Raw genomic sequence first — 57671 nt, forward strand, 5'->3', positions numbered from 1 at the left:
ACGGTGTCCGTCCAAAGACTGTTGCCCGTATCGATAACGATGTCGTCCGCTTCGATACCGGCAGAAATCAAGGCATGACATACCCCATCCACAGGCGCACCCGCAGGGACTGACAGCACGAGAATACGGGGTTGAGCGAGGCTTGCTAACATTTCTGAAAGATTAGCACAGCCTGTAATACGCAGATCCTGTCCTACACGTTCTTGTTTTTCTTGCTGTAAAACACCGTTGACTTTAACAGGATCGAGGTCGAAGGCACTGACGCGATATTGATTGTCGGCAATGTTTAGCGCGAGGTTTTTGCCCATCACGCCAAGGCCAATCACGCCAATGTCATTAAGATTGCTGTGGTTTTGCATTATATAATTCCCACGGGTCACAGAGGTTAGAAATAACCAATTTGGAGGTGTAATTATATCGGGCTTTGTAACTTAATTACCAGAGACAATAGACGATGCATACGATTGGCAATCTCGATTACCGTCTAAGATGCGTTGTTTTTTCAGGAGAATATTCCTAGATTTCATCAAACATCTTTACCAATCGTATACATCTGGGGCGAGCGCTTCTTTGGGGAAGTGAATTGATTAATGAGCAAGTTTTAAACCGAGAACGCCAAGCAAAATGAGGATTAAGCTGACGATTTTCAGCAGGCTCACCCCTTCACCTAAGAGAATAATGCCCGCAATCGCGGTGCCCATGGCACCGATGCCGACCCAAACCCCATACGCCGTGCCTATCGGCAGTTGTTTCACAGCCAGCCCCAACAGCAGCACACTCACCGTCATGGAGAACACAGTAAAGACGCTCGGCCACAGGCGGCTAAATCCGTCGGTGTACTTAAGCCCGATGGCCCAACCAATTTCAAATAGCCCAGCAAGAATTAATAGAAACCAGCTCATAGAGAACTCCCATACGGGGTCGTCCCCAAATTGATATCGGCGTATTTAGGGTCGTCCCTAAGCCGTTGTGAGATGTTTAATGTCTTGAATCTAGAGGTAAAGTCTTAAGATCCAATGCCTTAATCGTGCTTTGTAAAAGCTCGACGATTAAGTATGCGGGCTAGACTAACAAATAGTGACATCTAAGAGCAAGCATTGAACTTCAGCCCTTTCCGCAAAATAAAAGCGATAGCCTGATGGGACTGCTCTTATCAGACTATCGCTTTATCTTGGCTTTACGGCCCCTATTCAAGGACGCTCACCACAGCCTTGTCACATTAACCCACGAGAGCATCGGCATAACCCATGCGGGTTAAGGTCGTGCGGACTAAATCGAGGGTCAGCGGATCTTCAATGGTCGCTGGCGCCGTATATTGCTGATTATCGGCAATTTTACGCATAGTGCCGCGCAGGATTTTGCCCGAGCGGGTTTTCGGCAGCTTTTGAATCGCACTCACTAACCTAAAGGACGCGACGGGACCAATTTCTTGGCGAACGAGGGCAATTAACTGTTTATGCAGCTCCTCGTCCGTAATGGTCACGCCCTTTTTCAGCACTACTAAGCCCAGGGGCACTTGGCCTTTGAGTTTATCATCGACGCCAATCACGGCCGCTTCGGCCACATCGGGATGCTGGCACAACACCTCTTCAAACCGCCCGGTGGAGAGTCGATGGCCGGCTACGTTAATAATGTCATCGATACGGCTCATGATATACAGATAGCCATCTTCATCCATGTAACCCGCATCCCCAGTGAGGTAATAACCCGGGTACATAGATAAGTAACTGTCCTGATAGCGTTTATTATTTTGCCAGAGGGTAGTGAGTGTGCCCGGTGGCAGCGGCAATTTGATGACCACATTACCAGAGACATTCGCCGCCACTTTGGCGCCCATCTCATCGACCACATCGACCTCATATCCTGGTACAGGACGGCCGGGCGATCCTGCTTTAACGGCAATCGGTGCCACGCCCATCAGGTTTGCCGCCACTGGCCAGCCCGTTTCAGTTTGCCACCAATGGTCGATAACCGGTTTATGCAGTTTGGCTTCGGCCCAGTGCAAGGTATCAGGATCGCAGCGCTCCCCTGCCAAAAAGACATTCTTCAAGCAGCTTAAATCGACGCCTTGGATAAATTCGCCGTCGGGATCTTCACGCTTAATGGCACGGATCGCCGTGGGCGCGGTGAAAAAGCTTTTGACTCGATACTTAGCAATCGTGCGCCAAAAGGCGCCGGGATCCGGCGTACCTACGGGTTTTCCTTCGTATAACAAGGTTGTCGCCCCGACAAGCAGGGGACCATAGACGATATAGGAGTGTCCCACAACCCAGCCCACATCCGATGCCGCCCAAAACACATCCCCTTGGGCAATATCGTAAATATTGGCCATGGACCAAGCCAATGCCACCGCATGGCCGCCATTGTCTCGCACCACACCTTTGGGTTGACCCGTGGTCCCTGAGGTATAAAGCACATACAGGGGATCGGTGGCTTTTACCGTCACACAATCAGCACTGTCGCTCGTACATAAGGCGGTTTGCCAGTCCTTATCGCGCCCCGCTTGCATCTGCGCCTCATATTGGGGGCGATTTAAAATCAAGCAGTGCTCAACTTTGTGCACCGCTTCATTTAATGCTTTGTCCAGTAAGGGTTTATAGGGCACCACGCCTGAAGGCTCAATCCCACAGGAGGCAGACATGACCAACTTTGGTTTGGCATCATTGATCCGAGTCGCCAGCTCATTGGCCGCAAAGCCGCCGAAGACCACCGAATGAATAGCGCCAATGCGCGCGCAGGCAAGCATGGCATAGGCGGTCTCGGGCGCCATGGGCATGTAGATAACCACACGGTCTCCCTTAGTCACGCCAACACTTTGCAAATAGCCCGCAAGCCTTGCCACTTGGGCCTGCAACTCACGGTAAGTAATGCTGTATTCGGTTTCCGTCACCGGGCTCACGTAATGAATGGCAATTTGCTCACCACGCCCCGCCAACACATGCCTGTCCACCGCGTTGTAGCAAGTGTTTAACTCGCCATCGCTGAACCAGTGATAAAACGGTGCCTCACTTTCATCTAATATTTGTTTGCTCGGCGTCACCCAGTCTAAGGCCTTGGCGGCTTGTTGCCAAAATGCCTGTTTATTCGCAATAGATGTCTGATGTAATTGTTGTCCAACATCTGTCATAAGGCCTCCCATCATGACACTCACCCATGTCACCACAGATGAAACTCTCCCCTTCCTTCCCTCAGGGATTATGACCTGCCCAGCGCTATTCCCCCATTAGACTAAGGGATATAACCGCTAAAATTGTTAAACATGTTGGATAATTGTACATCTCGCTTGCTGTGCGAAATGATTCAACATAGTCTTATGTCTTTAATGGTTTTTTTCATGGAAAGAAATACTCATTATGATTCGCTTCAAACAATTCAAACCTGCCTTACTCCTGATCCTCAGTCTCGTTAGCGCGAGCAGCTTTGCATCAACCCAACCGCTAGAGACTTTACTCGAACCCTTATCTATCGGTGAGCGAGCCAAAGTCGACAACACTCAGGTCATTAGTGCCAAGTTGCTGTCGCGGGTCTACCAAGTGCGTCAATATCAGCCGCTCTGGCAAGACAGAGACTACGCGGGCACTATGCTCGATGTGATAAAAAGTGCCGATGATGAAGGATTGTCGAAGGAAGATTATCACTACTCCAAGCTAGTCGAACTTTACCAACAGCTCAGTGCCTCGAATTGGCAGGATGAATACCGCAGTAACATATTTGAAGTGCTACTCAGCGATGGGATCATCACCTACGCCATTCATTTACTGAATGGCAAAGTGAACCCCAGCATGCTCGGCAAAACTTGGAATTATGATGAAACCCATCTCGATTTCGACACCACATTAAAGCAGCTCGAAGAACACATAAAAGCGCACACTGTGGCTGATGCGATTGCAGGTTTAGCGCCTAAGATTGCGCCCTATCATCAGCTTAAACAGTATCTTGCCCAGTACAAAGAGTTGGCAGCGCGTTATCCTTTTAGCCCCATTCCCTATACGGAAGTCATCAAACCAGGTAGTACTTCCCCCTCGGTACAAGGTATTGCCACACGGCTAACAGAGTTAGGTTACTTAGCTGCAAGCGTGCCTGCGGACAATAGCGCCGCCGTGAACCAGCCCTTAACGTACGACAGCTCACTTGAAGCCGCGGTGCGTCAATTCCAAACCGACCATAGTCTCAAATCCGATGGCGTGATTGGTGCGGGCACTATGGCGGCGCTCAATGTGCCCTACTCGCAACGGGTCGATCAGATCCGTATTAACCTTGAGCGTGCGCGCTGGTTATCGGCAAACTTGCCCGCCAATTACCTGATCGTCAACTTAGCAGGATACGAGCTGTTACTCTTTAAAGACAACAGCTTAAGCTGGCGAACCGACATTATCATCGGCAAAATTAACGCTAAAACGCCGCTGTTTAAATCCAAGCTAAAATACGTGGTCGTTAATCCGACTTGGACTGTGCCCCGCAGCATCTCCACTGAGATCATCAATCACTTACGTAAAGATCCCGATTATTTACAGAAGAAACACTTTAAAGTGGTCGAAGGCTCTGGTACGCCCGTGGATGCAAGCGGTATCGATTGGCATAGCATGACGCGCAAAAACTTCCCCTACTGGTTTGTGCAAGACCCGGGTGAAGATAACTCACTGGGTCTAGTTAAGTTTATCTTCCCTAACCAATACTCGATTTATCTGCACGATACACCAGCTAAAAGTCTGTTTGAACAAACGGATAGAGCATTCAGTCACGGCTGTATTCGAGTCAAAGATCCACTCGTGCTGGCGGATAAATTGCTGAGTGCCAATGCCAATTGGTCAAGTAACACGCTCAGTAGCAAATTGAGTGAGGGAAAAACGGAAAACCTGTTCTTAGATGAACCCTTAGACATTTTAATCATGTATTGGACCGTCACCTTAAAGGACGGGAAAATCAAGTTTTACAATGACATATACAAACGCGATCCGGTACTTATTGAGGCGTTAAACCGCCCAACCTATGAGGGTGTGTTAGCCGATGATGGTTTACTCAACACTATGGAGTAAGCGCTAATAATCGCGGCATTTGATACAAGTTGTTTGCTCAATCCACAGCGCTGCGTTGCCCAATAGCAAGACGAGGGCAGCGCGGCACGTCCCCGCTTCACCAGAGCCTTTATGTCTCGCACTTACATCATTAATATCAATAGTTTGAACTGAAACCACTCGAGCGAGTGGCAACAAGAATTGACAAAAAAATCAGACTAACTACGCCGCAATCTTTACCTTTACGTAAACTTCATATATCTTGCATAAAAATGATTAACTAAGGTGCCTGAATGAGCGCAACTAACACGCCACAAACGACTTATTCGATCAGTGATCTCTCTAAAGAGTTTGATATCACGACCCGAAGCATTCGTTTTTACGAAGACCAAGGCTTACTTAAGCCAAAACGTCGCGGTCAAACCCGCATTTACAGTCTCAAAGACAGGGTTCGACTCAAACTTATCCTGCGCGGCAAGCGCCTTGGGTTCTCCCTCGCAGAAACCCGTCGCCTGTTCGAACTCTACGATGCAGACAAGAGCAGCACCACCCAGCTCAATACCATGCTTGCCCTAGTGGAAGAGAAAAAATCCGCACTGCAGCAGCAAATGGACGACATTAAAGTGGTACTGATGGAGCTGAATTCGGCCGAGCAGCAATGCCGCCTCGCCCTAGAAGAAAGCAAGGCCAAGGCCTAATTCCTTCGAGGCTTGCGAGCATAGCATTAATCAACACCTCAGTTGGTACGACCGCGTGACAGGGATAAATCACGCACTGTAAGACGGTTTTAAAGACTCAAGCACCTAATAATCATAAAAATATAAATTAGAACCTAAGATAGGACACAAGCAATGAACTCACTCTACACCAGTCTCAATTTTGGCCTAGGCGAAGAAGTCGATATGCTGCGCGATGCGGTGCAAGATTTCGCTAAACACGAAATCGCCCCCATTGCCGCTAAAGTCGACCACGACAACGCCTTTCCTAACGAAATTTGGCCCGTGCTCGGTGGAATGGGACTCTTAGGTGTTACTGTGCCTGAGGAATACGGCGGAGCAAACATGGGCTATCTTGCCCACGTGGTCGCCATGGAAGAGATTTCCCGCGCCTCGGCCTCTATCGGGTTAAGTTACGGCGCCCACTCCAACCTGTGCGTAAACCAGATTAACCGCAACGGTAATGCAGAACAAAAAGCCAAGTATTTACCAAAGCTGGTCAGCGGTGAACATATCGGCGCTCTGGCAATGAGTGAGCCCAATGCTGGGTCAGATGTGGTTTCGATGAAGCTGCACGCCCGTAAAGAAGGCGACCGTTATATCCTCAATGGCAACAAAATGTGGATCACCAACGGTCCCGATGCCAATACCTATGTGATTTATGCCAAAACCGACTTAACCAAAGGCGCACACGGCATCACCGCCTTTATCGTTGAACGCGGTTTTAAAGGTTTCAGCCAAGCGCAAAAACTCGACAAACTGGGAATGCGCGGTTCAAACACCTGTGAACTGGTGTTTGAAGATGTCGAAGTGCCAGAGGAAAACATTCTCGGCGGCCTCAACAATGGCGTCAAAGTGCTGATGAGCGGCTTAGATTACGAACGCGTCGTGCTCTCAGGCGGACCGCTTGGGATCATGAACGCCTGTATGGACATCGTTGTGCCTTATATCCACGAGCGTGAGCAATTTGGCAAATCCATCGGTGAATTCCAATTAGTACAAGGCAAATTAGCCGATATGTACACAGGTATGAACGCCGCTAAAGCCTATGTGTATAGCGTGGCGAAATCCTGCGATCGCGGTGAAACCACTCGCAAAGACGCCGCGGGCGCTATTCTTTACAGCGCGGAACTGGCGACCAAAATGGCACTGGATGCCATTCAATTGCTCGGCGGTAACGGTTACGTCAACGAGTATGCGACTGGCCGCTTACTGCGCGACGCCAAACTCTATGAGATCGGTGCCGGCACCTCAGAAATTCGCCGTATGCTGATTGGCCGCGAGCTCTTTAACGAATCGAAATAAGCAGCCTAGGGCGAACGGCGCATGATGAGCTTTTGCCTTTCATGCCCCTCGCCCACCGAGCCAACTGATACTGAGTTACCGCTTTATAAGGACAATCAAAGTGACGCAATTAAGCAGTCGTATCAACGCCCGTAGCGATGAATTTAAAGCCAAATCCGACGATATGGCCGCCCTCGTGGCCGATCTCAAAACCAAGCTTGCCAAAATTGAACTCGGTGGCGGCCCCGTTGCCCTAGAGCGCCATTTGGCCCGAGGTAAACTCCTTCCCCGTCAACGGGTTGAGAAACTGCTCGACGCTGGTTCGCCCTTTTTAGAACTATCACAGTTCGCGGCATTTGAAGTCTATGACGAAGAAGTGCCCGCCGCAGGGATTATCGCCGGTATCGGCCGCGTTAGCGGCGTAGAATGCATGATTATCGCCAACGATGCCACGGTCAAAGGCGGCACTTACTACCCTATCACGGTCAAAAAACACTTAAGGGCACAGGAGATTGCCAGTCGCTGTCATCTGCCCTGTATCTATTTAGTCGACTCGGGCGGCGCTAACTTGCCCCGTCAGGATGAAGTCTTCCCCGATCGCGACCATTTCGGCCGGATTTTTTATAACCAAGCGCAAATGTCCGCCAAGGGCATTCCACAAATTGCGGTGGTGATGGGCCTATGTACCGCGGGCGGCGCCTATGTGCCTGCCATGGCCGATGAATCTATTATCGTTAAAGAACAAGGCACTATCTTCTTAGCTGGGCCGCCGTTAGTGAAAGCCGCGACCGGTGAAGAAGTCAGCGCCGAAGAACTCGGCGGCGCCGACGTACACACTAAAATTTCAGGTGTCGCGGATCACTTAGCCCAAAACGATGAGCATGCATTAGAGCTTGCCCGCCGCGCAGTGCTGCGTCTAAATCATCAAAAACAAATCAACAGTCTGCTAAGCCCAGTTAAGCCACCCAAGTTTGATATCAACGAACTCTACGGCATTGTCGGCACCGATCTGAAAAAGCCCTTCGATGTGAAAGAAGTGATCGCCCGCATCGTCGACGACTCGGATTTCGATGAGTTTAAGGCCAACTATGGCGCGACTTTGGTCTGTGGTTTTGGCCGTATTCACGGCTATCCCGTAGGGATTGTGGCCAACAACGGCATTTTATTCTCAGAATCGGCGCAAAAAGGCGCGCACTTTATCGAGCTGTGTTGCCAGCGCAAGATCCCGCTGCTGTTCCTGCAAAACATCACCGGCTTTATGGTGGGTAAAAAGTACGAACACGAAGGTATCGCTAAGCACGGCGCCAAGATGGTAACCGCAGTCTCCTGCGCCAATGTGCCTAAATTCACTGTGATTATCGGTGGCAGCTACGGCGCGGGTAACTACGGTATGTGCGGCCGCGCGTTCGAGCCGACCATGATGTGGATGTGGCCCAATGCGCGCATCTCTGTGATGGGTGGCGAACAAGCCGCTGGCGTATTAGCGACAGTGCGCCGCGACGGTTTAGCCCGTAAAGGCGAAGAATGGTCTGCTGAGGATGAAAAAGCCTTTAAAGCACCGATTATTGCCCAATACGATAAAGAGGGTCATCCCTACCATGCCAGCGCCCGCCTGTGGGATGACGGCATTATCGACCCAGCGCAAACCCGTGATGTGGTGGGCCTTGCCCTGTCAGCCGCATTAAATGCCCCTATCGAAGACACCCGCTTCGGCGTCTTCCGTATGTAACGCATCTTGCGATGCCTTACGTATCACTCATAGAGGGAATTACTATGACGGGAATAATAATGACTGACACACAACACCAGAACACTAGCACTCAATCCTTAGCTCATTTGCAGCACGTCAGCTATGCGCTGAATAATGGCGTGGGCGAGTTAATCCTTAACCGCGCTGAAGTGCACAACGCCTTCGATGAGGTGATGATCAGCGAAATGATCGCTGTCCTCGGTTATTTTGCCGAGCACAAAGACTGCAAACTCTTGGTATTGAAAGCCAATGGCAAAAACTTCAGCGCAGGCGCCGACTTAAACTGGATGCGTAAACAAGCCAAGATGGATTTTGAGCAAAACCTGAATGACGCCAAGGCGCTGGCCAAGCTGATGCAGGATTTAGATACCTTTCCAAAACCCACTATCGCCTTAGTCCAAGGTGCGGCCTTTGGCGGCGCGCTTGGGTTAATTTGCGCCAGTGATATTGCCATCGCCACCGAGCGCGCAAGCTTCTGCTTAAGCGAAGTCAAACTAGGGCTTATCCCTGCGGTGATTAGCCCCTACGTTGCCCGCGCCATGGGCAATCGCGCCTCACGCCGCTATATGCTGACCGCGGAGCGTTTTGATGCGCAAACGGCGCTCAAACTCAATGTTATCCATGAGATAAACGACGATTTAGCGGCCGCAGCCCAACCCATTATCACCGCGCTGCTCGCCAACAGTCCGCAGGGAATGGCATGGGTGAAGACCCTACTCGCCCGCCTCGAAGATGGCGTGATAGACCAAGATACGATTGATTACACCAGCGAGCGCATCGCCCGCATTCGGGTATCTGATGAAGGCCAAGAAGGTTTAAACGCCTTTTTTGAGAAACGTCAGCCGAACTGGCACACGCCAACAGATACTCAAGGAGTTCTTTGATGTTGACTAACAGCATGTTCACTAAGCTTTTAATTGCTAACCGTGGTGAAATTGCCTGCCGCATTATCAAAACCGCGCAGGCCATGGGCGTTCGCACCGTAGCCTTATATTCCGATGCCGATAAAAATGCCCGCCATGTTGCCATGGCCGACGAATCGTTTTACTTAGGTGGCAGCGCCCCGGCGGATTCTTACTTGAAGGGCGACTTGATTATTGAAATCGCCAAAAAAGCTCAGGCGCAAGCCATTCACCCAGGCTATGGCTTCTTATCGGAAAACGCCGACTTTGCCCGCAAGTGTGAGGCGGCCGGAATAGTATTTGTTGGCCCAGGCAGCGATGCCATCGATGCCATGGGCAGCAAGAGCGCGGCCAAAGCCATTATGACGGCGGCGCAAGTGCCTTTAGTGCCGGGTTACCATGGTGACGATCAAACCGATGCCACCCTCAAGACCGAAGCCTTAAAAATCGGCTTCCCGATGCTGATTAAAGCCGCCTACGGTGGCGGTGGCAAAGGCATGCGTATCGTTGAGCATGAAGGCGAAATCATGGACGCCATCAACTCGGCGCGCCGTGAAGCGGCCTCCTCCTTCGGTAACGATAAGTTATTGATGGAGCGTTATTTACGCCAGCCTCGCCATGTCGAAGTGCAAGTGTTTGCCGATACCTTTGGCAATGCAATTTACTTATCGGATCGCGACTGCTCGATTCAGCGCCGCCATCAAAAAGTGGTCGAAGAAGCGCCAGCACCCGGTTTAAGCGATGAACTGCGCGCCCAAATGGGTGAAGCCGCCGTCGCTGCCGCCAAGGCCATCGATTATGTCGGTGCGGGAACCGTTGAATTCCTGTTAGATACCGACAATAGCTTCTACTTTATGGAGATGAATACTCGTCTGCAGGTAGAGCATCCGGTGACCGAAATGGTGACGGGCCAAGACTTAGTCAAATGGCAGTTAATGGTCGCCAGTGGTCAGCCTTTACCGCTCAAACAGGACGAAGTGCGTATCCATGGACACGCCTTTGAGGTGCGTATTTACGCCGAAGATCCGCAAAATGAGTTTTTACCCGCCAGCGGTAAGCTCAATTTCCTGCGCGAGCCCGAGCAAAGCAAATACGTGCGTATCGACTCCGGCATCCGTGAAAACGATGTGATCAGTAATTTCTACGATCCTATGATAGCCAAGCTCATAGTTTGGGATGAGTCGCGTCCGCGCGCGCTACAGCGCCTAGTGCATGCCCTCGAGTCCTACCAAATCAGCGGGCTTAAGCACAATATTGAATTTTTGGCCAATATTGCCGAGCATCCTGCCTTCGCTAAGGCGGATTTTAGCACCGACTTTATCAACCGTTACGGCGATGCGCTGATTGGCAGTGCTTCGAGCGAAACTGATACGGCTATCGCTTTTGCCGCGCTGTATCAAGTACTTGCCCGTAAAGAAGCCGCCAAGGCACAGGCCATTAATAGCGCCGATCCTTACTCGCCTTGGGGCCAAGTCAGTGGCTTTAGACTCAACAGTGTCAGCCAGCATACTATTGCCCTGCTCGACGATGCCCACGAGTTACAACAATTAGTGCTATTAGACTTTAGCGATCACTACCAATTATCCCAACCCGCGGCAGAGGGCCAAGTGAGCAAGTCCCTGAGTGGTGAGCTTAAGCAGGATTTACTGTTAGCCGAAATCAACGGCCATAAGAGTAAAGTGCCCGTCAGCGCTCAGGGCGATGATTTTACGCTGTTTTTACCCTCAGGCAGTTATCACTTCAGGGCGGTAAAAACCCAAGTGGTTGAGGCCGAATCCAGCAATGAAGATAAACTCAAGGCCCCGATGAACGGCACAGTTGTGACCCACTTAGTGGAAGTCGGTGCTGAGGTGAAGGCGGGACAAGGGCTACTGGTGATGGAAGCGATGAAGATGGAATACACCATCGAAGCGCCCTTCGACGGTATTGTTACCGAGTTCTACTTCAAGGCAGGCGAGTTAGTGAGCGATGGCGCCGTGCTGCTCCATGTTGAGCCCAAAGCCCAGAGCGAGGAAGCCTAAATGTCTGCGCTGGATCTTACGAACTTAAGCTCGACCTCGGTAAGCGCCAGCTCGGATAGGGTTAGCTTATTCGAGATGGGGCCACGTGATGGCTTGCAGAATGAAGCCGCCGTCCCAACACAGGCCAAAGTCGCCTTGATTGAATCCCTCGCCGATGCGGGCGTGAAGCGAATTGAAGCAGGCAGCTTTGTGTCACCCAAATGGGTGCCACAAATGGCCGATAGTGGCGAAGTATTGCGCCAAATTCGCCGTCAAGCGGGCGTGGTTTACAGCGCCCTCACCCCCAATGTCAAAGGCTTAGAGCTGGCGCTGGATGCAAAAGCTTCCGAAGTCGCTATCTTTGGTGCGGCGTCACAAAGCTTTAGTCAGCGCAATATCAACTGTTCGATTGAAGAGTCGATTGAACGCTTTATCCCGTTGATGGACATGGCAAAAGCAGCCAACATCCCAGTGCGTGGCTATGTGTCCTGCGTTTTAGGTTGCCCCTATGAAGGGGAAATCGCGGCGAGCGAAGTGGCAAGAGTGTCTGAAATCCTTTACAAAATGGGCTGTTACGAAATTTCGCTCGGCGACACTATCGGTGTAGGCACGCCGTTAAAAGCCCGTAAAATGCTGCAGGCCGTGATGGAGCGAGTCCCGGTTGATAAGCTCGCCCTGCACTTCCACGACACCTATGGCCAAGCATTAGCCAATATTACCGCCTGCCTCGACTTAGGTGTGCGCAGCTTTGATGCCTCAGTGGCGGGCCTAGGTGGTTGTCCGTATGCGAAAGGCGCGTCGGGCAATCTGGCGAGTGAAGACTTGGTCTATATGCTCCACGGACTCGGTTTGAAGACGGGTATCGATTTAGAAAAACTGGCATTAGCGGGTTTTGGGATCAGCAAACAATTAAATCGTCTTAATGGCTCTAAAGTCGCCAATGCAATCTTGCAGGGCGCTAAAGCCTAGACTCAAGCGTCGAGGCGCTAAACATACCTAGCGCCTTGGGGACTGAATAACAGTAAAAGGACATCAAAATGGCAGGACTCAATAAAGTCGTCAGCAGCTATGAAGAAGCGTTAGCAGGTTTATCCGATGATATGACCATTATGGTTGGCGGTTTTGGCCTGTGTGGTATTCCTGAAGGCTTAATCAATCAAATGGTTAAGATGGGCGTTAAGGGCTTAACCGCCATTTCAAACAACGCTGGTGTGGATGATTTCGGTCTGGGCTTATTGTTAAAACATCGCCAGATTTCGACCATGATCGCCTCCTACGTAGGTGAGAACGCCACTTTCGAACAGCAAATGCTCTCGGGCGAACTCAATGTGATTTTAACGCCGCAGGGCACGCTGGCGGAAAAAATCCGCGCGGGCGGCGCCGGTATTCCGGCGTTTTTCACCGCCACAGGCTACGGTACCCCCGTGGCGGAAGGCAAAGAAACCCGTGAAATCAAAGGCCGTCATTATGTGTTAGAAGAGTCTCTGACCGCCGATTTTGCCCTAGTTCGCGCTTGGAAGGCCGATACTATGGGTAACTTAGTGTTCCGCAAAACCGCCGCCAACTTTAACCCTATGATGGCAACTGCGGGCAAAATCACAGTAGTGGAAGCCGAGTTTATTGTGGAGCCGGGCGAGCTCGATCCTGATCATATCCATACTCCCGGCATTTATGTTGATCGCGTCATCCAAGGCAAGTTCGAGAAACGTATCGAGCAGCGCACGGTAAAAGCGGCGAAATAAGAAGCGCGGAACGATTAACTACGCAAGCTAAAGCGACAGAGTCTAAGCCCTAAATAAAGACCGAAAAATTGAGGCCAATAGCGACTCTAGGTAAAGGAAGGATAAAGATCATGGCATTATCAAGAGAACAACTGGCACAGCGCGTTGCCAAAGAATTACAAGACGGCTACTACGTCAACCTCGGTATTGGTATTCCCACGCTCGTGGCCAACTACATTCCCGCAGGCATGGAAGTGATGCTGCAATCGGAAAACGGCCTGCTCGGCATGGGTGAATTTCCGACGGAAGAAACCATAGATCCGGATTTAATCAACGCCGGTAAACAAACCGTCACCGCGGTAAAAGGTGCCTCGTTTTTCTCCTCCGCCGAAAGCTTTGCCATGATCCGTGGCGGCCATGTGGACTTAACCGTACTCGGCGCCTTTGAGGTCGATGTGAATGGTTCTATCGCCTCATGGATGATCCCAGGCAAGCTCATCAAGGGCATGGGCGGCGCAATGGATTTAGTGGCGGGTGCGGAAAATATCATCGTGACTATGATGCACGCCGATAAGTACGGTAACTCTAAGCTGTTACCCGTGTGCGAATTGCCCCTCACAGGTTACGGCTGTATCAAACGTGTTGTTACCGATTTAGCCTTTATCGAGATTAAAGACGGCGCCTTCCATCTGTTAGAGCGCGCCCCCGGTGTCAGCGTTGAAGAAATTGTCAGCAAAACCGCTGGCAAATTAATCGTGCCAGACCATGTACCAGAGATGGTGTTTTAAGCACACCCTAACGTGTGATAGTAATTTCTGTACTCAAAGAGCTTGATACTAAAGATTGTTTGAAACTGTAGCTAAAGTTTGATGTGATAAAAGCCCAGAATATAATTCTGGGCTTTTTGTTACTGTGTTTAAACCAAGTGTGAAGCTCAGTGCAACAGCACTTATGCTCTGGCGACACGCCGTAAACCCATCCTTGGGGGCTCAACGAAAAAGTCCCTTTTTTCGATGGTCGCCAACGCATCAGCGCTGTTTGCCTGTGAAGTCCAACATATTCCCCTGCATTCCCTTCTATCCCAGCATCTATTTGTCATCCCCGCGAAAGCGGGAACCGTTAGTAAAATTGACACTTACTTGCCGCGTATTCGGTGGTGAACAGGATGTTTCTTTGATTGTAGGAACCCGTTATTTTCTAAGCCGCGTATTCGGCGGTGAACCCCATTTCAACTACGCCGCTAGTAATTAAAAATTTCTAAGCCGCGTATTCGGCGGTGAACAAGTATTATGTTGAGGAATTACTTCCGTTGATTTTCTAAGCCGCGTATTCGGCGGTGAACCCAACAGAAAAACCCGCATCCATCCACGATTCTTTCTAAGCCGCGTATTCGGCGGTGAACTTTACTTGAACGTAAAGAAAAAGCCTGCATCTTTTCTAAGCCGCGTATTCGGCGGTGAACGTGGCGGTCTCGTACTGCTGCCATGTTTGAGTTTTCTAAGCCGCGTATTCGGCGGTGAACTGTGTGTTGCAGGAGCTGGATGTCTTTATTTATTTCTAAGCCGCGTATTCGGCGGTGAACGAGACTCGGTTAGCGCGTTGGGAGCATTTTGCTTTCTAAGCCGCGTATTCGGCGGTGAACTTAGGTCAGCAAGAACGTGGTGATTACGAGGATTTCTAAGCCGCGTATTCGGCGGTGAACTTGAGCAACGTATGCTTGAGGAAGCCCGTAAATTTCTAAGCCGCGTATTCGGCGGTGAACAACTTTAAACGTTATATCTATGATGGTAGTGATTTCTAAGCCGCGTATTCGGCGGTGAACTTAACAGGCTTTAGCGACAAGCTTGGCGCAATTTTCTAAGCCGCGTATTCGGCGGTGAACCTATGGCATTGCCACTGGCCGCAAAGAAGGCGTTTCTAAGCCGCGTATTCGGCGGTGAACGGAAGACAACGCTTATGGCTAGAACAGTTTATTTTCTAAGCCGCGTATTCGGCGGTGAACGAGCAGCTGCGCTATCCCAAGGTGCGAATTAATTTCTAAACCGCGTATTCGGCGGTGAACTACCTCGATAACTTTGCCAAGGCAGGATTTGTTTTCTAAGCCGCGTATTCGGCGGTGAACCTGGTGGGGGCTAGTACAGGCAAGTTTGATGATTTCTAAGCCGCGTATTCGGCGGTGAACAGGCTGCTTCTTTTCTTTGCGCACGTTTTCAATTTCTAAGCCGCGTATTCGGCGGTGAACACAAAGGCGTTATCTCTCCGGTAAAACCTTCATTTCTAAGCCGCGTATTCGGCGGTGAACATAGACCGCATAGCCCAAAAGACCGCATTAGATTTCTAAGCCGCGTATTCGGCGGTGAACTATCGCCATGCTGCGGGTGATTGGGGGGATATTTTCTAAGCCGCGTATTCGGCGGTGAACTATTCACCCACGGCGTTTATAGCCTGTTTGCTTTTCTAAGCCGCGTATTCGGCGGTGAACCATAGTAAAAACCTCTGACCCTGATTTTGACCTTTCTAAGCCGCGTATTCGGCGGTGAACGCGCGGTATTACGACACTTTGACGCTTGAACATTTCTAAGCCGCGTATTCGGCGGTGAACTTACCCTCAATTTCTGTCTTTAAAACGGATAATTTCTAAGCCGCGTATTCGGCGGTGAACATATTAAGGTCGTCACTATTAGCGCGGCAAAATTTCTAAGCCGCGTATTCGGCGGTGAACCATTTATGCTTACTGCCGTGGATCTAATGCTATTTCTAAGCCGCGTATTCGGCGGTGAACAAAGAGCAGAGATTGGAGCTTTCTCACATAGTTTTCTAAGCCGCGTATTCGGCGGTGAACAATGGAAAAATCCCATTAAGCATTTGATTGTTAAAGAGCAATTAAGGTTTTCAGCAAAAATACCTTTATTTTTACGCCTAAGCGCTAAGCCGCGGTTTATCTGGGTTTGACGGTGATGCGAAAAAAGAAGGTATTTTTATGGTGCTCCTCACTTCGTCGCTATTCGAGCCATTTACCATAAGCATGAATATCGATCATGGGTACAGTACCGCACTTTTGTAGCTGCGATAACAACTCAAACAAAAATGCCGTAGTCGCTTTATTATGCTGCATGACTTGCATCCGCTGATGATCATTATCGTAATAAAAAAAGCAGTCATCGGCGGCACAGCCAATATTGAGCACTGAGAGATCCCCTCATAATTTCCCCAAAACGTAACCATGTGTGAATAGATTTTGAGTAAGCAGGGTTGCAGCCACGAGTGAGTCTTCCCTTGTTATTGTGTAGCCAGAATGCCGCAAAACTTCCATGCCTAAGCGAACTGTTGAGAGTACGTTTCGATTTCTGACTGTGTTAGCCTGGAAGTGCTTGTCCCAACCTTGTTTCTGAGCATGAACGCCCGCAAGCCAACATGTTAGTTGAAGCATCAGGGCGATTAGCAGCATGATATCAAAACGCTCTGAGCTGCTCGTTCGGCTATGGCGTAGGCCTAGTCCGTAGGCAGGACTTTTCAAGTCTCGGAAGGTTTCTTCAATCTGCATTCGCTTCGAATAGATATTAACAAGTTGTTTGGGTGTTCGAATTTCAACAGGTAAGTTAGTTGCTAGAATCCATGGCTCCTTTGCCGACGCTGAGTAGATTTTAGGTGACGGGTGGTGACAATGAGTCCGTGTCGAGCGCTGATTTTTTCGGCCTTTAGAGCGAGATTTATACAATAGAATTTGGCATGAGATTGGATTGCTTTTAGTCAGCCTCTTATAGCCTAAAGTCTTTGAGTGACTAGATGACATATCATGTAAGTTGCTGATAGGTTTCCAGTTTTCCGCTCCTAGGTCTGCATATTGTACTTTTCCTCTTACTCGACTTAACCAGTACCAACCCAGCTTCTCAACGGATTTATACCATGGCACTTTAAAGCCAGCATCACTGACAATGAGCGGTGTGGTGTTACTCGGTAGAATGCTCGCAAGGTCGGCTAGAAATTGGTCATGAGCTTTCTTTGAACATTGCTCTGAAAGCGGGAACGCTTTCTCATAAAGAGTAACAGAACGACCGTGTAGTGCGACTGAAGCTCGCAATACCATAAGCCGTTTTTGCTCACGGATATCAGACCAGTCAACAAGTACAATGGGCATCGTATTGCCCGAACAGATAAAGCTAGCATGCCAACGGTATACAGCGAGTCGCTCTTTGTGGAGGTGACGATTACCTAACAATCGGTCGATTCGTTTGATGTTATGTTTTGTTCTCGCTTTGGTTGGCAGGTTACGGCCAAGTTCGGTAAGAGTGAGAGTTTTACAGTCAAGTAAGGCGTGGCAAGCCAACGTTAAGCTGTTGAGTCGTTTTAAGTGTAATTCGGGGCAGAATTGGTAAAGAGAGTCGTGTAAAATATCGAGTTCGCACATTTTGTTGTCTGATTATTGATTTTTGGCGAAACCATTTGATCATATGACAAGATGTGTATCTACCTTAACTTAATGATTTTGATAAAAATCATTAGGGGATTCATCAGTATTGAGCATCCCTTTATCCGCTTTGTCATGATCGAGATGACCCATTAGCGTATCTGGTATTTTAAGCTCATTTTCAAGTGTTAATAATCCACCAATAATCCCGATAAGTTCTCTAGGTGAATGAACACCCCCCGCATGGGGAATTGGCAAGCTAGTTCGATGTAAAGCTCTCACGCTTGCTACTTTTTTACGCGCAGCATCAATATGTTGTTTATTTAATGTCTGCTTTACTTCAAAAACTGCGTAAACACTTTCTGCTGGGATGATCAACTGCTCAGCGTAGTGAAAAATAAACGGAGAATACTGACGATCATAAATCACCACATCAATTTGTTCGCTAAATTGGTTTTCACTATCAACCACAAAAGCTCTACTTGCACGATAGCGTTCCGGTAAATATTGGTTAAACAAATCCACCCATACATTTTCGGCACCATCACCCTTTACCACTGAATGCTTAAAGGATTTTCTGACTGTGGTTAGTTTGTGTTGTACGTCTGCATGTAAATTTTCAAGTAATTCTGACAGTTGCCAGTCTTGAGCCATGTTATTTACCCTTTAATTGCTGTAACCGTGTTTTCCGGATCAAATGATTAGGATTTTTCTTATTACTTGGTTCATAGCCGACTTGCTTAAGACATTCCGCTAATAACGTTCTGTCTTGTGTTGTCCACGTTTTTATCGCTGTATCAACCCAATTTTCAACTTTAAGTTGATATGCTGCATTATCTCTATGCTTAAGATAACCCGCCCTTAATTCCGCAATAATTTGAACTGGAGGCTTTGCTTGCTCGGCCTTAGCTGCCGCTTCCAATTGTTGCTCGTTTCGGCGTTGAGCTTCAGCTTGCCTGTGTTCACGTTCTTCTGGCGATAACCGTTTTTCATATTCATCCAAAAGCCTTTGCATTAACGCTGGGTCAACCTTCATATACCCATAACCAGCGGCAGTTTTTGCACCTATACCGTTATTTGCTAAGGCTTTTTCTAATAGGGTTTGGCAAAGCTCAATCGCTGCGGGCTCTCCTTCGAGCACAAATAAAAAACTGCCTTGTACGGCTAAGAGATGATTCGGGATCGGGCTGTCTTTATCAGATGGTTCCGCCTGAGTACCGTTGTAATAGGCTTGATGGTGTGTGGTAACGACATCGAGTACAAAGGGTTTATGCTCTTTTTTCGCAGGATCGGGGATCCACCACGCATCATGAAAAGTGACTAAGCCCGATACTCGATAAGGCTGCTCACTATCGGCGGTGCCAAACAGTTGTTCAAGTTCATCGCTATGCCCAGCCAAATGTTGATTTGCCCAAGCGCGAGCAATCCCTTTCACACTCGAACCCGGAATATACGGCATGCCATAATTACCGCTAAGGCTACAGCCGGTTTCTAATGCGCCTTGGCCCGTTAAACCAATCAGCAAACGGTTTTCTAGCGTCAGCGTCGATTGCTTAAACCGGTTAGCATCACTCGTTAGATCAAACCAACGGTTAAAGCCGTTGTTGTACTCAGGTGAAGCGGGCAGTTTTACGATTGTTTCTAAATGCGTTGTCTTCTTATTATCTGATTTATCGTCATGTTTTTTTTCTTGATTAGCTTCAAGCAGGCCTTTTTGCAGTAAAAGACTTGGATTGACGCTATCCGTCTGGCCATAAGCGGATTTTATTTGGCTGCGCACTAAGGCTGTCATAAGTTGGTCTCCGCAGGATGATGGTCATCATTCACCTCGCCTGTGGCATCAATCTTTAATACGCCTTGCACATAACGGCGCAACCAGCCTGCAATTTCCAGTGCTTCACGGGTCATACGCATGATTTGATGCAAATCCGATTGGATGATTGCCTCATGTAACGCCTCAGCATTGGCGATATTGGCAAGCTTGGCGTCCACCTGTTTAAACACAAGGACGAGATCCTCAAGCAATGCTTTGTGATGCTCTTCGCTTTTGGACAGTAAAAAACCTGTTGCCTGTGCTAAGCCATTTTGCAAAATCATGGTGGGTAATTTATGTGCGAGCGTGGCGTATTTTTTATTCTCTTCAATACTCTTGTCTTTACGGGAATTGATCTGCTTAAAAGCAGCAGTGGCCACAATTTGACTACGTGGTTGCATGTGTTATTCCCCTTTGGCCGACTGAGCAATAAACTGCACTAAGCCATTACCTGTGCCCATATTGCCGCCCATTTGCAGCAGAGGTTTGTTATTAATAATGTCGGTAAACCTAAGTCGCTTATCGCCATTTTGATCGTTCAAACGGGGGGCATCGACCGAGAACACACCCCATAAGATGCTTTCTGCGGGTAAGCTTTCTTCTGTCCATAATGCCCCATTATCAACGACGCCAGTCTCTTGATTAATTCGAATGCGGGTGCGAATTTCGGTGGCGGTTTCAGCCAGAAAGGAGAAAACCGTATCAGGCAATACGATGATGCGCTTGCTCATGTCGCTAAAGTAGGCGCTCTCTTTTGCATAAAGCGTTTGAGCAATGTAACCAGCCCATTGTTGGGTGTACTCACACTCTTGGGCTTTGAGATCTAAATCTTCTAGCACCATCAAGTTATCTTGATGATTTGGATTTCCTTTAGGATGCAAGGCTTGCTCATCGGCAGGTGCTGGAACCATTAAGTCTAATTTTCGATCTTTTTTATAGCGCTGCAAAATAAATGGACAAGTTGCATAGGCCAAAATACCGTAAACCGTTCGCACGGGTAGTAGCAACAAATGAGCATCGGTTATCGACAATGCCCCCGCAAAACTGGGCTCACCGTCTTGTTTGTCATAACCAAATAGTGACTGACTAAGCGTTGGTTTAACTTCTGTTTGTTCCGTATGACTAATGAAGGCTTTTAACACGCCACGAACCGTTGAGCCGGGGACAATCGGCAAATTAGAAGCTCGCTCGCGGGCAATAGGTTGATCGACAATGCCAACCGAATGGCCTGAGCCACAATGCAAAATGGTTTGACTGAATAAGTGATAAATATGAAACGACATAACATAGTCCTTTAAAAATAGCGTTAAAGAGTAAATTGATAGGCAGCAGGCAGCGCCAAACCAAAGCCGTTAAGGTTGCTTTGTGGGTCATCGCAAAAATGCGCTAACCAGAGCGAACGAATATCTTCATCCGTTGCTTCGCCTTCAATTTCAAACCAATACGTGGCTCCCGCGGGGATCATCTTTTGCGCAGCACGTGGCGTGTTATTTACTAAATCCCAACCTGATTGGGGGATCCAACGCTCTAATGCGGCGGCGCGTAACTTGACGGTTAGTCTTTGACAGCATGGTGGAGTGCCAATGAGCTCATCATTCAACCAGCTTGGCAACCAACCAAAGTTAAATAACACTGGCGTTAAAAAGGTCAGCGTGAACCCTTTAGCTTTTGTTATTGATTGCGCCAAATCACTGGGAAAAGAGGGCCATAAAGTACAAGCCTCAACCTCTGCTAAACGCCGCTCGCCGCCCAGATTAAGCAATGGCAAGGTTATGTCGCCGTCAATACCAGCCAAAATGCTTATGCAAGCGTCCGGGAATGGTTGATGATCAGCACGTTGCTGCCACATGCTTAGGCCTGTGGTTTGAAAAAGCTTGCCCGATTCCACATTGCGACTGTGATTATTAATAGCAATATGTGTGCGAATATCCGGCTCGGCAGGCATCCAACCGTTTTGGCAAATTCGCTCAAAACTGACCGACTGCCCTTTTCGCCATGCGGCTAAGTCGTTAAACGACCACCAGTTAGGGCCGGAAACTGGCTTGCCATCAGGTGCATTTTCAGCAAACAAGGGCAGCAAGCCATTGGGTAGATCGCAACCTTCACCTTCAGCAAACGCCATAGGTTTAGAACGTACTAAATGGGTGAGTTGAGTCTGTTGGTCATAAAAATACTGCACATCGGCAGGCTTAGGCACCAAGATATGTTCTTCGCTTGGGGCGTCGCCATTGATAGGCCGTTTAACCGCAAGCGGACCTGTGACGGCAAGTTTTAACAGCTCGTTATCTAGTTTCAGCAGCTTGTTGTCCAAAGTTTTTCCTGTGCTGCGAGCATGGATATTTCGCAGCGCCCCTGCAACCGTGGATGGTGGTGGAAAACGGGCAGCTTGTGCATCAGAGATTTCTTCAAATGGCCTGCCTGAGCGAATAATTAGAGGATCTTTAGGTTCAATAAGGTAATACAGCATGATTATTCTTCGCCTCCAATATCTGCGGTGGTTTTAGCACTCAGCCAGCGGGCTAGGATAAGTAGATTAGCAAGTTGCTCTAGTGAGTACCCTGATGCTTGGGCGCGAAGCTGCGATTTAAGCTTATCCAGAGCTGCCTTCTTTGACTCTTTAATTTGTTCAGGTGTCTTTCCTGATTGTTCAACACTTACATTAAATTCTGCTCGCGCTAACATTCGCTCGAGTTCACTTGCTCGAATGCCTGCTAACTCTTCTTGCCCAGTTGTCCACTTCAAATGAACTGCCATTTCTCGGACCTCTTGCATAATGCGAGTTGGCATCCAACCCTGTGCAAAAGCGTGAGTGAAATCGGTCAGCGCATTTAATGTCTCATCCTCCCAGCGACAACGCCAGGTGATCTCATGACCTGAACGAATGCCTAGATGTATGGCAAGTGCATTACGGGGCTTATGTTCATTATTACCTTTGGCGTGTTTTTCTGCCGCGATAGCCCGAGCACGCAGTTGGCGCATAGGTTGTACAAAATGACCAATGGCTAAGCCCACGGATAAGGTCGGATAAAGCGCTTCACTCAGTTTCAACTCGGCTGCAATAACCATCATCTTTTCTTTAAAATCATCGGCTAACTGTTTAGCACACGTCATTGCTTGAGCTAACGGCACAAAGGCTAATACATCATCACCACCCGCATAAATGGCATGCCCGCCGTGATCTTGTAGCGTTTTACGCACACTGGTCGCAAATTCATGTAGGGCTTTAGAAATCGCTTTTGATTGCTGTTTGCCTTCAGCCTTAGAAAGTAGCTCACCCATACGGTCGCCATCAGCTTTAAGCAAAACGCCGTAGGTCATTGGCGAGCCTGACTCTTTGCCAATAGTCGATAAACAGTCAAGCAGCGCCTTTTTTGTACCTTTTTCTAAGTCTTTTTCTTGCTCAATACGACTAGTAAACAAGTATTCGCCATCATACGGGAAAGCCTGATACCTATCCTCATTACCCTTAACGGTTGTGGCTAGGCCTGCTTTTACAAATGGCTGATAATTTGACTGAAGGGTATTGAGTTGTTCTGAGCTCAAAGAGGATAACCAAGGTTGCACGACCACACGCGAAAACGGTGTGAATTGTTCAAAATGCCCCGCGCTGCGTTTTACTAAGCCTAATATGTCTAGCTCTTCTCCTTGACTAAGTCGCAACTGATGCTGGTATTCTTTGTTATTGACTTGCTCTGTCAGAGTATTATTCGCCCCGTCTAACGTGGATTTAAACAAACCCGACTTTGTGTCTTGAATTGGTTTAAAGTCTTTGGTCTGCTTACGTGCGGCAAGCAACTTTCCCAAACGCTCCGAGGCTTTGCCATACTGGCCTGCCTCAAACTTCACCCACGCGGCATAAGTGTCGAGAATGCCGTTTTTTTGTTGCTCAAAACGCGCCCAGTCAATCGTAAAGCTCTCTAATTTTTTATGTCGTATAGTATCGAGAATCTGCATTAAACGCGCTTCGGCGGCCTGTTTCGCATTCTCTACAATGTCACGAACCTGACTAATATCATCGACCTGAATCACTGCCCGAACCACATTGGCAATATTTGCCTCTACTTCTATCTGGCTATCTGAATCGGGATCTTGTGGCTGTAGATCGATATCTGGATTCTTTGGGTTTGGAAAAATCAAACAATCGCTTTGTTCTTCGTGCAGCGACAATGCTACCGCGCGGGAGACTTCCGACAACAACCACGAGCCACACCATAAATCTTGGCTGCGCCGCCCTGCTTCAATCAAACTTTGCACGGGGCCAATACTGATGGCCACTAAATAATCAGTCATTATTGTCCCTTCTCAAAAAAATCTAAAAATGCCGAGAGTGGGTCATTGGCTCTTAACTGGCCATCTTTACCGACCATCGGTTTGATAATTTCTGCCAGCCTAGCTCGTTCGTTTTCGCTGGTTGGCCAATGGTTTGGAGCGCCATTCTTCGGGACAGGGCTTAATTCTAATGGTTCATTCAGAGCAGTTTTCCAATTGGGTAGCAATAAAGCAGCAGCTTGCCATTGAGCACCATTTTTGTAAGGACGAATAATCAACGGACTTGCCATACGTTGCGCGTCCTTTGGCAAGAGGGTCATAGTGCTAGGCTCGGTTCTACTTCGATCATTAAAATCAAAAATGATTGGCATGCCAAAAGCAGCTCTCGGAAATACATTTCCAGCTTTATGCTCAGGTTCGTGATTAGTTTTATGCTTATTGGACATTCGACGTAGTTGATCAGGCTCAGGCCAGCGACTGCGTCCTGGGCGATTTCCTTGTCCTTCATTCCGACCAAGTTCCCTGCCTTGCCGAAATTTATAAAGTAACTCTGTCGCCTTTTTCCACATGTCCTGAGCAGAGTCTGAAGATTGTTCTGTCAAGGCTATTTTCCCGCCAATCGTCTCAACCTCAGTTGCCTCAATGGTTTTAATCGAGTCAACAACCACAGCACCAAATCCACGCCGAGTTCTTGCGCCAACGCCACCAAACGATGCCCACCAACGTAAGGACTCTTTGACTTGCTTTATCTGATCAGAGGTAATGTCGTCTTTGTAGCGAATCTCAAGAACAAAGTTATAACCACTAGGTAAACAATAAGCTTCATCCGCCGCACCAAGCGCATATTTAACACCCGAACCAGCCAGCTTTTTCGAGCTAACCAAATTGCTCATAATGACATTTTTAGATATCACTCGAATTTGAACTTGGCTCGCTATGGCTGCCTTATCGCCAATCCCACCCCAAATGGCTTCTTCATTTTCTCGCATAACCTTAGGAGCTTTCGCCCCACAAGCAATACGCCACCAAAAACGTAGCTGCCCACGAATAGCACTGGCGCGAATGGGCATGGCAGTATCGACTTTCCCCGCCTCAACTCCACCACCATACATTGGTGTGACCAAGGTACAGTGATAAGTTATCCACTCGTTTTTTGAAGGCTCATTTTTTAGTTCATCACGCAAGCCATCAAGCAACTCACCCCTTATTTGTCTTCGCATATAACGACATTCTCCCTAAATCAAACTAAAACCAAGGCACTGTTGCCGTATTGCTTAAGCCATATTTTGAAAAGGCGCTCTCGGTTTGCTGTGGAGGACTGAGCGATTGCTTGATAAAGAGTCGAAATAATTGATGAGTCGATTGGCTTTTGATTTGCACAAAGGGGAAATCGAGTTGTTTTGATAAATCTTCGGGGATTTGTAGGCAGGCTACTTCATAACTAATTGAGCGTCGTTTCATGGCTCGACGACGTAAACTTTCTAGGTTGCTTTGCGCATGCACCCTTGAAACTAGGCAATGCTGACTGGTGTTTGGAACAACTAAAATGTCAGAAACCTGCGCATAGTCACTTAGTCCTTTTCGCCATGTTAGTTGCTCTAGCCTTTCTAACGCGGCTCGACTTCCATGTATCCTTAGGTGTTGGCCTAGGCATTTGCTAGACATTGCAGGGAAACTAATGCCTATATCCCCTTGAGAAACGTCAACCAAGGCTCGATGCAATTTGCTAAACAACGCATTCATCAGTATGGGGGCCGAAAACTCGGGATCCTCCATGAGTTTAATATCCAAATAATGATCCATAACACTCCCTAGCTTTTCGGCGGTACATCCTCTATCGCAAAAATATTGTTCGAGTAAAATTCACCGTTCCCAGTAAAACAACAGTCTTGCACTAATGTAGTTGATACGATTACATATTTTTGCTCAATGAGCTAGCAGCATATGCATATCTGTGTCACAAATTATCGAGACTTATCAATGACCTTATGTTATTCCCAGTGTATTCAACCCAGCTTCGCAAATTGTCCAGCCGTTTTACATGCGATAAAACTACAGTTAGCCATCTTAAGCACATTTGCGGTAATCTTGGCCCGGCCTAAATAGTAAGGATGCTCAAGTTGTTAGCTAAATATCTTAATAAACGCAGTCACAAACATATGGGTGATTATGTTGCAACGACAGGGAGCGGCGGATTGAAGATGCGGCCGATGACGTGTTAACCCTCACATTAACCAGAATACAAACGAGAGGACAAAGGATGTACCAGATTGCGATTGTGATATTTGATGAATTTACCGATATCGATTTCTTTTTAATGCGCGATATTCTCGGCCGCACAACAACCGATTGGACTGTCAAAGTGCTAGGCACCAAACCTAGCCACAGATCGAGTTTGGGGATGACGGTAGAAACCCATGGTCATGTCGCGCAAGTCGCTGATGCTGACGTGGTATTATTCAGCAGTGGCTACAAAGGTGTACCTGCCGCACTTGCGGATCCTGAGTTTATGTCGGCCCTTAAATTAGATCCCGCACGGCAATTGCTTGGCAGTATTTGTGCGGGCTCATTCTTCTTTGCGAAGTTAGGCCTACTCGACAATATCTCAGCAACAACTCACCCCGATGCCAAAGCCGCATTAGTGGCCATGGGTGTGGAGGTGGAAGACTGCGCTCTGGTGATCAATGGCAATATTGCCACTGCGGGAGGTTGCCTGTCCTCACTCTATTTAACGGGTTGGGTAGCGGAGCGTTTATTTGACAGTACAAAGCGCCGCGAAATTCATCGGCAACTGATCCCCGCAGGCCAAGCCGATGTGTTTGAAGCTTTAATCGAATCCTCGATTACCTCAGCCATTCGCTAACATAGCGCCTCAGGATAAAAGGCCTTCAATAATGACACTCAAAGCGCTACTCAATCAGTTAAAAACCGAACACAAGCTCACCAGCGTAGCCGAACTTGCGGCGCTATTGGCGCAAGATGAAGCGCTAGTCCAGCAGATCAAACAAGCGGATGCGCAGTATTGGGTCAACTTTAGCAAGCAGACCTTTGATGGTTGGTACTGCATCGCTACGCCATCGAATGCCAGCTACCATGTGTACTATCAAGAGCGTGGGCAACATTGCTGGGGAGAAGAGGTATTTAGCGATCAATACTTGGCCATAGCCACCGCGATATTTGCTTCAGGACTGTTCCATGCTGAATAAATACATCAGTGCTAAGTCTTAATAATATTTGATAAATCTAGCGGCATAACAATTAATGCCAAGGCTTTATGCCTAAACCCGATTCAAACCCCGTAACAAAGCCATCAATCTGCCGCCACTTACTATATTGATGGCTTTTCATCTAAATCACTTACTGTTAAGGTGATGTTTTTATAAGCAATTGACGTTCAACTTCTACACGTCAATGGCTGCGGAGCATTCACTATGGATTGGTTACTGATCGCCCTCGCAGGCTTGCTCGGCGGCATGTTAAATGCGGTGGCGGGTGGTGGCAGCTTTATCACCTTATTTGCCCTTGTGTTTGTGGGCGTACCGCCACTGTTGGCTAACGCGACGGGCACTGCCGCGCTGCTCCCCGGCTACCTTGCCAGTGCCTGGCGTTTTCGAAAAGAGATTGAATATCCTGCAAATCTTAACCTAAAAACCCTGTGCCTGATCGCCATTGCGGGCGGATGCCTAGGCGCGGCGATTCTGCTAAGCACCAGCGAGCAAGTGTTTGCTTATCTCGTCCCTTGGCTGATTTTGCTGGCCACACTCGCCTTTATTGGTGGACCTTGGTTACTGAAAAAACGCTTAGCGAATGCCAGCATCACCCGAGTGAATACCGTCAAGCCACTGACTGCAATGATGATTCTGAGTCTCGTCTGTATTTATGGTGGCTATTTTAACGGGGGATTAGGGATTATTTTACTCGCCACCTTTGGGTTACTCGGCCAAACCCAATTACATGGGATGAACGGGCTTAAGAATTTACTCTCCGCCTTACTCACCACCATTGCCGTGGTGATTTACGCCCTAGGTAATCTGATTGACGGGCAATATCTGTTACTGCTTGCCATTATGGCGATTATTGGCGGCTATCTTGGCGCCGCGCTAGCTTATCGCATTCCCCAATCTCTGTTGCGGGGTTTTATTGTGCTTGTCGGTTTCGCCATGAGTGTGGGATTTTTTATGCGTTAACGCCTTTGCGTTAGCCTAAAATATGTCAACCTCAAGAGTCATGTATTGGCAGAATACCTGCTTAATAGAAATCTAGGTACTGGATAACACAAGGAAGCATGATGGGCTTTATTGCAATTAGACAAGCACAGATAACAGACCTTAACGCCATGGCTAACTTACTGCTGCAGCTGGGTTACAGTGCCAGCGAGGCGCAATTACAGCAGTATCTCGATGCACCTAAAAGATCGGATGAAATCTATCTCGCCGACTCTGAGGGAGTCGTGGTTGGGTTGATAAGTATAGGGCGTGTTGGCGTTTCAGGGTTATTTTTGCAGCTATTTGGCTGACGTTTATGCAAGGCAAAGTCCGTGTAGTGTAGTTATTCTACATAAACGGACGATAACGCGGCAGAAACGCCAGCCAAATGCTGCCCGAAGGGTTCGCCTGGCAAGCACTTGCTCTTACTTTCAGTCATAAGAGCCGCTCGTCATTTGAGTAGAATAACTACACATCATTCCTCGTTTCGCGAACACGAGCTTGCCAGAGCGAACAAAATCTAATCTCGAAACGTCAACACGCCCTAATCTTTTTGATTATTTTCCCTCACAGCAGCAAATCTGCCGCATTACCGCCTTAGTGGTGGCTCAAGCGAGTCGCGGTTTAGGCGTGGGTACGCAACTGATTGACTTTGCTAAAGACAGAGCAAGTGAGCGGGGTTGTCGCCAGCTTGAGGTCACCACCTCTATGCGCCGCGAGCAGACCCAAGCCTACTATGAGTCCGTTGGCTTTGAGAAAACCTCCTTTCGCTATATTCAAGCCGTTGACGTTACCCCAAAGTGATTTAGCCCAAATAAAATAGGCGCTTAAGTAAACTTAAGCGCCTATTTTGGCTAAGCGTTCGCGTGGGATTAATCCTGCGCCAACTCCTTATCTAATTGCTGGGCAATCGCTTCTGGCGAGCCGCTGTTACGGGCAAAGAGACCGTAGGCGGTTGGGATCACAAAGATAGTGAACAAGGTCGCCAGCATAATGCCCGAAAGCACCACCACACCAATCACGAAGCGGGTTTCCGCCCCCGCTCCTGCGGCCAATACCAGAGGTACGGCGCCTGCGGCAGTGGTAATCCCCGTCATTAGGATGGGGCGTAAACGCTGACAAGAGGCTTGAATAATGGCGCGGTCGAAATCGACGCCCTTATCCCGTAACTGGTTGGCAAATTCGACGATAAGAATACCGTTTTTCGCCGCAAGGCCCACCAGCATAATAATCCCAATCTGGCTGTAGATATTGAGACTCTGGCCCGTAAACCACAGCCCAATCAAGGCGCCAACTGTGGCAAGCGGTACCGTCAGCATGATCACCATAGGGTGAATATAGCTTTCGAACTGCGCCGCTAATACTAGGAATACAATCCCCAGCGCCAGCAGGAACACAAAGTACATTGAGCTACCAGACTCTTGATAATCCAGGGATTGTCCCTTATAGCTGATCACCGCTTCCGCCGGTAGATAAGCACGCGCCACTTGATTGAGGTAATCCAGTGCTTCACCTAGGCTATAACCATCCGCCAAGCTGGCCTCAATGGTAATCGCCCGCATACGGTTATAACGGTTAAGGGAGCTGGCATCGGCAAACTCTTCGACCGTGACTAAGTTCGACAGTGGGATCAGCTCCTTGGTCCGTTCGGAGCGAACATAGATATTTTGCAGATCGGCCGCGGTATTTTGGTTACTGCGTTCCCCTTCCACAATCACATCATACTCTTCGCCATCACGCATAAAGGTGGTGACTAAACGCGAACCCAGCATCGATTCCAAGGTGCGACCAATATTGGAAATCGATACCCCAAGGCTGGCCGCCCTGTCCCTGTCGATCACGACTCTAAGCTGCGGTTTGGTCTCTTTATAATCGTGGTCAAGGCCAAGCAATTTAGGATTTTCCGCCGCCTTTTCCATCATAATGTCGCGCCAGCGGGCCAACTCTTCATAGCTTGGACCACCAATCACAAACTGCACAGGTTTACCCACGCCACGGCCAAAGGCTTGACGCATCACAGGGAAAGCTTGCACACCGGCTAAATCCGCGAGGCGCTTGTTAATATCGCCGATCACTTCTTTCATCGGGCGACGTTGTCCCCAATCTTCGAGCACGATAATCGCCATACCGTTAGAGAAGTCGGCGGCGCGGCCAAAGCCACGGGGCGCACGGATCAGCAAGCGTTTAATGTCTCCCGAGTCCACCAATGGCATTAGGCGGTTTTCCACTTCGTTCATGTAGGATTCGATATATTCGTAACTCGCGCCCTGCGGCCCGTTCACCATCAAAAATAACGACCCCCGGTCCTCCTGCGGCGCAAATTCCTGCGGCACTTTTTGGGCGAGCAGCACACTGCTCCCGAGCGCAATCAAGACTAATACCGACATCAGCACAGGTCTTGCCATCGCCTTCTCAAGCGAGCTTTGATAGCCACGGGAAATCCCCGTCATTATGCTATCGACCTTACGCACTAACCACGAATCCTGCGACGCGGGTTTAAGCAGCTTAGAACACATCATCGGGCTTAAGGTTAAGGCCACGATACTGGAGAAGATCACCGCCGCGCTCATGGCCACCGCAAACTCCTTAAAGAGCTTACCTAAGTCCCCTTCGAGGAAAGTGATCGGCATAAATACCGCCACTAACACTAAGGTGGTGGCGATAACCGCAAAGGCCACTTCACGGGCGCCCAAGAATGCCGCCTTTAAGGGAGAATCCCCTTCTTCGATACGGCGGTGAATGTTTTCCAGCATCACAATCGCATCGTCTACCACCATACCGATGGCGAGGATCATCGCAAGCAGCGTCAATAGGTTGATGGTATAACCCAAGGCATAGAGGACGATAAACGTCCCGAGCAAAGACACGGGCACGGTAATCGCGGGGATTAACATGGCGCGCACGCTGCCAAGGAACAGATAAATAACTATGATCACCAGCACCATGGCGGTGAACAGGGTTTGGTACACCTCTTTAATCGAGGCTTCAATAAACACTGAGCTGTCGTAGCTGCGTTTAATCGACATGCCAGCGGGTAAGGTTGGATTGATTTTATCGACTAAGGCGTTAACGGCGCGGGCCACTTCTAAGGTGTTGGCGGTCGACTGTTTCGACACCCCAAGACCGATCATGGCCTCCTTGTTGCCGCGGAACATGATGCGCTCTTCTTCCGAGCCAATTTCCACCTTTGCCACATCGCCAAGTTTGACTAAATAGCCGTCTTCGCCTTGGGAAATCACCAAATTGGCAAAGTCCTCGGCGGTGCGATAACTACGCTCTAAACGCACGGTAAAGTGGCGCTCCTTGGACTCGAGCGAACCTGCGGGCAACTCAACGTTTTCAGCCCTTAACGCGGCTTCAACATCGGCCACAGTAAGGCTTCTGGATGCTAGAGCTTGTCTGTCGAGCCACACGCGCATGGCGTAAACTTTGCCACCACCGATGCGGATCATCGACACCCCGTCCACCACGGACAGACGGTCGGATAAATAACGACGGGTGTAATCTGTCAGCTCTAATGTGGTCATTTGATCCGACACTAGGTTGAGCCACATAATTACTTCATCGCCACCGTTGGCCTTTTGTACCTCTGGGGGATCGGCTTCTTCGGGTAAGTTATCTAATAGGCCCGAAATTCTGTCGCGTACGTCGTTGGCCGCATCTTCAATGTTGCGGCTGATATCGAACTCTAAGGTCACCTGCGAGCGACCATCGCTGCTCGATGAACTCACATGGCGAATACCTTCAACGCCGCTGATCCTATCTTCAATCAGCTGGGTGATACGGCTCTCGACCACGGCGGCACTGGCGCCGCGATAGTTGGTTTCAATCGAGACAATCGGCGGGTCGATGTTAGGGTATTCCCGCAGCGGTAACTTATCGAATGCCACTAAACCAAAGGCCACCAGCAATAGGCTAATAACCGAGGCAAATACCGGTCGTTTAACGGAAAGATCTGTCAGGATCATACACTTGGCTCCGCATTAGCATCGGAAAGATAGCTAAACTTCTCAGCCAATTCGGTTTTGACCACATCGCCTGGGTGCACTTTGAGTAGCCCACGGATCACCACATTTTCACCAATCTCTAAACCACCGAGGATTTCGACCCAGCCGCGGGTACGAATACCAATGGTGACTTGCTTACGCTCAATCACATTGTCCTTATTGACGCTGTAAACAAAGTGCTCTTTTTGGATTGGGATAATCGCCGACTCAGGCAACATCAAGGCCTCACGGCTGCGCTTGATGAGTTTCACCTTCATCAGCATGCCGGGCAGTAAACGTAAATCTGGATTTGGGATTTCGGCGCGAACAATCACGGCGCGAGTGGTTGGATTAACGCGGCTATCGATAGAAATCACTTTGCCTTTAAAGATTTCATCGGGAAACGCTACGGCTTTGGCTTCGACTTGTTTGCCGGGCTGTAAGTCTTGAATAAAGCGCTCAGGCACCGAAAAGTCTAATTTAATCTTAGAGATATCATCGAGCGTGGTGATCTCAGTACCCGGAGTCACTAGGCTACCCACACTCACTTGGCGCAGGCCTAAACGACCATTAAAGGGCGCAACTATGCTGCGATCATTCAGGGATGATTGTGCCTGCTCTAACTCGGCACGGGTGGTATCGATTAAAGTTTGCAGGCGGTCACGCTCTAACTCTGCCACAGTGCGACTGGTCACCAGAGAGCTGATCCGCGCTAACTCGCGTTGATTATCACTCACCTTCACCTGCGCCACTTTCACTTTGGCTATCTGCTCGGCATTTTGCAGTTGCACCAATAAGTCGCCCTTCTTGACGATATCGCCATCATCAAACTTGAGTGAGGTAACCACATCGGTGACTTTAGGCGTGATAGTGACAGACTCATAGGCCTTGTTGGTGCCAATGGCTTCGACTTCGTCACGCACGGGCGCCATAGCGGCAGTCGCGATGACCACATTAGGGGTGAGCTTAACGTTAGCTTTCTGCGGTGCTTGGGGTTGCATACTTTGGTATCCAAACCAGCCCGCAGCCAAAATAGCGATGATAATTATGATTTTTTTCATCTGGCTTCCAAATGATGATGACTCGCATTAGTGACGGCTAGTTTACCCACTCGCATCATTGCATCAATACGTTTTACTTTTTCTTACAAATTACGCCAACTGCATAAAATATGTAATAAATGGTAATTCGGGTCAGAAAGGATAACCAGGATTAAGAATACAGTAGGATAATTGGCATTTTTAGCGAATTACTTCAACAAAAGTCAAAATTGAAAACACTTTATCTAAAACCATGCTTTAAATATTGATATACGCCAGAAATATTCTGAAACATCATTCTGTATAGTTAACGCACAGGGCGAGCATAGCGGCGCTCAAATGGCAGGCACAAAAAAGGGCGATTAAATCGCCCTTTTGTTGACTGAGGTAGGATTAACGCAGTTTGCGCTCTTCTTTCATCAGGTTCGACAGTGACTGATACACATTGGTCACGACGTCATTCGACAGTGGTTGGTCTTCACCGTCGCGCAGCAGGATTTTGGTTTCCTCTGGGCTATCGCCGTCTTCAAGCAGTATGCGGTAACTGCCTTCCTTCAAGGCCAATTGATTGTCGTTCCACAACGAACTCCAGAAACCAGAGTTGTCGGTAAACTTAATGAAGTAAAGTCCCTTGGCGCTGTCCATATCGGCAATTTCAAAGCCCATTTCTGGCAGCACGATGCGCAGACGATCCCACACTTGCTTGTATGGCGCTTTCGCGGACCAGTAAGCAGCACCTTCTTCAGGCGTCACTAAATCCACATTGATCCCTAAGGTCTGCTTCAAACGGTTCGCTTGAATCGCTTGCTCGCGCTTCACACTCATATAAGCGATAGAGCTGTTGAGCATGTCGATAGTGTAACGCTGTTTATCTTCACTGCTTAACAGGACATCTTGCTCTTTACCGTCGTAAAACTCTTGGTGTTCAACCAAGTGGATCACTATATTAGCGGTACGGCCGTGCGGACGCGTTTCTACGTCGAAGCGATAGCGTTGACGCAGAAGGTACTCTTTATCAGAGCCCCACAGGCTCGATTCCAGCACTTCCGTGTTTTCAATCCAATCGGTTTCGATACTGCCTTTATCGAAATCACGGTTGCGAATGCTGATGCCTTGCTTAGCAAAGAAACCATCTAAGTTAGTGAAGATTTCTTGCTTAAGATCGACGCTGTTATCAATCGATTCAACCACGATCTTAATGTTATCGCTGCCCTCTTCCACGTGCGTACCTTCTGCCATTGGCAGGACTTGTAGTGGAGGACGGATATCGAGGTTTTTACCAACCAGCGCAGAATTCGCCTTTGGCCCTAAGTTAGGCACTTCAAATTCTTTATTATATGGCGGTGCTTTTAATCCCTCGGGGATCTTCAGCATTGGCGCTTGCTCGGCCTGCACATAGTCTTCACCTCCGTTTGCTTGGCGACGCTCTAATGGCGAGCTACAAGCTGCAACGGCAGCAACTAGGAACAGTGGGGTGACTTTCTTTAACATTAATTATTTAACCTCTATCTGGGCGCGAGTCATTGCATCTAACAACAGACCATGACATTGCTCAGAAAGTTCAGTCAAAGGTAAACGAATATGGCCACACTCAATCAGTCCCATACGGTGAGCGGCCCACTTCACAGGGATGGGGTTCGCTTCACAGAACAGAGTGCTATACAGACCACGCAGCGGCTCATCGATGCTCGCCGCTAATTCGGCATTGCCCGCAAGTGCTGCATCACACATGGCTTTAAATGCTTTTGGCACTATGTTGTTGGCAACCGAAATCACGCCATTACCGCCAAGGAGTAAAAACTCTCTCGCCGTTGCATCATCGCCGCTGTACAACATAAAGTCATTACCGCAAAGCTCACGTAAACGCTTAACGCGAGATACATCGCCCGTGGCTTCTTTAACGCCAATAATATTGCTCACAGCGACCAATTCGGCCACGGTTTCGGGCTTCATGTCGACGGCAGTGCGTCCTGGTACGTTATAGAGAATTTGCGGAATATCCGTGCTCGCCGCCACAGCTGTGTAGTGTGCGACTAAGCCCTTTGGCGTGGGTTTGTTGTAGTAAGGTGTCACGCCTAACATGGCGGCAACCCCTACTTTAGATAAAGACTTGGTGAGTTCGATAGCTTCAGATGTCGCATTCGCGCCATTACCACCAATCACAGGAATACGGCCTGCGGCAAACTTAACCGTTTGCGCGACCACAGTAACGTGCTCATTCATTGGCAGAGTCGCTGACTCGCCGGTAGTGCCCACGGCGACGATGGCGTCTGTGCCTTGGTCAATATGGAATTCGACTAACCTTTCAAGACTTGCAAAATCTACTGAGCCATCACTGTTCATTGGCGTGATTAAGGCTACGATGCTTCCGTTTATCATCTGACTTCCCCAAAATTTCAGGATTCGCTATGGTACTGATGCCAACCATTAATGACAAGCACTAACGGGGCTCTCAAATTGAATTAGTTATGGTAGCATTACATCCCGCACAAAAACTCGGCACTCAGTCTCGAGTTTTCGCTCTATGATATCGAAAAAGTGAGGACAATTCATGACCAATTTCCTGGTCGTAACCGCAATGGGCGTAGACCGTCCTGGACTCGTAAGTAAACTAGCTCGACTTGCCAGCGACTGTGACTGCGATATCGTAGACAGCCGTATGGCATTATTTGGTAACGAATTTACCTTAATCATGATGTTGTCAGGTTCGTGGGCATCCATAACGAAAATTGAAAGCCTGCTCCCGAGTCTCAGTGTTGAATTAGAACTGATGACAGTGATGAAGCGCACCTCTAAACATACGCCGCAAAACTACCTTTCACGCCTTGAAGTGCGCTTTACCGGTAAGGATCAGCGCGGCACCATGAAGCTTATCACCCAGTTCCTCGCCGACCGTTCCTTAGACTTAGCCGCAGTACGCTCTTTCTCTGAAGAACTCGACAACGGTGAGCAAACCCAGACGATTTCGTTGACCATCAATATTCCTGAAAAAGTTGAACTAGAAAAGCTCGAAAAGAGTATCTATCAACTCTCTGAAGAAATGGCACTGGATTGCACCATTAGACGCATGGAAGGCACCACCTCAAGAAGCGATAGAGGATAATTGATGAACACATTAACCGCTGGCGCGAAAGCGCCGCTATTTACCCTTCAAGATCAACATGGTAATGCAGTTTCCCTACAAGAATGCTTAACGCGCGGCCCGGTTTTAGTCTACTTTTACCCTAAGGCTTCAACCCCTGGCTGCACAGTGCAAGCCTGTGGTTTACGTGACAGCAAAGCTGAACTCGACAGCCACAAAGTGACCGTGCTTGGCATTAGCCCTGATCCCGTGGCTAAATTAGCTAAGTTTGCAGAAAAACAGTCGCTTAACTTTACCCTGCTCAGCGATGAAGACCACAGCGTGGCCGATGCCTTTGGCGTGTGGGGCGAGAAGAAATTTATGGGCAAAATCTACGACGGTATCCATAGATTGAGCTTCCTCATCAACACCGACGGTACCATTGCCCATGTGTTCGATAAGTTTAAAACCAGCGATCATCACCAAGTTGTACTGACGCAAATTGCAGGTTAATTGCGCACTTTAGTGCCGCATTCATGTCTCGCGGCTCAACACAGCGCACAAAAAATTAGCAGTTGAACGCAAAAAGGCCCTTTATCAGGGCCTTTTTTCATGAAAAATTTTCAGCTTGCGTCTAAAAATCAACCTGATTTGTGGAATAAATTCAAGCGGATGGCGCTTAGTTACCCAAACTTATGCCAGATAAGGCCAAATAATTGCCGCAGCAATGCTCCACATGGTCAACCAAATAAAACGATCTAAGTATCGCCATGCCGCTGGGCGGCTAAATATCGGCGCCAATAATCGCGCACCAAAACTTAAGCTGAAGAACCAAATAAACGAAGCCAATACCGCGCCCGCACCAAACCAAGGACGATGGGCATCTTCGAACTGAGTGCTAATGCTCCCCAGCAGCACGACGGTATCTAAATAAAGGTGTGGGTTAAGCAGGCTGATCCCAAGCGTGGTCAGCATGGCCTTACGCAAAGTGTCAGCATTTTGCGCATTGTCCATTTCCATCCCTTTAGCGACAAACGAGGCCTTAAGTGCATTCGCACCGTACCAAATCAAAAAGGCGGCACCACCAAAACTGGCCACATGTTTGATAGTCGGAAAGGCTTCGATAATGTGCCCAAGCCCCGCCACACCCGCAGTGATCATTAAGGCATCGATGATTGAACAAAGCAGCGCAATCGGCAAAGGATAAGCTCGCTTAATCCCCTGCTTTAGCACAAAGGCATTTTGCGCCCCTACGGCAATAATCAAACTACCACCTATGCCCATACCTTGTATAAACGCCGTTTGCATAACTACCTCTCATGTCTGAAGAAGGCGCTAGCATAGACAAAACAACAAAATTAATATAACTAATGTTTTTTATGTATCATAAGTAAAATTAATAATTTTAAGGACGGCAATCATGTTGGAATACGCCAATCTTAAAGCGCTTGCGGTCGTCGTCTCCGAAGGCGGCTTCGAGCGCGCCGCCAAAGTGTTGCATATAACCCAATCGGCGGTGTCACAGCGCGTTAGACAATTAGAAGAACGAGTCGGCCAATCCTTACTTATTCGATCAACGCCCGTGGTGGCGACTCCCACGGGTAAACGTTTATTGCGCCACTATTCTCAAGTGCAATTACTCGAGAGTGAATTGAAAGCCGAGTTAGATGCCGATGACCCCAACCATCCCACGACGGTGCGGATTGCCGTCAATGCCGACAGTTTAGCGACATGGTTTTTACCCGCCTTGGCCGATATGTTCAGCCGACATGCCTGGCTGCTGGAATTGATTGTCGATGATGAGTCCTACACCCATCACCTACTGAAAAACGGTGAGGCCGTAGGTTGCGTGACCACAACGGCCAATCCCATGGCCGGTTGTAGCAGCGAGTTTTTAGGGACCATGGAATATATGTGCGTCGCGACCCCAGCGTTTGCGGCGCGTTATTTCGAATGGGCAAAAAATAGCGATGATGTCGGCGCTCAAATAACCCAAGCGCAGCTCGCGAAAGCCCCTGCCGTGGTGTTTTCAACTAAAGATAAAATGCATGAAAAGTACCTCGCCCAGTATTTTCAAATGTTGCCAGGCCAATGGTGGCAACACAGCATTCCCTCATCGGAGAGTTTTTTAGAGGCGATTAACTTAAGTCTAGGTTATGGTTTAGTCGGACACTTACAGGCAAAACCTTTGATAGACAAAGGCATATTGATTGAACTCACCCAGAAAAACGCATTCGGGTGCCCCTCTATTGGCAGCATTGGAATATAAAAGCCAAGCAAACGACCTTGGTCTATCGCGCCCTCGCCGCCACCGCGCAGCATCTATTACAGCAATGATGAGTGCAGCGATCGTTAGTACAACAAACAATAGTTAGTACGAATAGTTAGCGGATAAAAAAACTGAGCACTCTGGCTCAGTTTTTTATCTATTGCTTTTATCTATCAGTTTTATCTACTGCCAGCGGCTTAGGCTTCTGCCGAATCCGCCTTCACCTGCGTTATCGCCACAGGTTCAATCTCAGTTTTCGGCCAAGCATTGATCACCGCTTTCACCAAGGACGCCAATGGGATGGCAAAGAACACGCCCCACACGCCCCATAAACCACCAAACACTAACACGGCGGCAATGATGATGACGGGGTGTAAATCCACCGCATCGGAAAACAGAATGGGCACCAGCACGTTGCCATCTAACGCCTGAATAATGCCGTAACCTAACATCAAATAGCCAAACTCGGAGCTAAAACCCCACTGGAAGAAGGCCACCAAGGTGATAGGCAAGGTCACTAAAGTTGCGCCCACATAGGGAATGAGTACCGACAAGCCGGTCAATACCCCGAGTAAGGCCGAGTATCTCAGCCCCATAAAGGCAAAGAAGATGTAGCTTGCTACTCCGACAATCACAATCTCAATCACCTTGCCGCGGATATAGTTGAAGATCTGCTGGTGCATCTCAAACCATACCTTGCGGGCTAATTGTCGATTGGTAGGGAAAAAACGTTTACTGCCACTGATCAGCTGGTCTTTATCTTTAAGAAAGAAGAACACTAATAAGGGCACTAAAATGGCGTACACCATCAGCACCAATAAGGAGGCAGAGTAACCAATCAGTTGCTTAGCAATATCGAGCAGGTGCTGGGTGTCGAGCAATTTTTTAAGCTCGGCGACCATTAAATTAAGCTGTTCTGAACTGACAAACTGTGGATACTGGGTCGCTAATCCCTGCAAGGTTTGTAATCCCTTGTCGATCATACTCGGCAAATCTGTCATGAGGCTCACGCCTTGGCGCCACACGCTCGGGATTAGGCCAAAGGTCAGCAGCACCACTATCCCTAAAAACAGCACGAGTACTAAGGAAGCGCCCGTCGTGCGATTAATCCCCAATTTCAGCATTTGTGCCACAGGCCATTCGAGCAAAAAAGCCAGCACCAAGGCCACCAACAAGGGGGCTAATAAGCCGCCCGCAAAATACAACACTAGGGCGAGACCCACGAGAATGGCCAGCAGCGTCACCGCCTGAGGATCGCTAAAGCGCTCTTGATACCAACGAGAGAAAAAACTAAACATGAATTCGTTCCAATGAGGTGATTGGCTTTCCGAAAACGCAGGAAAGATGCTTATGCTTTGGTGGTTAACCTTATCGCATCCGTTTTACTGTGTATATGCTTGAAAATCAGTTAACTGCTACCTATGACCGACACGCCTAGGTGAAGTTTCAATCAGCGATGCCAACTGGCCATTTTTACTGCGGCATTGAATCATGCTTTGAGTGTGCTTAGCCCTGCGATAAATCAACTTTTGTGATTAATAGCCCTAATTGGCTGGCGTCATCTTGCAATGTCACCACGGTATGCCCCTGTTTTTTAAAAAACGCGGGAACATCTCGGCGGGAACCTGGGTCTGAGAGTAGGATATGTAAGCTGTCGCCAGCAGACACGGACTTCAACGCAAGTTTGACCTTAACCAAGGGAACGGGGCAGCGAAATGATGTTAAATCAATAAAAATCATAATGAACTTGCTATGAACGAACTTGGGCTATTATCCTAAGTTGCAACTCAAACTACAAGCTAAGTGCTACCCTAGCCTTAGTTGAGACAATTAAAAGAATTAAAGGATCCACTTGCGTAATTTGACGTTTTTGACCCGATGTAAACCCCTTGCGGCGAGTGTGCTTTCATTAATGTTACTCGGTGGAGCCGCAAAGAGTTTTGCCAACAACGACTTGCCCGACTTGGGCACCGCCGCCGTCAATACCTTCAGCCTAGAAAAAGAAATGGTCTATGGCGATGCCTATATGCGCGTTATTCGCTCATCGGCGCCCATGCTGAACGATCCGGTATTGAGCCAATATTTGACTGAACTGGGCAATAAATTGGTCGCCCACGCCACTGGCGTTAAAACGCCCTTTTATTTCTTCTTACTGCAAAACGATGAGATTAACGCCTTTGCCTTCTTCGGCGGCCACGTTGCAGTACACACTGGGTTATTCCTTAACGCCGATAACGAAAGTGAGCTGGCCTCAGTGCTCGGCCACGAAATTACCCACGTGACCCAACGTCACTTGGCGCGCTCCCTCGAAGCACAGCAAAAAAGTGGCCCAGCGACCGTTGCGGGCCTACTCGGGGCGATTCTATTAACCATCGCCGTGCCGCAGGCGGGGATGGCCGCGCTGGCAACCACTCAAGCCATGGCGACCCAATCGAAGATCAACTATACCCGTCTGCATGAAAAAGAAGCCGACCGGATTGGCATGCAGATTCTGGTCGATGCGGGCTTTGACCCCAATGCGGCCGCCGACTTCTTTGGTAAACTCGCCAGTCGCTACCGTTTTACCACTACGCCACCACAAATGTTGCTGACTCACCCATTACCCGAGTCACGGATCTCTGAAGCGCGCGATCGCGCCCACCAGTATCCACACCGCTATGTGCCGGATAATCTCAACTTCCAGCTCGCTAAAGCCCGTATTCAGGTACGTTTTTCCAGTTACAGCGACGATGCGGTATTGAGCATGTTTGAAAAGCAGCTCAATAAGCAAACCTACGGCTTTAAAGAGGCGGCTCTCTACGGCAAAGCCTTAGCACTATTTAGATTGAAGAAATTTGATGAGTCCGAAAAGATTGTCGACGAGCTATTAAAAATCGATGATAACAACTTGTTTTATATCGATACCAAGACGGATTTGCTCAACGAACGTAAGGATTATGCTAAGGCGACTAAGCTACTCGAAGCCCAGCGTAAAATGAAACCCACATCACAGGTGATTAACGCGAACTTAGCCAATATCTATATTGAGGCTGGTGAGCCAGCGAAAGCTATCCCACTGCTGGAAGACATGATTTTCCTCGATAAGCAAAATCAACTGCCCTATCAACTGCTCAATCTTGCCTATAAAAAATTGGGCAATCAAGGCATGGAGTATTTCTCCAATGCCGAGATAATGGCGCTAGGCGCTAACTACAAGGGCGCTATCGATCAGCTGAACTTTGCCTACCGCGCCTCGGAAGGCAATCCATTACAACTGGCACGAATCGAAGCACGTATCCGCCAATTTAAACAAGCGGATAAAGAGATGGATGCTTTGAAGTAAAATCAGCGATTTTACCTCTATCCCTTATAATCGCGCCCCGAACATCCTGACGGGGCGCTGTTTTTTCTGCTATCATCCGCGCCATTGTTTTAGCCGATTGAGCATAAGTACTATGACCCAAGCAACGATTTACCATAACCCACGTTGTTCAAAGAGCCGCGAAACCTTAGCCCTACTCGAGCAGCAAGGCTGCGATATCACAGTCGTGGAATACCTTAAGAATCCACCAAGCGCCGCCGACATCCGTGGAATTTTAGCCACACTCAAACTCAGCGCCCGTGAGTTAATGCGCACTAAGGAAGACGAGTATCAAGCACTGGGACTCGCCAATCCGGCCTTAACCGAAGAGCAACTGATCGACGCCATGGTCAAGACGCCAAAATTGATTGAACGCCCAATCGTACTGGCCAATCAACAGGCAGCCATTGGTCGTCCACCGGAAAATGTACTGAACATTCTCTAATCTTCGGTCATTTCACCATCATTCGATACGATTAAGATAGGAACATCATGACCTCAAGCACTCTGCTGACACTGAGCCGTTTAGGCTACCTTGCCCTCGTTCTCTTGCTGGGCGGTTGGTTTATTGGTCAGGGCCTCAATGGGGAATACACCTTATTATTCAGCCTACTCTGGCTAGTGCCTTTGTTGCTGCCGTTAAGAGGCATTTTGAAGGGCAACCCATACACCTATGCTTGGGCCAGCTTTATTTTATGCTTATATATGCTGCACGCCCTTACCTTGTTGTATGTCACGACCGATGCATTGGCTTTTGCCATTATCGAAGTCCTGCTGATTGGCACCCTGTTAGTCGCATTCCCATTTTATGCACGTATCCGTGGGCGTGAACTCGGCCTAGGTCTTAAGAAAAAGTCCGACAAGCAAGACTGATAGTGAGCTCCAATCAATCTCACCGCTGCCAGCGACCAACAAGTCGCGATTAGCCAGCACCGATGAGCAAGTTCTGATTAACAAGCGCGGTTCGGTTTTAATACCGCTCCGCGCTGTTTGTTTCGATAAGTCGTGATTAGAGAAGTTGTGATTCAAAAAATGGTGATTCGCAACATCATAATGCTATAAATTCGCCCCCGCTTTTATCACCCTCATTCACAGCAAAATCCGCTGCTGTATTAATCCCTTTTCGGCACAACTCCCCTCGCAACTCAACAACATTTAACTTACCTTTCATCACTTTTTGTAACCAAAAGAGCGTGCTATAGTCGGTTGTTATGCCAAGGAATGACGGCCAATCAAGCCAGTCATATCACAAAAACAATAACATAGCGTTAATTGGAGTGAGTCATGATGGGAATATGGGTTCCAATGCGTCGATTAAGTATTATCGCGGCGACCGTCGCTCTCAGTGCCTGTGGAGGCGGTGGTGGGGATAATAATGATGGTGGTACGGTAACCCCACCAACCACTAACGTGCCACGATGCGCGACAGTGACTCCGCTCATCACCACAGATTCAGGCGCCATCCGCTTTAAAACTGAACCCCAATATGTGGCGGGACAATCCAGTGCCATTATTGCCAGCCTAGGGAATCGCGATTCACAGGATCTCACCTTCCGCTGGCAACAGTTAGAAGGCCCCAGCATTGAACTCGTGAGTCAAAATAGCCCAGTATTAGCCTTCGATATCCCCGCAGCAGGCAGCTATCGTTTTAGCTTACATATCAGCGGCAGCAATATCGATGAAACGGCTGAAATAGCGTTCAATGCCGACAGCAGCGCGGGGGCAATGCTAAACATTCGTCAAGATCATCAAGCCGTAGAGGGTAACGATGTCAGCCTACGCATCGCTCAACAAGCCGGCCTTAGTGCATCAAGCATCAATTGGTGTATCGCCGAGGGCCCCAGTGTCAGTCTTGATATCAGCGATCCCTTTAGACCCCTATTTACTGCTGCCACTGTTGCTCAAGATACCTTAACTCGCCTTAGGGCATCGGCCACGATTAACGGTAATACCGTGACAGATGAAGCCTATGTGCTCACCACGGCGGCGCCCACAATAAGCTCAACCTACTTCGATACACCAGTGGCACGCACCCACGCTTATCATCCCGCCTCTCCCTATGCTAGTGCATTAACGGGCTGTGTGTACTCAAATCAGTTAAAAGAAGCTTGTACTATCAATCAATTGCCGCTAATCGGCCAAGTATCCAATACGCTCGATGTCGACACGATTCTCGATCGCGTTTTAGTGTCCCACGATTGGATGGGAGACAATTTCGAAGCATTTTTACGTCAAATGGACCCAAACAGCGATTTTGCCCGCCTATTACAATCGGTTACAGCAGTTGTGATCAGCTATGATGTACGCCCCTCGTTTTATTGGGTGGTCACGGGAGCGATTTATCTCGATCCGAATGATTTGTGGCTCACGCCAACCCAGCGCGACACCATCAACGAGGCGCCAGATTATCGCAGCGACTTTGGCAGTGAACTCAATTTCATCATGCCGTGGCGTTACGTTAAAAATAACCAATATGCTTCACAGGGATTTCCAATCACTACGCGCGCCACGCGCACGCTCAGCCAGATTAATCCCGAGCTCGCCTCACTCTTGTACCATGAGCTCGCCCACGCCAATGACTTCTTCCCAAGAAACATACACGCCACGCTCACAGGCCCCAGATTGTTGGACGACTATAGCCGCCGAAATGCCAATAAGAGTTTGATATCCGATCAAGTGAGTCGCAGCTATCCCCTCACCAGCACAGAAATGACAGGTCTTGCTGCGGTGAGCTTCTTGGGCGCCAAAGCCACTGCAACCCAAAAAGCCTATCAGCCTTCGGATGTGAGTACGTTTTTCTCCGGTGATATCGCCAATGACTTTTACAACTATTCCAGTACCCGTGAAGACGCGGCGATGTTATTCGAAGAAGCCATGATGAGTTATCGCTATCAAATCCAGCGCGATGTGGCCGTCACTAACCTGCCCGCCGTACTTACGGCTGACACTGTGATCGTTGACTGGGGACTAAGGGGCCGAATTGGCGACGATAGTCTGGCGAACCGCGCAGCCTTAGTGATCGATGGCATGCTACCAGAACTTGATGGTATCGGCTTGCTCACGAGCCTGCCCGAGCCAATAGCGATGACCCAAGGCCAAAGCTGGCGCCAAACCCTGGGGATTTCGCCCAATACCACAGTCAAAGGACGACAAGGGGTTGCGGCAAGTAGCGAAACACTTATCGAGCCAGAGCTACGCTTCAGTGGCGATCGTCACCGCCATCTACAACAGTGATTTGAACAGTGATTTGGATTGCTAAACAAGCAGATACACTTAACTCAAGCCTCTTAGCAGATCAAAGTTTACGATAGATGTGAGATAAATAGAGATAAAAAAGCCCGTCGTGATACGACGGGCTTTTTGTTAACACTGAATGTTTATTAACACAGGCAGTAGATTAACAGTCAGAACGATTACAGATGCAGCATTTCTTTGGCAAAAGGAATCGTGAGCTTGCGCTGATGTACGAGGGATGCCTTATCCAGTTTATCTAACACATCAAACAAGGTGCGTAGATCCCTTGCCATACGATTAAGTAAGAAACGGCCAACGTCTTCTGGCAACTGTAATCCGCGCATCGCCGCGCGGCGTTGCAGTGCCGCTAGCTTTTCATCATCGGCCATAGGTTGCAGCTGATAATTGAGTCCCCACTGCATCCTAGAGACTAAGTCAGGTAACAAGAAGCCAGCATCCGCGGGCGCCGAGCGGCCGCTGACCACCAGCGCACAGCGCTTGTTCTCGGCGACACGGTTGTACAAATCAAATATGGCTTCTTCCCAAATCGGGTGACCCGCAATGTCATCCACATCGTCGATGCAGATCAAATCGAGCTGCTCCAAGCCCTCCAACAGCGCTGTCGAGATACTAGCATGAATACCAAGGGGAAGGTAAAAACTGCGGCGGTCGAGTTCATTGGCATGGGCACAGGCGGCGTGCATTAAGTGAGTCCGCCCCGATTTCACCGGTCCCCACACATAAATTGCGGCTTCACCTTGGCCTTCTGCATTGGCGCGCAGCTTTTGGATAAGTTCGTCATTACCCGCTGCCGGATAATAACTGTTAAAGGTTTCATCATCCGGTAAGTAAACCGGTAACGACAATTGTAGCGGTGAGTTTAATGGCACTCGTACGTCTCAATATCAATAAATTATCGACTCCCCCACATGACTGAGCAGAGCATGCTCAGTCACAACGAGGGAAGTTTAAGGTAACCGCCATTGATAGACAGTTTTACCCGCAGGGCTGGCACCGGCAGAAAACTCCCCTGGCGCCACCACCGAAATTCGCGGCTCTAGACTCAGTAAACGCTCAAAGTCGGTCTGAGAACCAAACAAATCCAAGGAAAAGGTTGCGGTATTACCTTGGATGCGCGACAGCGTCGCATTCTTCACGGCGCTGAGTTGCTTTAAGTATTTTTCAACTTCAACTAGCTGCGCCATTTTATCAATGTTCACGAAGGTCACACTGGCACCAACTTGTTCGCCGGAATCGGCAATGGCGTACTTAGTAAAATAATAATCCCCGAGGGCGGCCATCATAGCGGTGATCGCCTGCGCGCTATTTTCTGCCGAGCCATTAAAACTAAACAGTGGCGGCGTTAACGAGTCGATCGTCGCCTTGGTGTACAAATTCAAGCGGTAACGCACTTGGTTTCCAGCTGGTTCAATAGCGACCAGGGCTAAGAAGTCGGCTTGATAACGTCCAGAGACGCTAGACACTATATCGGCAAACATGCCTTTAACATCATTGGGATTGATGCCCATTAACTCATCGAGGTCAAGGATAGGCAGTAAGACAGGAATGCCGCGCTCATCGGAGAAGATATTGAATGCCTGACGCTCGGCTAAGGTCGATGAATCACTCAGTAAAATCGTGTCACCTTCACTTGGCATGGCCACCCAAAAGAGTGTTAGTGGACGTTGAATGCCCCACACGGGTAATTGGGCCTGACGTAACAGGGTGATTATGCGGCGATGCTCAAAGTTGGCTTTTAACAACAGTTGGCCATTTTGCTCCACATAACCATATTGGCTCAGCAGTGTATCGGGATTGGCCAGTTGCGATTGTATAACGCCGTTATCCAAAGAACGTGCAGTCCCAGTATTCTTAATGATCACTTTTTCCAGCGCGGCTTTAAGGGCTTTATTCCGCTCAGGCACGGCGCGGGAAGCCACGGGCACATCGGCTTCATCTAATTTACTCACTTCAACAGCTTGCAGGCTATTAACGGTAAACAGGCAGTATAAAAACGCGAGTAAGCTTGGCTTTAATAGGAATTTCAGCATCTTTGAGTAGTTGAAGTAACGTCAGATAGTGCAAATTGTACCATAGTTAGCGCCTTTAGCGAGTCTTGGGGAGATTTCGACCACGGATTAAGTGCTGTCACTCGCTTTAGCAATAAAACAGTGATCCTTACCTACAATCGGGGCATTTTATAAGGAACATATAGCAACAAACTGTTATCATCTCGCGGTTTACCCTAAATTTACGAGAACAATAAATGAAACGACTCGCTATACCACTTCAGGGCGCGCAAATGCTGTTTGTTGCATTTGGCGCCCTAGTGCTAATGCCACTACTCACAGGGCTTGATACCAGTGTCGCCCTGTTTACTGCGGGTATTGGTACCCTGCTGTTTCAGTTAATCACGAAACGCCAAGTGCCAATCTTCCTAGCCTCCTCCTTTGCGTTTATTGCCCCCATTCTCTACGGGGTGCAAACCTGGGGGATCCCATCAACCATGGGCGGCATCATTGCCGCGGGTTTTGTGTATATCCTCCTCGGCGCGTTAGTGAAAGTGCGCGGCACCGACTTTATCCATCGACTGCTTCCACCTGTGGTGGTTGGCCCAGTGATTATTATCATTGGTCTAGGTTTAGCGCCTGTGGCGGTGAATATGGCGCTGGGTAAAAGTGGAGACGGCAGCTTAACACTCGTTCCCACAAATACCGCTTTGATTATTTCCCTCGCCTCACTCTGTACCACCATAGCGGTGGCTATTTTTGCCAAAGGCTTACTTAAGGTTATGCCTATTCTGGCGGGGATTGTGGTGGGTTATGGTCTAAGCCTTGCCTTCGGGATCGTGGATTTTTCGGTGGTTACAGCGGCAAGCTGGATTGCTATTCCGAAATTTGTCGCGCCCGAATTTAACTGGCATGCCATCGCCTTTATGATCCCAGTCGCGATTGCGCCTGCGGTTGAACATATTGGTGATATCCTCGCGATTTCCAATGTCACGGGTAAAGACTTTATGAAAAAACCCGGCCTGCATCGCACCTTGACCGGCGACGGCGTTGCGACAATTGCCGCAGCGGCCTTCGGTGGCCCCCCAAATACCACCTATTCGGAAGTGACTGGCGCGGTGACCTTAACCCGTAACTTCGACCCTAAGATCATGACTTGGACGGCGATCACCGCCATTACCTTGGCTTTTGTGGGTAAGTTAGGCGCCCTAATGCAAACGATTCCAGTCCCTGTGATGGGTGGCATTATGTGTTTGCTATTCGGTTCTATCGCCGCAGTGGGCTTAAATACCCTCATCCGTAATCACGTGGATTTATCCGAGCCACGTAACTTAAGTATTGTCGGCGTGACACTGGTTTTCGGTATTGGTGGTATGGCCTTTGGCATTGGCTCCTTCAGCCTCACGGGCATCAGCCTCTGTGGTATTGTGGCCATCACCATGAATCTGCTGTTACCTGCAAGCAAACACCATGAGCGTGATGCTGCATCACACTAAACGCGGTGAATAAGCGCTACAGATCATCACTCATCGCCGAATCCTTGTGTTAGGATTCGGCAACAAAAAAGCCGCTAAGTTATTCACTTAGCGGCTTTTTTATTATTCTTTCATCACATTTAAGCGTGATTACTCTGCGGTTTTGTATTTATCCGCAGTCGCTTTGATTAACGGCTGTAATTCGCCTTTTTGGTACATATCAACCACGATATCACAACCACCAATCAACTCACCTTCAATCCACAATTGTGGGAAAGTTGGCCAGTTTGCATACTTAGGTAATTCAGCACGGATATCTGGGTGCTGGAGAATATCCACAAATGCAAACTGCTCGCCGCAGTTGATCATGATTTGTGCTACCTGAGATGAAAAACCACAGCTTGGTAATTTAGGAGAACCCTTCATGTATACGATGATTGGGTTTTCAGCGATTTGCTGTTTAATTTTCTCTACTGTTTCCATTTTAATTCCTAAGTACGATGACATTGACTCAATGCCGCTATTGTACGACAGCTAGGCACAGAACAAAATCCCACAGTTTGTAAGGTTATGCCCTACAATTAGTTTTTCGATGACGCCTATCTAATCAATTAGCCAAACAATGATTCACATCACAAATATTATCGGTACAATAGAGCGCAGTGAGCACGTTTAAAAAACGATAACCTAAGACCATGGAGAGATACTAATGGCTTTCGAATTACCCGCATTACCATATGCAAAGAACGCACTAGAACCACACATTTCTCAAGAAACCATTGAATACCACTACGGCAAGCATCACAACACCTACGTTGTTAAGCTAAACGGTTTGATCGAAGGAACCGATTTCGCAGGTAAATCTTTAGAAGAAATCATCAAGACTTCTACTGGTGGCGTATTTAACAACGCAGCTCAAGTTTGGAACCACACTTTCTACTGGAACTGCTTAGCGCCTAACGCTGGCGGTGAGCCAACAGGTCCTGTGGCTGATGCAATCAATGCTGCATTCGGTTCATTCGACGCATTTAAAGCACAATTTACCGATTCTGCGGTAAACAACTTTGGTAGCGCTTGGACTTGGTTAGTGAAAAAAGCCGATGGCACTGTTGCTATCGTTAACACTAGCAATGCTGCAACCCCTCTGACTGACAGCACTGTGACGCCAATCCTGACTGTTGACGTGTGGGAACACGCTTACTACATCGATTACCGCAACGTACGTCCTGACTACTTAGCCCACTTCTGGCAATTAGTTAACTGGGACTTCGTTAACCAAAACTTCGCTGGTTAATCGCTGCTAAATCATTTCGAAAAAGAGCCCAAGTGGCTCTTTTTTTATGACCTCACAAATCACTCACCTCGCACCTTTTGCCTAACACCGCCCAATCGCTACAAGTGCAATAATTGCAATTGCAATCATTTGTTATTGTTTTTATTTGATATTTTTTTGACACGGCTGGCAAGTTTGTGTCTAAGATTAGTGTAGGAAGCTGAAAAATCAGTTATCCATCCATGACATCACTGGCGTTTCAGGGGGTTTATATGGGCATTTTCGAGCATTACCAAAAGCGCTACGAACAAAAACTCGATGAAGAATACACTTTGCAAGAATACCTCGATATCTGCAAAGAAGATCGCAGTGCTTATATGTCAGCGTCCGAGCGATTACTGCTTGCCATCGGCGAAGCCGAAATTATTGATACCGCGAAAAATCCAACCCTAAGCCGTATCTTTTCGAATCGTCTCATCTCACGCTATCCCGCCTTCAAAGACTTTTACGGTATGGAAGATGCGATTGAACAAATCGTTGCCTACCTAAAACACTCTGCCCAAGGCTTAGAGGAATCGAAGCAAATTTTGTACTTACTCGGCCCTGTGGGTGGTGGTAAGTCATCATTAGCGGAAAAACTCAAAGCCTTGATGCAAAAAGTGCCTATTTACATTTTAAGTGCTAATGGCGTGAGAAGCCCGGTGAATGATCACCCCTTCTGTCTCTTCGATGTCGAAGAAGACGGCCAGCTGCTGCGGGATGAGTTTAATATTCCCACCCGTTACTTAAAAACCATTATGTCGCCTTGGGCGGTGAAACGCCTGCACGAGTTTGGCGGCGATATTTCAAAGTTCCGAGTGGTCAAGGTCTACCCCTCTATTCTCGATCAATTGGCGATTGCCAAAACCGAGCCTGGGGATGAAAACAACCAAGATATTTCCTCCTTGGTGGGTAAGGTCGATATTCGTCAGCTAGAGCATTTCTCGCAAGACGATGCCGATGCCTATGCCTATTCGGGTGCACTCTGCCGGGCAAACCAAGGGATGATGGAGTTCGTGGAAATGTTCAAGGCGCCCATTAAGGTGCTACACCCACTGCTCACCGCTACCCAAGAAGGTAACTATAACGGCACCGAAGGCTTATCCGCCCTGCCCTATAGCGGAATCATTTTAGCGCACTCTAACGAGTCAGAATGGTCAACCTTCAAAAACAACAAGAACAACGAAGCGTTTCTCGACAGGGTTTATATCGTCAAAGTGCCCTATTGCCTGCGGGTATCGGAAGAATTGCAGATTTACAAAAAATTACTGCAAAACTCCGAGCTGTCCCAAGCACCTTGCGCACCTGGCACCTTAGAAACCCTAGCGCAATTTAGTGTGCTCTCTAGGATCAAAACACCTGAAAACTCCTCCATCTACTCTAAGATGCGGGTCTACGATGGTGAAAGCCTTAAAGATACCGATCCTAAGGCCAAATCCTACCAAGAGTACCGCGACTACGCCGGTGTTGATGAAGGCATGAACGGTCTTTCTACCCGTTTCGCGTTCAAGATCCTGTCGCGGGTATTTAACTTTGACCACTCAGAGATTGCCGCTAACCCTGTACATTTGTTCTATGTACTCGAGCGCCAAATCGAGCAGGAACAATTCCCCGGCGATACCGCCGAACGTTATCTGGAGTTCTTAAAAGGCTATTTAATCCCCAAATACGTCGAATTTATCGGTAAGGAAATCCAAACCGCGTACTTAGAGTCCTACTCTGAATACGGCCAAAATATCTTCGACCGTTATGTCACCTATGCCGATTTTTGGATCCAAGATCAGGAATACCGTGACCCCGAAACAGGCCAATTGTTTGACCGCTCTGCACTTAATGCCGAACTGGAGAAAATCGAAAAACCTGCGGGGATCAGCAATCCTAAAGATTTCCGTAATGAGATCGTTAACTTTGTCCTGCGCGCCCGCGCAAGCCATGAGGGCAACAACCCACTCTGGACCAGCTACGAAAAACTACGCACTGTGATTGAGAAGAAAATGTTCTCAAATACAGAGGATCTACTCCCGGTGATTTCCTTTAACGCCAAAACCTCGACTGACGATCAACGTAAACACGATGATTTTGTCAATCGAATGATGGAGAAAGGCTATACCAAAAAACAAGTCAGACTCCTGTCTGAGTGGTATTTACGGGTTCGTAAATCCTCTTAACTTGCGCTCACTAAAAACGAGGCTTTGGTGCTGCCAAAGCCTTCGCTGGGGTTTGGGAGGTGCGTATGGCGAACTTTATCGATAGACGGTTGAATGCGAAAGGAAAAAGCACAGTCAACCGCCAACGCTTTATCAACCGATATAAGCAACAAATCAAAAAAGCCGTCAGCGATGCCGTCACGCGTCGCAGTGTAACGGATGTAGATAAAGGCGAAAAAATCAGTATTCCCACACGGGATATCAGTGAACCTATGTTCCATCAGGGCAAAGGAGGCGTAAGAGACAGAGTCCACCCAGGCAATGATCAATTCACCCGTGGCGATAAAATCGACAGACCCCAAGGTGGTGCTGGCGGCGGAGCGGGTAAAGGCGATGCCTCGGATTCGGGCGAAGGTAATGACGATTTTGTGTTTGAAATCTCAAAGGATGAATACCTAGAGCTGCTCTTTGAGGATTTAGAACTACCGAATCTGCAGAAGAATCGCTTAAACAAGCTCGTCGAGTATCAAATCTACCGTGCGGGCTTCACCAATGATGGTGTACCAGCCAATATTAATATTGTGCGCTCACTGCGTTCCTCCTTGGCACGCCGCATTGCCATGTCGGCAAGTAAAAAGAAATTGCTCAAAGAGTTAGAGCAGGAACTGGCAGAACTTGAAAATATTCCGGGCACTAAAGCCGAGCTGATTTTGGATTTAAAAGCCCAAATTGAGGCGCTCAAACAGAAGATTGCTAAAGTCCCTTTTATCGATACCTTTGACTTACGTTTCAACAACTTTGCAAGGCGCGAGGTGCCCTCAAGCCAAGCGGTCATGTTCTGCTTAATGGACGTGTCAGGCTCGATGGATCAAGCAACAAAAGATATGGCAAAACGTTTCTATATCTTGCTGTACTTGTTTCTTACCCGTACCTACAAAAACCTCGAGGTGGTCTATATCCGCCACCATACCCAAGCGAAGGAAGTGGACGAGCATGAGTTTTTCTACTCCCAAGAAACCGGCGGCACGATTGTCTCAAGCGCATTGAAATTAATGCACGAAATTCAGCAGGCTCGCTACCCTGCCGATGAGTGGAATATTTATGCCGCACAAGCCTCTGACGGTGATAACTGGGCCGATGACTCTCCCACCTGTCGACAATTATTGGAGCAAAAAATCCTGCCGCTAGTGCGCTATTTTAGCTATATCGAAATCACCAATCGTGCGCACCAAACCCTGTGGCGCGAATACGAATCCCTACAACAACACTACGACAACATAGCGGTGCAACATATTCGTCAAGCCGAAGATATCTACCCTGTATTTAGAGAATTATTTAAAAAGCAGGCGGTTTAAGGGGGCTCTATGGGGATAAAAGAAGCAAAAACACGTACAGCCTTGAGCGACGGTCCCGACTGGAGCTTTGAGCTGTTACAAAGTTATCTGAAAGAGATTGAGCGAGTGGCGACCATTTATAAGCTGAACGCCTATCCCAATCAAATCGAAATCATCACCGCCGAACAGATGATGGACGCCTATGCCGGCATTGGCATGCCCATTGGCTATACCCATTGGTCCTTCGGCAAACGTTTTATCGAAACCGAACAGGGCTACAAGCGTGGGCAAATGGGGCTAGCCTACGAAATTGTGATTAACTCCAACCCTTGTATCGCTTATTTAATGGAAGAAAACACCATCACCATGCAGGCTTTGGTGATGGCTCATGCCTGTTTTGGCCATAATAGTTTCTTTAAAAATAATTACTTATTTAAGACATGGACGGATGCAAGCTCGATTATCGACTACTTGGTGTTTGCCAAAAACTACATCAGTGATTGCGAGCAAAAATACGGTGTCGAGCAAGTTGAAAGCATCATCGACTCTTGCCACGCTCTGATGAATTACGGTGTCGACCGCTATAAACGCCCATCGGAAATCTCCTTTAGGGAAGAACAGGCGAGGCAAAAAGACCGCGAGGCTTACCTGCAAAGCCAAGTGAACGATTTGTGGCGCACCATTCCCACCCATCAACAGCAGCAACCTTCGACCACTAAGCGCCGTTTTCCCGCCGAGCCGCAGGAAAATATTCTGTATTTTATTGAAAAAAATGCGCCATTGCTGGAGTCATGGCAGCGGGAGATTATCCGTATCGTGCGTAAGATGGCGCAGTATTTTTATCCACAAAAACAAACACAAGTGATGAATGAAGGCTGGGCAACCTTCTGGCATTACACCATTTTGAATCATCTATATGATGATGGCGTGGTCACCGACCGCTTTATGATGGAGTTCTTGCAGAGCCATACTGGCGTTGTCGCCCAACCCGAATATAACAGCCGTTACTACAGCGGTATTAATCCTTATGCCCTCGGGTTTGCGATGTTTACCGATATTCGGCGCATGTGTGAGAATCCGACCGAGGAAGACAAAGCCTGGTTTCCGGACATTGCGGGCAGTAATTGGCTCGATACCTTACATTTTGCGATGCAAAACTTTAAGGATGAAAGTTTTATTAGCCAATATCTGTCGCCGAGGGTGATCCGTCAGTTCAAACTGTTTGGCATCCACGATGATGAGAAACGCAATTATCTGTCCGTGTCGGCCATTCACGATGAGCAGGGTTATCAAGACATTCGCAATCTACTCTCGCAGCAGTACAATTTGTCAAATATTGAGCCTAATATTCAAGTACATAACGTTGAGATAAACGGCGACCGCTCCTTAACTTTAAGGTATGTCCCCAGTAATGAGATCCCGCTCGCCAGCACCTATAAGGAAGTGCTAAAGCATTTGCATCGACTCTGGGGCTTTACCGTCAGCCTTGAACAGTTAAATGCCGATACCAGCGTGACCTTGTTAGCCTCCTGCCCTGAGCAACCTAAGGCCGACTAAATATCAGTTTGATGAAAAAGCAAAAAGCCGTTTCTCAATGAAACGGCTTTTTATTTAACCCGTCTTACAACAGACCACTTGCCACATGTAAGCTTCGGAATCGAAACTTAAGCATTGCCGTCCTGCTGGGCAATCGAGGTTGGCATATCGTCACGCAATTGCAACCACATTTTGCCGCTGTTAATACCGTAGGTACGCATTAATGCGGGCACATCGATATAGTTTTTAGCTTTGGCTAATATTTCGAGTTCTTTATAGAAGTTCAACGCTAACTGGCGCGCCTCTGGGCTACTGAAATAGTAACGACCGACTCGGCTATACAGACCTTTAAAGCCATTTAAGATCAACACGTACAGCGGATTGCCTGAAGAGAAGGCTAAGGTGTGGTGCAACAGGTAGTCATACTCGGCGAAGGATTCGGCCGTGTCTTCTAATTGGTGAATTTGTCCGAGGACTTCCACCGCTGTATCTGGGCTGTTACGCAGTGCACCGCGAAAATAAATCGCGCTCACATTGGTTCGAGCCGACAGTAATTGATCCACCAGCACGGGGAAGCCTTCCGGGTTGAGATCGGCTATGGTCTCAAGAATGTTAAGGCCCGAGGTTTCCCAAAAATTGTTCACCCGAGTCGGTTTACCATGTTGAATTTTCAACCAACCATCACGGGCTAAGCGTTGCAGCACTTCACGCAGGGTGGTGCGTGTTACACCAATTAATTCAGAAAGCTCACGTTCAGCCGGTAAAATGGACCCTGGGGGAAACTTATTTTCCCAAATCGATCTTACAATATACTTCTCTGCAAAACTTGCAGGTCCTTTGGCATTGATAATCATCAGCCCACTTTTCCAGTTGTTGTGCTTTATAATGGTCACTGATCATACCAGAGCGGTAAAAAATGGAAACCATTGACTGAGGCTCACCTTAAAATCACCGTACAATTGTCACAGAAATGTTCAAAAAAACGACATTAATCAACAGCAATTGTGCCAATTTTGCCGATTAGCTCCGCTTTTTGAAATCTGGGTTTCAGTATCTCGTTACATTAGCATTCTCTTTAGGCTAGACTGATTTTCTAAAACAAATGCCAGAAACAATAACCTGTGCAATTTTAAAAGATAATTAGAAGAGAGGATGCCATGCCGATGACAATGAGTCAGGCGTTTATTGGGAACTTCTTAGGGAATTCTCCTAAGTGGTACAAGATCGCAATACTGTCGTTTTTAATAATCAATCCAATACTCTTTTTCTATGTCAGCCCCTTTGTGGCTGGTTGGGTATTAGTGCTTGAATTTATTTTTACCTTGGCAATGGCGCTGAAATGCTACCCATTACAACCCGGTGGTTTATTAGCGATTGAAGCTGTCGCCATCGGGATGACCTCTGCCAGCCAAGTACTGCACGAAATTGAAGCGAACCTTGAAGTATTACTACTGCTGGTGTTTATGGTGGCCGGTATTTACTTCATGAAACAGCTACTGCTGTTCGTGTTCACTAAGATGATCACTAAAGTGCGCTCGAAAATTTTAGTGTCTTTACTATTCTGTTTGGCTTCTGCCTTCTTATCCGCCTTCTTAGATGCTTTAACCGTTATCGCCGTGATTATTACCGTAGCAGTCGGTTTTTACTCTATCTATCACAAAGTTGCTTCAGGTAAAGATTTCTCGGCAGATCATGACCATACCTCCGAAGGCAAAAATGACGATGGTGAAAACCAACTCAATGAAGATGAACTGGAGTCTTTCCGTGGTTTCCTGCGTAACCTATTGATGCACGCCGGTGTCGGTACCGCATTAGGCGGCGTGTGTACTATGGTGGGTGAGCCACAAAACTTAATCATTGCAGCCCAAGCAAACTGGCAATTTGGCGAGTTTGCGATCCGTATGTCACCTGTGACCGTGCCAGTATTGTTCGCGGGTATCCTCACCTGCTTTGTGGTCGAAAAATTCCGTTGGTTTGGTTATGGTGCTCAGCTACCGGATGCGGTGCATAAAATCCTGTGTGATTACGCCGCCTATGAAGATGCCCGTCGTACCAATAAAGACAAGATGAAGCTGGTTATCCAAGCCTTTGTCGGTGTTTGGTTGATTGCGGGTCTGGCGCTGCACTTAGCGTCTGTAGGCTTGATTGGTCTGTCTGTGATCATCTTAACCACAGCCTTTAATGGTATTACCGATGAGCATGCGCTGGGTAAAGCCTTCGAAGAAGCCCTGCCCTTTACGGCGTTGTTAGCTGTGTTCTTTGCAGTTGTGGCCGTAATCATCGACCAACAACTGTTTGGCCCAGTGATCCAATGGGCACTGAACCATGAAGGTAACACCCAATTAGTGATCTTCTATATCGCTAACGGCTTGCTCTCTATGGTCAGTGATAACGTGTTTGTGGGCACGGTTTACATTAACGAAGTCAAAGCCGCATTGATTAACGGTCAAATTACCCGCGATCAATTCGACCTGTTAGCGGTTGCGATTAACACTGGTACTAACTTACCTTCGGTGGCGACACCAAACGGTCAAGCCGCGTTCCTGTTCTTATTGACCTCGGCCCTTGCACCTCTTATCCGTTTATCCTACGGCAGAATGGTGTGGATGGCATTGCCTTACACTATCGTGTTATCGATTGTGGGTGTGATGGCTATCGAATCGGGCTTCTTAGAGCAGATGACCCAGTACTTCTACGACTCCCATGCGATACTGCATCACAGTGTTAAAGAAGCGTTAGCGCCTGCGACAGGTCACTAACATAAATATCGGAGTTGACTGAACTTTATGAGTTCAGTACAGTCAAAAAAACGCCCTACTTTCGAGGGCGTTTTTTGTTGATATGG

47 protein-coding genes, 4 pseudogenes and 1 CRISPR repeat array (1 of these 52 cut by a window edge) are annotated in these 57671 nt (G+C 48.2%); of the genes and pseudogenes, 27 read left to right on the forward strand and 24 right to left on the reverse strand.

Annotated elements, in window-relative coordinates:
• From gndA to ACUZ8J_RS12320, 3 genes are all read right to left on the reverse strand, one after another.
• Window positions 1-359 carry the 5' portion of an NADP-dependent phosphogluconate dehydrogenase gene (gndA, locus tag ACUZ8J_RS12310; RefSeq protein ID WP_446693971.1) on the reverse strand. Its footprint begins 1168 nt before the window's first position, so only the first 359 of its 1527 coding nucleotides appear in the window; it begins with the start codon at window positions 357-359; its stop codon lies off the left edge, out of view.
• A gap of 228 nt (window positions 360-587) precedes the next feature.
• On the reverse strand, window positions 588-902 hold the full coding sequence (gene sugE / locus ACUZ8J_RS12315) for a quaternary ammonium compound efflux SMR transporter SugE (protein WP_011625939.1): 315 nt from the start codon (window positions 900-902) through the stop codon (window positions 588-590).
• A gap of 317 nt (window positions 903-1219) precedes the next feature.
• On the reverse strand, window positions 1220-3127 hold the full coding sequence (locus ACUZ8J_RS12320) for a propionyl-CoA synthetase (protein WP_446693972.1): 1908 nt from the start codon (window positions 3125-3127) through the stop codon (window positions 1220-1222).
• A gap of 226 nt (window positions 3128-3353) precedes the next feature.
• Here ACUZ8J_RS12320 and ACUZ8J_RS12325 point away from each other — a divergent pair, with 226 nt between their 5' ends.
• From ACUZ8J_RS12325 to ACUZ8J_RS12365, 9 genes are all read left to right on the forward strand, one after another.
• A complete protein-coding gene (locus tag ACUZ8J_RS12325; protein WP_446693973.1) occupies window positions 3354-5036 on the forward strand; it encodes a L,D-transpeptidase family protein in 1683 nt (560 codons plus the stop codon).
• A 272-nt stretch (window positions 5037-5308) separates the two neighbouring features.
• Window positions 5309-5713, forward strand: a complete 405-nt coding sequence (locus tag ACUZ8J_RS12330) for a MerR family transcriptional regulator (RefSeq protein WP_011623082.1) — start codon at window positions 5309-5311, stop codon at window positions 5711-5713.
• Window positions 5714-5866: 153 nt separating this feature from the next.
• Entirely contained in the window at window positions 5867-7036 is a 1170-nt protein-coding gene (locus ACUZ8J_RS12335) for an isovaleryl-CoA dehydrogenase (protein WP_011716702.1), read from the forward strand.
• 100 nt (window positions 7037-7136) lie between these two features.
• A complete protein-coding gene (locus ACUZ8J_RS12340; RefSeq protein WP_446693974.1) occupies window positions 7137-8744 on the forward strand; it encodes a carboxyl transferase domain-containing protein in 1608 nt (535 codons plus the stop codon).
• A gap of 59 nt (window positions 8745-8803) precedes the next feature.
• Window positions 8804-9649: an enoyl-CoA hydratase-related protein gene (locus ACUZ8J_RS12345; protein WP_144346045.1), complete on the forward strand. Its 846-nt coding sequence runs from the start codon at window positions 8804-8806 to the stop codon at window positions 9647-9649.
• The gene (locus ACUZ8J_RS12350; RefSeq protein WP_446693975.1) at window positions 9649-11688 is read left to right on the forward strand and encodes an acetyl/propionyl/methylcrotonyl-CoA carboxylase subunit alpha; all 2040 of its coding nucleotides are present in this window, start codon (window positions 9649-9651) and stop codon (window positions 11686-11688) included. Before ACUZ8J_RS12345 ends, ACUZ8J_RS12350 begins: the two co-directional genes overlap by 1 nt.
• On the forward strand, window positions 11689-12636 hold the full coding sequence (locus ACUZ8J_RS12355; RefSeq protein ID WP_446693976.1) for a hydroxymethylglutaryl-CoA lyase: 948 nt from the start codon (window positions 11689-11691) through the stop codon (window positions 12634-12636). It abuts the gene before it with no gap.
• A gap of 68 nt (window positions 12637-12704) precedes the next feature.
• The gene (locus tag ACUZ8J_RS12360; protein WP_011623088.1) at window positions 12705-13409 is read left to right on the forward strand and encodes a CoA transferase subunit A; all 705 of its coding nucleotides are present in this window, start codon (window positions 12705-12707) and stop codon (window positions 13407-13409) included.
• Between the two features lie 110 nt (window positions 13410-13519).
• Window positions 13520-14176: a 3-oxoacid CoA-transferase subunit B gene (locus ACUZ8J_RS12365; RefSeq protein WP_011623089.1), complete on the forward strand. Its 657-nt coding sequence runs from the start codon at window positions 13520-13522 to the stop codon at window positions 14174-14176.
• A 406-nt stretch (window positions 14177-14582) separates the two neighbouring features.
• Window positions 14583-16230: direct repeats of the CRISPR family, unit length 28 nt; unit sequence TTTCTAAGCCGCGTATTCGGCGGTGAAC.
• 159 nt (window positions 16231-16389) lie between these two features.
• On the opposite strand, the pseudogene nucC (ACUZ8J_RS12370) reads toward ACUZ8J_RS12365, so the two are convergent.
• The 10 genes and pseudogenes from nucC (ACUZ8J_RS12370) to cas6f form a co-directional block, all read right to left on the reverse strand.
• Window positions 16390-16584: pseudogene (gene nucC, locus ACUZ8J_RS12370) on the reverse strand (CRISPR-associated endodeoxyribonuclease NucC); the annotation flags it as partial.
• Window positions 16585-16587: 3 nt separating this feature from the next.
• Window positions 16588-17796: an IS4-like element ISVsa5 family transposase gene (locus ACUZ8J_RS12375; protein ID WP_001352368.1), complete on the reverse strand. Its 1209-nt coding sequence runs from the start codon at window positions 17794-17796 to the stop codon at window positions 16588-16590.
• Window positions 17797-17871: 75 nt separating this feature from the next.
• A pseudogene (gene nucC, locus ACUZ8J_RS12380) lies at window positions 17872-18450 on the reverse strand (CRISPR-associated endodeoxyribonuclease NucC); the annotation flags it as partial.
• A 1-nt stretch (window position 18451) separates the two neighbouring features.
• Entirely contained in the window at window positions 18452-19588 is a 1137-nt protein-coding gene (gene cmr6, locus ACUZ8J_RS12385; RefSeq protein ID WP_446693977.1) for a type III-B CRISPR module RAMP protein Cmr6, read from the reverse strand.
• Window positions 19585-20010, reverse strand: coding sequence for a type III-B CRISPR module-associated protein Cmr5 (gene cmr5 / locus ACUZ8J_RS12390; protein ID WP_446693978.1), 426 nt, complete (start codon window positions 20008-20010; stop codon window positions 19585-19587). Before cmr5 ends, cmr6 begins: the two co-directional genes overlap by 4 nt.
• A gap of 3 nt (window positions 20011-20013) precedes the next feature.
• Complete coding sequence (gene cmr4, locus ACUZ8J_RS12395; protein WP_446693979.1) at window positions 20014-20892, reverse strand: type III-B CRISPR module RAMP protein Cmr4; 879 nt, start codon at window positions 20890-20892, stop codon at window positions 20014-20016.
• A gap of 23 nt (window positions 20893-20915) precedes the next feature.
• Window positions 20916-22076, reverse strand: coding sequence for a type III-B CRISPR module-associated protein Cmr3 (locus ACUZ8J_RS12400; protein ID WP_446693980.1), 1161 nt, complete (start codon window positions 22074-22076; stop codon window positions 20916-20918).
• Window positions 22077-22078: 2 nt separating this feature from the next.
• Window positions 22079-23899, reverse strand: coding sequence for a type III-B CRISPR-associated protein Cas10/Cmr2 (gene cas10, locus ACUZ8J_RS12405; protein WP_446693981.1), 1821 nt, complete (start codon window positions 23897-23899; stop codon window positions 22079-22081).
• A complete protein-coding gene (gene cmr1, locus ACUZ8J_RS12410; protein ID WP_446693982.1) occupies window positions 23899-25098 on the reverse strand; it encodes a type III-B CRISPR module RAMP protein Cmr1 in 1200 nt (399 codons plus the stop codon). Before cmr1 ends, cas10 begins: the two co-directional genes overlap by 1 nt.
• A gap of 25 nt (window positions 25099-25123) precedes the next feature.
• Window positions 25124-25681 carry a type I-F CRISPR-associated endoribonuclease Cas6/Csy4 gene (gene cas6f, locus ACUZ8J_RS12415; protein WP_446693983.1) on the reverse strand — a complete coding sequence of 186 codons (558 nt, stop codon included), beginning with the start codon at window positions 25679-25681 and terminating at the stop codon, window positions 25124-25126.
• Window positions 25682-26138: 457 nt separating this feature from the next.
• Here cas6f and ACUZ8J_RS12420 point away from each other — a divergent pair, with 457 nt between their 5' ends.
• From ACUZ8J_RS12420 to ACUZ8J_RS12440, 5 genes and pseudogenes are all read left to right on the forward strand, one after another.
• Entirely contained in the window at window positions 26139-26741 is a 603-nt protein-coding gene (locus ACUZ8J_RS12420) for a DJ-1/PfpI family protein (protein WP_446693984.1), read from the forward strand.
• Between the two features lie 31 nt (window positions 26742-26772).
• Window positions 26773-27084 carry a cytoplasmic protein gene (locus tag ACUZ8J_RS12425; protein ID WP_374917023.1) on the forward strand — a complete coding sequence of 104 codons (312 nt, stop codon included), beginning with the start codon at window positions 26773-26775 and terminating at the stop codon, window positions 27082-27084.
• A gap of 225 nt (window positions 27085-27309) precedes the next feature.
• Window positions 27310-28065, forward strand: a complete 756-nt coding sequence (locus ACUZ8J_RS12430; RefSeq protein ID WP_446693985.1) for a sulfite exporter TauE/SafE family protein — start codon at window positions 27310-27312, stop codon at window positions 28063-28065.
• Window positions 28066-28166: 101 nt separating this feature from the next.
• A complete protein-coding gene (locus ACUZ8J_RS12435) occupies window positions 28167-28394 on the forward strand; it encodes a hypothetical protein (RefSeq protein WP_446693986.1) in 228 nt (75 codons plus the stop codon).
• A gap of 241 nt (window positions 28395-28635) precedes the next feature.
• Window positions 28636-28887: pseudogene (locus ACUZ8J_RS12440) on the forward strand (GNAT family N-acetyltransferase); the annotation flags it as partial.
• Between the two features lie 68 nt (window positions 28888-28955).
• Here the strand turns inward: ACUZ8J_RS12440 and ACUZ8J_RS12445 are convergent.
• The 4 genes from ACUZ8J_RS12445 to dapA all read right to left on the reverse strand — a co-directional run bounded on the left by ACUZ8J_RS12445 (window position 28956) and on the right by dapA (window position 35488).
• On the reverse strand, window positions 28956-32051 hold the full coding sequence (locus ACUZ8J_RS12445) for an efflux RND transporter permease subunit (RefSeq protein WP_011626494.1): 3096 nt from the start codon (window positions 32049-32051) through the stop codon (window positions 28956-28958).
• Window positions 32048-33130 (reverse strand): efflux RND transporter periplasmic adaptor subunit, encoded by a 1083-nt coding sequence (locus tag ACUZ8J_RS12450; protein WP_011623099.1) that lies wholly within the window; start codon window positions 33128-33130, stop codon window positions 32048-32050. Before ACUZ8J_RS12450 ends, ACUZ8J_RS12445 begins: the two co-directional genes overlap by 4 nt.
• 372 nt (window positions 33131-33502) lie before the next feature.
• Window positions 33503-34600 carry an outer membrane protein assembly factor BamC gene (bamC, locus tag ACUZ8J_RS12455; protein WP_446693987.1) on the reverse strand — a complete coding sequence of 366 codons (1098 nt, stop codon included), beginning with the start codon at window positions 34598-34600 and terminating at the stop codon, window positions 33503-33505.
• 3 nt (window positions 34601-34603) lie between these two features.
• On the reverse strand, window positions 34604-35488 hold the full coding sequence (gene dapA / locus ACUZ8J_RS12460; protein WP_248968089.1) for a 4-hydroxy-tetrahydrodipicolinate synthase: 885 nt from the start codon (window positions 35486-35488) through the stop codon (window positions 34604-34606).
• A 172-nt stretch (window positions 35489-35660) separates the two neighbouring features.
• Between dapA and ACUZ8J_RS12465 the strand changes: the two genes are divergently transcribed.
• Both ACUZ8J_RS12465 and bcp read left to right on the forward strand, forming a co-directional pair.
• The gene (locus tag ACUZ8J_RS12465; RefSeq protein ID WP_011716686.1) at window positions 35661-36212 is read left to right on the forward strand and encodes a glycine cleavage system protein R; all 552 of its coding nucleotides are present in this window, start codon (window positions 35661-35663) and stop codon (window positions 36210-36212) included.
• 3 nt (window positions 36213-36215) lie between these two features.
• A complete protein-coding gene (gene bcp / locus ACUZ8J_RS12470) occupies window positions 36216-36683 on the forward strand; it encodes a thioredoxin-dependent thiol peroxidase (protein ID WP_446693988.1) in 468 nt (155 codons plus the stop codon).
• Between the two features lie 180 nt (window positions 36684-36863).
• Here bcp and ACUZ8J_RS12475 read toward each other — a convergent pair whose 3' ends face one another.
• Entirely contained in the window at window positions 36864-37478 is a 615-nt protein-coding gene (locus ACUZ8J_RS12475; protein ID WP_011626499.1) for a LysE/ArgO family amino acid transporter, read from the reverse strand.
• Between the two features lie 112 nt (window positions 37479-37590).
• On the opposite strand from ACUZ8J_RS12475, the pseudogene ACUZ8J_RS12480 reads away from it, so the two are divergent.
• Window positions 37591-38507: pseudogene (locus tag ACUZ8J_RS12480) on the forward strand (LysR family transcriptional regulator ArgP).
• 129 nt (window positions 38508-38636) lie between these two features.
• Here the strand turns inward: ACUZ8J_RS12480 and ACUZ8J_RS12485 are convergent.
• Window positions 38637-39737 carry an AI-2E family transporter gene (locus ACUZ8J_RS12485; RefSeq protein ID WP_089068027.1) on the reverse strand — a complete coding sequence of 367 codons (1101 nt, stop codon included), beginning with the start codon at window positions 39735-39737 and terminating at the stop codon, window positions 38637-38639.
• Between the two features lie 208 nt (window positions 39738-39945).
• Entirely contained in the window at window positions 39946-40179 is a 234-nt protein-coding gene (locus ACUZ8J_RS12490) for a sulfurtransferase TusA family protein (RefSeq protein WP_109287608.1), read from the reverse strand.
• A 112-nt stretch (window positions 40180-40291) separates the two neighbouring features.
• Between ACUZ8J_RS12490 and bepA the strand changes: the two genes are divergently transcribed.
• The 4 genes from bepA (at window position 40292) to ACUZ8J_RS12510 (ending at window position 45013) form a co-directional block, all read left to right on the forward strand.
• Window positions 40292-41761 carry a beta-barrel assembly-enhancing protease gene (gene bepA, locus ACUZ8J_RS12495; RefSeq protein ID WP_109287607.1) on the forward strand — a complete coding sequence of 490 codons (1470 nt, stop codon included), beginning with the start codon at window positions 40292-40294 and terminating at the stop codon, window positions 41759-41761.
• A gap of 112 nt (window positions 41762-41873) precedes the next feature.
• Window positions 41874-42224, forward strand: coding sequence for an arsenate reductase (glutaredoxin) (arsC, locus tag ACUZ8J_RS12500; RefSeq protein ID WP_088211409.1), 351 nt, complete (start codon window positions 41874-41876; stop codon window positions 42222-42224).
• 47 nt (window positions 42225-42271) lie between these two features.
• Window positions 42272-42652, forward strand: a complete 381-nt coding sequence (locus ACUZ8J_RS12505; protein WP_011626505.1) for a DUF2069 domain-containing protein — start codon at window positions 42272-42274, stop codon at window positions 42650-42652.
• A gap of 414 nt (window positions 42653-43066) precedes the next feature.
• The gene (locus ACUZ8J_RS12510) at window positions 43067-45013 is read left to right on the forward strand and encodes a hypothetical protein (protein WP_446694936.1); all 1947 of its coding nucleotides are present in this window, start codon (window positions 43067-43069) and stop codon (window positions 45011-45013) included.
• Window positions 45014-45192: 179 nt separating this feature from the next.
• Here ACUZ8J_RS12510 and hda read toward each other — a convergent pair whose 3' ends face one another.
• On the reverse strand, window positions 45193-45903 hold the full coding sequence (gene hda, locus ACUZ8J_RS12515) for a DnaA inactivator Hda (protein ID WP_011622356.1): 711 nt from the start codon (window positions 45901-45903) through the stop codon (window positions 45193-45195).
• A 78-nt stretch (window positions 45904-45981) separates the two neighbouring features.
• Entirely contained in the window at window positions 45982-47064 is a 1083-nt protein-coding gene (locus ACUZ8J_RS12520; protein ID WP_446693989.1) for a DUF2066 domain-containing protein, read from the reverse strand.
• A gap of 215 nt (window positions 47065-47279) precedes the next feature.
• On the opposite strand from ACUZ8J_RS12520, the gene ACUZ8J_RS12525 reads away from it, so the two are divergent.
• Window positions 47280-48518, forward strand: a complete 1239-nt coding sequence (locus ACUZ8J_RS12525) for a uracil-xanthine permease family protein (RefSeq protein WP_446693990.1) — start codon at window positions 47280-47282, stop codon at window positions 48516-48518.
• Window positions 48519-48647: 129 nt separating this feature from the next.
• Here the strand turns inward: ACUZ8J_RS12525 and ACUZ8J_RS12530 are convergent, their stop codons facing one another.
• The gene (locus ACUZ8J_RS12530; RefSeq protein ID WP_011622353.1) at window positions 48648-48980 is read right to left on the reverse strand and encodes a Grx4 family monothiol glutaredoxin; all 333 of its coding nucleotides are present in this window, start codon (window positions 48978-48980) and stop codon (window positions 48648-48650) included.
• Window positions 48981-49206: 226 nt separating this feature from the next.
• Between ACUZ8J_RS12530 and sodB the strand changes: the two genes are divergently transcribed.
• From sodB to ACUZ8J_RS12550, 4 genes are all read left to right on the forward strand, one after another.
• Entirely contained in the window at window positions 49207-49791 is a 585-nt protein-coding gene (gene sodB, locus ACUZ8J_RS12535) for a superoxide dismutase [Fe] (RefSeq protein ID WP_011622352.1), read from the forward strand.
• 251 nt (window positions 49792-50042) lie between these two features.
• A complete protein-coding gene (locus tag ACUZ8J_RS12540) occupies window positions 50043-51977 on the forward strand; it encodes a PrkA family serine protein kinase (protein WP_011716674.1) in 1935 nt (644 codons plus the stop codon).
• A 65-nt stretch (window positions 51978-52042) separates the two neighbouring features.
• Entirely contained in the window at window positions 52043-53311 is a 1269-nt protein-coding gene (locus tag ACUZ8J_RS12545; protein WP_041408751.1) for a YeaH/YhbH family protein, read from the forward strand.
• A 9-nt stretch (window positions 53312-53320) separates the two neighbouring features.
• The gene (locus tag ACUZ8J_RS12550; RefSeq protein ID WP_446693991.1) at window positions 53321-54847 is read left to right on the forward strand and encodes a SpoVR family protein; all 1527 of its coding nucleotides are present in this window, start codon (window positions 53321-53323) and stop codon (window positions 54845-54847) included.
• A 107-nt stretch (window positions 54848-54954) separates the two neighbouring features.
• On the opposite strand, the gene fadR is transcribed toward ACUZ8J_RS12550, so the two are convergent.
• The gene (fadR, locus tag ACUZ8J_RS12555) at window positions 54955-55680 is read right to left on the reverse strand and encodes a fatty acid metabolism transcriptional regulator FadR (RefSeq protein WP_086904692.1); all 726 of its coding nucleotides are present in this window, start codon (window positions 55678-55680) and stop codon (window positions 54955-54957) included.
• Between the two features lie 303 nt (window positions 55681-55983).
• Here fadR and nhaB point away from each other — a divergent pair, with 303 nt between their 5' ends.
• On the forward strand, window positions 55984-57585 hold the full coding sequence (nhaB, locus tag ACUZ8J_RS12560; RefSeq protein WP_086904691.1) for a sodium/proton antiporter NhaB: 1602 nt from the start codon (window positions 55984-55986) through the stop codon (window positions 57583-57585).
• The last annotated feature ends 86 nt before the right edge of the window (window positions 57586-57671 follow it).

It is taken from the genome of Shewanella sp. Koi 1 (assembly GCF_052907445.1).

What these genes read in the sequence shown, in the direction of transcription:
- sugE (WP_011625939.1), bottom strand. Translation starts at nt 902, where the DNA reads ATGAGCTGGTTTCTATTAATTCTTGCTGGGCTATTTGAAATTGGTTGG.
- ACUZ8J_RS12320 (WP_446693972.1), bottom strand. Translation starts at nt 3,127, where the DNA reads ATGACAGATGTTGGACAACAATTACATCAGACATCTATTGCGAATAAA.
- ACUZ8J_RS12325 (WP_446693973.1), top strand. Translation starts at nt 3,354, where the DNA reads ATGATTCGCTTCAAACAATTCAAACCTGCCTTACTCCTGATCCTCAGT.
- ACUZ8J_RS12330 (WP_011623082.1), top strand. Translation starts at nt 5,309, where the DNA reads ATGAGCGCAACTAACACGCCACAAACGACTTATTCGATCAGTGATCTC.
- ACUZ8J_RS12335 (WP_011716702.1), top strand. Translation starts at nt 5,867, where the DNA reads ATGAACTCACTCTACACCAGTCTCAATTTTGGCCTAGGCGAAGAAGTC.
- ACUZ8J_RS12345 (WP_144346045.1), top strand. Translation starts at nt 8,804, where the DNA reads ATGACTGACACACAACACCAGAACACTAGCACTCAATCCTTAGCTCAT.
- ACUZ8J_RS12350 (WP_446693975.1), top strand. Translation starts at nt 9,649, where the DNA reads ATGTTGACTAACAGCATGTTCACTAAGCTTTTAATTGCTAACCGTGGT.
- ACUZ8J_RS12355 (WP_446693976.1), top strand. Translation starts at nt 11,689, where the DNA reads ATGTCTGCGCTGGATCTTACGAACTTAAGCTCGACCTCGGTAAGCGCC.
- ACUZ8J_RS12360 (WP_011623088.1), top strand. Translation starts at nt 12,705, where the DNA reads ATGGCAGGACTCAATAAAGTCGTCAGCAGCTATGAAGAAGCGTTAGCA.
- ACUZ8J_RS12365 (WP_011623089.1), top strand. Translation starts at nt 13,520, where the DNA reads ATGGCATTATCAAGAGAACAACTGGCACAGCGCGTTGCCAAAGAATTA.
- ACUZ8J_RS12375 (WP_001352368.1), bottom strand. Translation starts at nt 17,796, where the DNA reads ATGTGCGAACTCGATATTTTACACGACTCTCTTTACCAATTCTGCCCC.
- cmr6 (WP_446693977.1), bottom strand. Translation starts at nt 19,588, where the DNA reads ATGACAGCCTTAGTGCGCAGCCAAATAAAATCCGCTTATGGCCAGACG.
- cmr5 (WP_446693978.1), bottom strand. Translation starts at nt 20,010, where the DNA reads ATGCAACCACGTAGTCAAATTGTGGCCACTGCTGCTTTTAAGCAGATC.
- cmr4 (WP_446693979.1), bottom strand. Translation starts at nt 20,892, where the DNA reads ATGTCGTTTCATATTTATCACTTATTCAGTCAAACCATTTTGCATTGT.
- ACUZ8J_RS12400 (WP_446693980.1), bottom strand. Translation starts at nt 22,076, where the DNA reads ATGCTGTATTACCTTATTGAACCTAAAGATCCTCTAATTATTCGCTCA.
- cas10 (WP_446693981.1), bottom strand. Translation starts at nt 23,899, where the DNA reads ATGACTGATTATTTAGTGGCCATCAGTATTGGCCCCGTGCAAAGTTTG.
- cmr1 (WP_446693982.1), bottom strand. Translation starts at nt 25,098, where the DNA reads ATGCGAAGACAAATAAGGGGTGAGTTGCTTGATGGCTTGCGTGATGAA.
- cas6f (WP_446693983.1), bottom strand. Translation starts at nt 25,681, where the DNA reads ATGGATCATTATTTGGATATTAAACTCATGGAGGATCCCGAGTTTTCG.
- ACUZ8J_RS12420 (WP_446693984.1), top strand. Translation starts at nt 26,139, where the DNA reads ATGTACCAGATTGCGATTGTGATATTTGATGAATTTACCGATATCGAT.
- ACUZ8J_RS12425 (WP_374917023.1), top strand. Translation starts at nt 26,773, where the DNA reads ATGACACTCAAAGCGCTACTCAATCAGTTAAAAACCGAACACAAGCTC.
- ACUZ8J_RS12430 (WP_446693985.1), top strand. Translation starts at nt 27,310, where the DNA reads ATGGATTGGTTACTGATCGCCCTCGCAGGCTTGCTCGGCGGCATGTTA.
- ACUZ8J_RS12435 (WP_446693986.1), top strand. Translation starts at nt 28,167, where the DNA reads ATGGGCTTTATTGCAATTAGACAAGCACAGATAACAGACCTTAACGCC.
- ACUZ8J_RS12445 (WP_011626494.1), bottom strand. Translation starts at nt 32,051, where the DNA reads ATGATCCTGACAGATCTTTCCGTTAAACGACCGGTATTTGCCTCGGTT.
- ACUZ8J_RS12450 (WP_011623099.1), bottom strand. Translation starts at nt 33,130, where the DNA reads ATGAAAAAAATCATAATTATCATCGCTATTTTGGCTGCGGGCTGGTTT.
- bamC (WP_446693987.1), bottom strand. Translation starts at nt 34,600, where the DNA reads ATGTTAAAGAAAGTCACCCCACTGTTCCTAGTTGCTGCCGTTGCAGCT.
- dapA (WP_248968089.1), bottom strand. Translation starts at nt 35,488, where the DNA reads ATGATAAACGGAAGCATCGTAGCCTTAATCACGCCAATGAACAGTGAT.
- ACUZ8J_RS12465 (WP_011716686.1), top strand. Translation starts at nt 35,661, where the DNA reads ATGACCAATTTCCTGGTCGTAACCGCAATGGGCGTAGACCGTCCTGGA.
- bcp (WP_446693988.1), top strand. Translation starts at nt 36,216, where the DNA reads ATGAACACATTAACCGCTGGCGCGAAAGCGCCGCTATTTACCCTTCAA.
- ACUZ8J_RS12475 (WP_011626499.1), bottom strand. Translation starts at nt 37,478, where the DNA reads ATGCAAACGGCGTTTATACAAGGTATGGGCATAGGTGGTAGTTTGATT.
- ACUZ8J_RS12485 (WP_089068027.1), bottom strand. Translation starts at nt 39,737, where the DNA reads ATGTTTAGTTTTTTCTCTCGTTGGTATCAAGAGCGCTTTAGCGATCCT.
- ACUZ8J_RS12490 (WP_109287608.1), bottom strand. Translation starts at nt 40,179, where the DNA reads ATGATTTTTATTGATTTAACATCATTTCGCTGCCCCGTTCCCTTGGTT.
- arsC (WP_088211409.1), top strand. Translation starts at nt 41,874, where the DNA reads ATGACCCAAGCAACGATTTACCATAACCCACGTTGTTCAAAGAGCCGC.
- ACUZ8J_RS12505 (WP_011626505.1), top strand. Translation starts at nt 42,272, where the DNA reads ATGACCTCAAGCACTCTGCTGACACTGAGCCGTTTAGGCTACCTTGCC.
- ACUZ8J_RS12510 (WP_446694936.1), top strand. Translation starts at nt 43,067, where the DNA reads ATGGGAATATGGGTTCCAATGCGTCGATTAAGTATTATCGCGGCGACC.
- ACUZ8J_RS12520 (WP_446693989.1), bottom strand. Translation starts at nt 47,064, where the DNA reads ATGCTGAAATTCCTATTAAAGCCAAGCTTACTCGCGTTTTTATACTGC.
- ACUZ8J_RS12525 (WP_446693990.1), top strand. Translation starts at nt 47,280, where the DNA reads ATGAAACGACTCGCTATACCACTTCAGGGCGCGCAAATGCTGTTTGTT.
- ACUZ8J_RS12530 (WP_011622353.1), bottom strand. Translation starts at nt 48,980, where the DNA reads ATGGAAACAGTAGAGAAAATTAAACAGCAAATCGCTGAAAACCCAATC.
- sodB (WP_011622352.1), top strand. Translation starts at nt 49,207, where the DNA reads ATGGCTTTCGAATTACCCGCATTACCATATGCAAAGAACGCACTAGAA.
- ACUZ8J_RS12540 (WP_011716674.1), top strand. Translation starts at nt 50,043, where the DNA reads ATGGGCATTTTCGAGCATTACCAAAAGCGCTACGAACAAAAACTCGAT.
- ACUZ8J_RS12545 (WP_041408751.1), top strand. Translation starts at nt 52,043, where the DNA reads ATGGCGAACTTTATCGATAGACGGTTGAATGCGAAAGGAAAAAGCACA.
- ACUZ8J_RS12550 (WP_446693991.1), top strand. Translation starts at nt 53,321, where the DNA reads ATGGGGATAAAAGAAGCAAAAACACGTACAGCCTTGAGCGACGGTCCC.
- fadR (WP_086904692.1), bottom strand. Translation starts at nt 55,680, where the DNA reads ATGATTATCAATGCCAAAGGACCTGCAAGTTTTGCAGAGAAGTATATT.
- nhaB (WP_086904691.1), top strand. Translation starts at nt 55,984, where the DNA reads ATGCCGATGACAATGAGTCAGGCGTTTATTGGGAACTTCTTAGGGAAT.